General features: G+C 64.3%; 53 protein-coding genes (2 of these 53 only partly in view). 28 read left to right on the top strand and 25 right to left on the bottom strand.

All coding sequences use genetic code 11. The features are described from left to right. From ACVCMJ_RS09205 to ACVCMJ_RS09155, 11 genes are all read left to right on the top strand, one after another. Window positions 1-414, top strand: the 3' portion of a protein-coding gene (locus ACVCMJ_RS09205) for a F0F1 ATP synthase subunit delta (RefSeq protein ID WP_447081117.1). It extends 126 nt beyond the left edge of the window; 414 of the gene's 540 nt are visible here — the last part of the coding sequence; the start codon falls outside the window, past its left edge; the stop codon is at window positions 412-414. Window positions 415-444: 30 nt separating this feature from the next. Next, on the top strand, window positions 445-1,986 hold the full coding sequence (gene atpA / locus ACVCMJ_RS09200) for a F0F1 ATP synthase subunit alpha (RefSeq protein WP_447081116.1): 1,542 nt from the start codon (window positions 445-447) through the stop codon (window positions 1,984-1,986). A gap of 54 nt (window positions 1,987-2,040) precedes the next feature. After that, complete coding sequence (gene atpG / locus ACVCMJ_RS09195) at window positions 2,041-2,940, top strand: F0F1 ATP synthase subunit gamma (RefSeq protein ID WP_447081115.1); 900 nt, start codon at window positions 2,041-2,043, stop codon at window positions 2,938-2,940. A gap of 44 nt (window positions 2,941-2,984) precedes the next feature. Then, window positions 2,985-4,406, top strand: coding sequence for a F0F1 ATP synthase subunit beta (gene atpD / locus ACVCMJ_RS09190; protein WP_447081114.1), 1,422 nt, complete (start codon window positions 2,985-2,987; stop codon window positions 4,404-4,406). Between the two features lie 9 nt (window positions 4,407-4,415). Further along, window positions 4,416-4,841, top strand: a complete 426-nt coding sequence (locus ACVCMJ_RS09185) for a F0F1 ATP synthase subunit epsilon (RefSeq protein WP_447081113.1) — start codon at window positions 4,416-4,418, stop codon at window positions 4,839-4,841. A gap of 1,026 nt (window positions 4,842-5,867) precedes the next feature. Continuing rightward, a complete protein-coding gene (locus ACVCMJ_RS09180) occupies window positions 5,868-6,686 on the top strand; it encodes an ABC transporter permease (protein ID WP_447081112.1) in 819 nt (272 codons plus the stop codon). Beyond that, entirely contained in the window at window positions 6,686-7,738 is a 1,053-nt protein-coding gene (locus ACVCMJ_RS09175; protein ID WP_447081111.1) for an ABC transporter ATP-binding protein, read from the top strand. The genes ACVCMJ_RS09180 and ACVCMJ_RS09175 overlap by 1 nt, the downstream gene beginning before the upstream one ends. Window positions 7,739-7,814: 76 nt before the next feature. Beyond that, window positions 7,815-8,858, top strand: coding sequence for an ABC transporter substrate-binding protein (locus ACVCMJ_RS09170; protein WP_447081110.1), 1,044 nt, complete (start codon window positions 7,815-7,817; stop codon window positions 8,856-8,858). Window positions 8,859-8,896: 38 nt separating this feature from the next. Next, window positions 8,897-9,748 (top strand): ABC transporter permease, encoded by an 852-nt coding sequence (locus tag ACVCMJ_RS09165; protein ID WP_447081109.1) that lies wholly within the window; start codon window positions 8,897-8,899, stop codon window positions 9,746-9,748. A gap of 10 nt (window positions 9,749-9,758) precedes the next feature. Then, window positions 9,759-10,796, top strand: a complete 1,038-nt coding sequence (locus ACVCMJ_RS09160; protein ID WP_447081108.1) for a trans-3-hydroxy-L-proline dehydratase — start codon at window positions 9,759-9,761, stop codon at window positions 10,794-10,796. Between the two features lie 46 nt (window positions 10,797-10,842). Continuing rightward, complete coding sequence (locus ACVCMJ_RS09155) at window positions 10,843-12,072, top strand: amidohydrolase family protein (RefSeq protein WP_447081107.1); 1,230 nt, start codon at window positions 10,843-10,845, stop codon at window positions 12,070-12,072. Window positions 12,073-12,244: 172 nt separating this feature from the next. Here the strand turns inward: ACVCMJ_RS09155 and ACVCMJ_RS09150 are convergent, their stop codons facing one another. The 4 genes from ACVCMJ_RS09150 to ACVCMJ_RS09135 are packed head-to-tail and all read right to left on the bottom strand — an operon-like array spanning window position 12,245 to window position 16,052. Further along, complete coding sequence (locus tag ACVCMJ_RS09150; protein ID WP_447081106.1) at window positions 12,245-13,600, bottom strand: amino acid permease; 1,356 nt, start codon at window positions 13,598-13,600, stop codon at window positions 12,245-12,247. 31 nt (window positions 13,601-13,631) lie between these two features. After that, window positions 13,632-14,426 (bottom strand): indole-3-glycerol phosphate synthase TrpC, encoded by a 795-nt coding sequence (trpC, locus tag ACVCMJ_RS09145; RefSeq protein WP_447081105.1) that lies wholly within the window; start codon window positions 14,424-14,426, stop codon window positions 13,632-13,634. Then, the gene (trpD, locus tag ACVCMJ_RS09140) at window positions 14,423-15,457 is read right to left on the bottom strand and encodes an anthranilate phosphoribosyltransferase (RefSeq protein WP_447081104.1); all 1,035 of its coding nucleotides are present in this window, start codon (window positions 15,455-15,457) and stop codon (window positions 14,423-14,425) included. The genes trpC and trpD overlap by 4 nt, the downstream gene beginning before the upstream one ends. Before the next feature lie 28 nt (window positions 15,458-15,485). Then, window positions 15,486-16,052, bottom strand: coding sequence for an anthranilate synthase component II (locus tag ACVCMJ_RS09135; protein ID WP_447081103.1), 567 nt, complete (start codon window positions 16,050-16,052; stop codon window positions 15,486-15,488). A gap of 475 nt (window positions 16,053-16,527) precedes the next feature. On the opposite strand from ACVCMJ_RS09135, the gene lldD reads away from it, so the two are divergent. After that, a complete protein-coding gene (lldD, locus tag ACVCMJ_RS09130; RefSeq protein ID WP_447081102.1) occupies window positions 16,528-17,667 on the top strand; it encodes an FMN-dependent L-lactate dehydrogenase LldD in 1,140 nt (379 codons plus the stop codon). Between the two features lie 12 nt (window positions 17,668-17,679). Here lldD and trpE read toward each other — a convergent pair whose 3' ends face one another. The 3 genes from trpE to rpe form a co-directional block, all read right to left on the bottom strand. Then, window positions 17,680-19,200: an anthranilate synthase component I gene (trpE, locus tag ACVCMJ_RS09125; protein WP_447081101.1), complete on the bottom strand. Its 1,521-nt coding sequence runs from the start codon at window positions 19,198-19,200 to the stop codon at window positions 17,680-17,682. Window positions 19,201-19,377: 177 nt separating this feature from the next. Next, complete coding sequence (locus ACVCMJ_RS09120; RefSeq protein WP_447081100.1) at window positions 19,378-20,064, bottom strand: phosphoglycolate phosphatase; 687 nt, start codon at window positions 20,062-20,064, stop codon at window positions 19,378-19,380. A gap of 107 nt (window positions 20,065-20,171) precedes the next feature. Next, window positions 20,172-20,879: a ribulose-phosphate 3-epimerase gene (gene rpe, locus ACVCMJ_RS09115; protein ID WP_447081099.1), complete on the bottom strand. Its 708-nt coding sequence runs from the start codon at window positions 20,877-20,879 to the stop codon at window positions 20,172-20,174. Between the two features lie 69 nt (window positions 20,880-20,948). On the opposite strand from rpe, the gene mltA reads away from it, so the two are divergent. From mltA to ACVCMJ_RS09100, 3 genes are all read left to right on the top strand, one after another. Then, window positions 20,949-22,223, top strand: a complete 1,275-nt coding sequence (gene mltA / locus ACVCMJ_RS09110; protein WP_447081098.1) for a murein transglycosylase A — start codon at window positions 20,949-20,951, stop codon at window positions 22,221-22,223. Window positions 22,224-22,313: 90 nt separating this feature from the next. Next, on the top strand, window positions 22,314-23,531 hold the full coding sequence (locus ACVCMJ_RS09105) for an FAD-dependent monooxygenase (RefSeq protein ID WP_447081097.1): 1,218 nt from the start codon (window positions 22,314-22,316) through the stop codon (window positions 23,529-23,531). A 51-nt stretch (window positions 23,532-23,582) separates the two neighbouring features. Continuing rightward, complete coding sequence (locus ACVCMJ_RS09100; RefSeq protein ID WP_447081096.1) at window positions 23,583-24,416, top strand: DsbC family protein; 834 nt, start codon at window positions 23,583-23,585, stop codon at window positions 24,414-24,416. Between the two features lie 39 nt (window positions 24,417-24,455). Here the strand turns inward: ACVCMJ_RS09100 and ACVCMJ_RS09095 are convergent, their stop codons facing one another. From ACVCMJ_RS09095 to ACVCMJ_RS09070, 6 genes are all read right to left on the bottom strand, one after another. After that, a complete protein-coding gene (locus tag ACVCMJ_RS09095) occupies window positions 24,456-25,559 on the bottom strand; it encodes an ABC transporter substrate-binding protein (RefSeq protein WP_447082716.1) in 1,104 nt (367 codons plus the stop codon). Between the two features lie 144 nt (window positions 25,560-25,703). Further along, window positions 25,704-27,473 (bottom strand): putative bifunctional diguanylate cyclase/phosphodiesterase, encoded by a 1,770-nt coding sequence (locus ACVCMJ_RS09090; protein ID WP_447081095.1) that lies wholly within the window; start codon window positions 27,471-27,473, stop codon window positions 25,704-25,706. A 172-nt stretch (window positions 27,474-27,645) separates the two neighbouring features. Further along, window positions 27,646-29,448: a methyl-accepting chemotaxis protein gene (locus ACVCMJ_RS09085; protein ID WP_447081094.1), complete on the bottom strand. Its 1,803-nt coding sequence runs from the start codon at window positions 29,446-29,448 to the stop codon at window positions 27,646-27,648. Window positions 29,449-29,666: 218 nt separating this feature from the next. Continuing rightward, complete coding sequence (galE, locus tag ACVCMJ_RS09080; RefSeq protein WP_447081093.1) at window positions 29,667-30,701, bottom strand: UDP-glucose 4-epimerase GalE; 1,035 nt, start codon at window positions 30,699-30,701, stop codon at window positions 29,667-29,669. Window positions 30,702-30,945: 244 nt separating this feature from the next. Next, complete coding sequence (locus ACVCMJ_RS09075; protein WP_447081092.1) at window positions 30,946-31,254, bottom strand: high-potential iron-sulfur protein; 309 nt, start codon at window positions 31,252-31,254, stop codon at window positions 30,946-30,948. 120 nt (window positions 31,255-31,374) lie between these two features. After that, on the bottom strand, window positions 31,375-32,031 hold the full coding sequence (locus ACVCMJ_RS09070; protein ID WP_447081091.1) for a thiopurine S-methyltransferase: 657 nt from the start codon (window positions 32,029-32,031) through the stop codon (window positions 31,375-31,377). Between the two features lie 224 nt (window positions 32,032-32,255). Here ACVCMJ_RS09070 and ACVCMJ_RS09065 point away from each other — a divergent pair, with 224 nt between their 5' ends. The 3 genes from ACVCMJ_RS09065 to ACVCMJ_RS09055 all read left to right on the top strand — a co-directional run bounded on the left by ACVCMJ_RS09065 (window position 32,256) and on the right by ACVCMJ_RS09055 (window position 35,153). Next, window positions 32,256-32,615: a DUF4168 domain-containing protein gene (locus ACVCMJ_RS09065; protein WP_447081090.1), complete on the top strand. Its 360-nt coding sequence runs from the start codon at window positions 32,256-32,258 to the stop codon at window positions 32,613-32,615. A 168-nt stretch (window positions 32,616-32,783) separates the two neighbouring features. Then, window positions 32,784-33,659 carry a 4-hydroxy-tetrahydrodipicolinate synthase gene (gene dapA / locus ACVCMJ_RS09060; protein ID WP_447081089.1) on the top strand — a complete coding sequence of 292 codons (876 nt, stop codon included), beginning with the start codon at window positions 32,784-32,786 and terminating at the stop codon, window positions 33,657-33,659. 12 nt (window positions 33,660-33,671) lie between these two features. Beyond that, window positions 33,672-35,153, top strand: coding sequence for an aldehyde dehydrogenase (locus tag ACVCMJ_RS09055; protein ID WP_447081088.1), 1,482 nt, complete (start codon window positions 33,672-33,674; stop codon window positions 35,151-35,153). 60 nt (window positions 35,154-35,213) lie between these two features. Here ACVCMJ_RS09055 and ACVCMJ_RS09050 read toward each other — a convergent pair whose 3' ends face one another. The 7 genes from ACVCMJ_RS09050 to ACVCMJ_RS09020 all read right to left on the bottom strand — a co-directional run bounded on the left by ACVCMJ_RS09050 (window position 35,214) and on the right by ACVCMJ_RS09020 (window position 41,865). Beyond that, window positions 35,214-35,870, bottom strand: a complete 657-nt coding sequence (locus ACVCMJ_RS09050; protein WP_447081087.1) for a GntR family transcriptional regulator — start codon at window positions 35,868-35,870, stop codon at window positions 35,214-35,216. Continuing rightward, on the bottom strand, window positions 35,867-36,802 hold the full coding sequence (locus tag ACVCMJ_RS09045) for a 4-hydroxyproline epimerase (protein WP_447081086.1): 936 nt from the start codon (window positions 36,800-36,802) through the stop codon (window positions 35,867-35,869). Before ACVCMJ_RS09045 ends, ACVCMJ_RS09050 begins: the two co-directional genes overlap by 4 nt. Then, window positions 36,799-38,067: an NAD(P)/FAD-dependent oxidoreductase gene (locus ACVCMJ_RS09040; RefSeq protein WP_447081085.1), complete on the bottom strand. Its 1,269-nt coding sequence runs from the start codon at window positions 38,065-38,067 to the stop codon at window positions 36,799-36,801. The genes ACVCMJ_RS09045 and ACVCMJ_RS09040 overlap by 4 nt, the downstream gene beginning before the upstream one ends. A 93-nt stretch (window positions 38,068-38,160) precedes the next feature. Continuing rightward, window positions 38,161-38,898 (bottom strand): flagellar brake protein, encoded by a 738-nt coding sequence (locus tag ACVCMJ_RS09035; protein ID WP_447081084.1) that lies wholly within the window; start codon window positions 38,896-38,898, stop codon window positions 38,161-38,163. Window positions 38,899-39,005: 107 nt separating this feature from the next. Further along, window positions 39,006-40,442, bottom strand: coding sequence for an NAD(P)(+) transhydrogenase (Re/Si-specific) subunit beta (locus ACVCMJ_RS09030; protein ID WP_447081083.1), 1,437 nt, complete (start codon window positions 40,440-40,442; stop codon window positions 39,006-39,008). Then, on the bottom strand, window positions 40,439-40,747 hold the full coding sequence (locus ACVCMJ_RS09025) for an NAD(P) transhydrogenase subunit alpha (RefSeq protein WP_447081082.1): 309 nt from the start codon (window positions 40,745-40,747) through the stop codon (window positions 40,439-40,441). The genes ACVCMJ_RS09030 and ACVCMJ_RS09025 overlap by 4 nt, the downstream gene beginning before the upstream one ends. Further along, complete coding sequence (locus ACVCMJ_RS09020; RefSeq protein WP_447081081.1) at window positions 40,747-41,865, bottom strand: Re/Si-specific NAD(P)(+) transhydrogenase subunit alpha; 1,119 nt, start codon at window positions 41,863-41,865, stop codon at window positions 40,747-40,749. Before ACVCMJ_RS09020 ends, ACVCMJ_RS09025 begins: the two co-directional genes overlap by 1 nt. A gap of 267 nt (window positions 41,866-42,132) precedes the next feature. Here ACVCMJ_RS09020 and ACVCMJ_RS09015 point away from each other — a divergent pair, with 267 nt between their 5' ends. Both ACVCMJ_RS09015 and ACVCMJ_RS09010 read left to right on the top strand, forming a co-directional pair. Further along, entirely contained in the window at window positions 42,133-44,715 is a 2,583-nt protein-coding gene (locus tag ACVCMJ_RS09015) for an AsmA family protein (protein ID WP_447081080.1), read from the top strand. Between the two features lie 13 nt (window positions 44,716-44,728). Next, on the top strand, window positions 44,729-45,112 hold the full coding sequence (locus tag ACVCMJ_RS09010) for an MOSC N-terminal beta barrel domain-containing protein (RefSeq protein ID WP_447081079.1): 384 nt from the start codon (window positions 44,729-44,731) through the stop codon (window positions 45,110-45,112). 51 nt (window positions 45,113-45,163) lie between these two features. Here ACVCMJ_RS09010 and coaD read toward each other — a convergent pair whose 3' ends face one another. Beyond that, window positions 45,164-45,676 carry a pantetheine-phosphate adenylyltransferase gene (gene coaD, locus ACVCMJ_RS09005; protein ID WP_447081078.1) on the bottom strand — a complete coding sequence of 171 codons (513 nt, stop codon included), beginning with the start codon at window positions 45,674-45,676 and terminating at the stop codon, window positions 45,164-45,166. After that, complete coding sequence (locus ACVCMJ_RS09000) at window positions 45,673-46,281, bottom strand: RsmD family RNA methyltransferase (RefSeq protein WP_447081077.1); 609 nt, start codon at window positions 46,279-46,281, stop codon at window positions 45,673-45,675. The genes coaD and ACVCMJ_RS09000 overlap by 4 nt, the downstream gene beginning before the upstream one ends. Before the next feature lie 50 nt (window positions 46,282-46,331). Here ACVCMJ_RS09000 and ftsY point away from each other — a divergent pair, with 50 nt between their 5' ends. From ftsY to ACVCMJ_RS08965, 7 genes are read left to right on the top strand one after another with little or no spacing between them, the layout of a single operon-like run. Continuing rightward, window positions 46,332-47,585, top strand: a complete 1,254-nt coding sequence (gene ftsY, locus ACVCMJ_RS08995; RefSeq protein WP_447081076.1) for a signal recognition particle-docking protein FtsY — start codon at window positions 46,332-46,334, stop codon at window positions 47,583-47,585. Window positions 47,586-47,623: 38 nt separating this feature from the next. Beyond that, window positions 47,624-48,808, top strand: coding sequence for a bifunctional 3,4-dihydroxy-2-butanone-4-phosphate synthase/GTP cyclohydrolase II (ribBA, locus tag ACVCMJ_RS08990; protein WP_447081075.1), 1,185 nt, complete (start codon window positions 47,624-47,626; stop codon window positions 48,806-48,808). Between the two features lie 16 nt (window positions 48,809-48,824). Then, window positions 48,825-49,373 (top strand): 6,7-dimethyl-8-ribityllumazine synthase, encoded by a 549-nt coding sequence (ribH, locus tag ACVCMJ_RS08985; protein WP_447081074.1) that lies wholly within the window; start codon window positions 48,825-48,827, stop codon window positions 49,371-49,373. Beyond that, window positions 49,366-49,851 (top strand): transcription antitermination factor NusB, encoded by a 486-nt coding sequence (gene nusB, locus ACVCMJ_RS08980; RefSeq protein WP_447081073.1) that lies wholly within the window; start codon window positions 49,366-49,368, stop codon window positions 49,849-49,851. Before ribH ends, nusB begins: the two co-directional genes overlap by 8 nt. Before the next feature lie 16 nt (window positions 49,852-49,867). Beyond that, window positions 49,868-50,878 carry a thiamine-phosphate kinase gene (gene thiL / locus ACVCMJ_RS08975; RefSeq protein ID WP_447081072.1) on the top strand — a complete coding sequence of 337 codons (1,011 nt, stop codon included), beginning with the start codon at window positions 49,868-49,870 and terminating at the stop codon, window positions 50,876-50,878. Beyond that, entirely contained in the window at window positions 50,875-51,393 is a 519-nt protein-coding gene (locus ACVCMJ_RS08970; protein ID WP_447081071.1) for a phosphatidylglycerophosphatase A family protein, read from the top strand. The genes thiL and ACVCMJ_RS08970 overlap by 4 nt, the downstream gene beginning before the upstream one ends. After that, the gene (locus ACVCMJ_RS08965) at window positions 51,390-51,902 is read left to right on the top strand and encodes a CinA family protein (protein WP_447081070.1); all 513 of its coding nucleotides are present in this window, start codon (window positions 51,390-51,392) and stop codon (window positions 51,900-51,902) included. Before ACVCMJ_RS08970 ends, ACVCMJ_RS08965 begins: the two co-directional genes overlap by 4 nt. A 94-nt stretch (window positions 51,903-51,996) precedes the next feature. On the opposite strand, the gene pyrF is transcribed toward ACVCMJ_RS08965, so the two are convergent. Then, the gene (pyrF, locus tag ACVCMJ_RS08960; protein ID WP_447082715.1) at window positions 51,997-52,818 is read right to left on the bottom strand and encodes an orotidine-5'-phosphate decarboxylase; all 822 of its coding nucleotides are present in this window, start codon (window positions 52,816-52,818) and stop codon (window positions 51,997-51,999) included. Continuing rightward, window positions 52,818-53,207: a diacylglycerol kinase gene (locus ACVCMJ_RS08955; protein ID WP_447081069.1), complete on the bottom strand. Its 390-nt coding sequence runs from the start codon at window positions 53,205-53,207 to the stop codon at window positions 52,818-52,820. Before ACVCMJ_RS08955 ends, pyrF begins: the two co-directional genes overlap by 1 nt. Before the next feature lie 148 nt (window positions 53,208-53,355). On the opposite strand from ACVCMJ_RS08955, the gene ACVCMJ_RS08950 reads away from it, so the two are divergent. Further along, on the top strand, window positions 53,356-54,324 hold the full coding sequence (locus ACVCMJ_RS08950) for a threo-3-hydroxy-L-aspartate ammonia-lyase (protein ID WP_447081068.1): 969 nt from the start codon (window positions 53,356-53,358) through the stop codon (window positions 54,322-54,324). 132 nt (window positions 54,325-54,456) lie between these two features. Here the strand turns inward: ACVCMJ_RS08950 and groL are convergent, their stop codons facing one another. After that, on the bottom strand, window positions 54,457-55,839 hold the 3' portion of the coding sequence (groL, locus tag ACVCMJ_RS08945) for a chaperonin GroEL (RefSeq protein ID WP_447081067.1). The gene runs 264 nt beyond the window's last position; only the last 1,383 of its 1,647 coding nucleotides appear in the window; its start codon lies off the right edge, out of view; its stop codon occupies window positions 54,457-54,459.

Below are 55,839 nucleotides of genomic sequence, written 5' to 3'. Positions count from 1 at the left end.
GACGACGTGCTGGAAGCGATGAGCGACCCGCGGCTGTCCGACGCGCAGCGCACGCAGCTTCTCGTGGGGCTGGTTCCCCAGGATCTGCCGGAGCCGGCGGCCAATCTGGTCGCGCTGGTCGTCGAAAACGACCGGGTCAACGCGTTGCCGCGGATCGCCGAGCAATTCGAATTGCTGCGCAATCGCCAGGAAGGGACAGCGCTTGCACGCATCACCAGCGCCTTCCCGCTGGAGGACGCTCAGGTCGCGGATCTGCTCCGGGGCTTGGAGCGCAAGTTCGGCCTCAAACTCAAGTCGCAGGTCGCCGTCGATTCCGAGCTGATCGGTGGCGTGCGTGTCACGGTGGGCGACTATGTGCTCGACACTTCCGTGCAGGCCCGTCTGGCGCAACTGCGCGACACGCTGGCTGCATGAGCCATACAACAGGATTCCAGGAGTCTTACCATGCAACTTAATCCGTCCGAGATCAGCGAACTGCTGAAGACCCGCATCGAGGGCCTGGGCGCTTCGACCGACGTGCGTACGCAGGGCACGGTCGTATCCGTGACCGACGGCATTACGCGCATCCACGGTCTGTCCGACGTGATGCAGGGCGAAATGCTCGAATTCCCCAACAACAAATTCGGCCTGGCCCTGAACCTCGAGCGCGACTCGGTCGGCGCCGTGGTGCTGGGCGACTACGTGGGCATCTCCGAAGGCGACGCCGTGAAGACGACCGGCCGCATTCTGGCGGTGCCCGTGGGCCCCGAACTGAAGGGGCGCGTGGTCGACGCGCTGGGTGCTCCGATCGACGGCAAGGGCGCCATCAACGCCAAGGAAACGGACGTCATCGAGAAGGTCGCGCCGGGCGTGATCGCCCGCCAATCCGTGACCCAGCCGCTACAGACCGGCCAGAAGGCCATCGATTCCATGGTACCCATCGGCCGCGGCCAGCGCGAGCTGATCATCGGCGACCGCCAGACCGGCAAGACCGCCGTGGCCGTGGACACCATCATCAACCAGAAGGGCAAGGGCGTCACCTGCGTGTACGTCGCCATCGGGCAGAAGGCGTCCACCATCAACAACGTAGTCCGCAAGCTCGAGGAACACGGCGCGATGGAATACACCATCGTGGTGGCCGCACCGGCTTCCGACTCGGCGGCCATGCAATACCTGGCGGCATACTCCGGCTGCACCATGGGCGAATACTTCCGCGATCGCGGTGAAGACGCGCTGATCATTTATGACGACCTGACCAAGCAGGCCTGGGCCTATCGCCAGGTATCCCTGCTGCTGCGCCGTCCGCCCGGACGCGAAGCCTACCCGGGCGACGTGTTCTACCTGCACTCCCGCCTGCTGGAACGTGCGGCGCGCGTGAACGCCCACTATGTCGAAGAATTCACGAAGGGTGCCGTAAAGGGCAAGACCGGGTCGCTGACGGCCCTGCCCATCATCGAAACCCAGGCCGGCGACGTGTCGGCGTTCGTGCCGACCAATGTGATCTCGATCACGGACGGCCAGATCTTCCTGGAAACCGACCTGTTCAACGCCGGCATCCGGCCCGCCATCAACGCCGGCATCTCGGTGTCGCGCGTCGGGGGCTCGGCCCAGACGAAGGTCATCAAGAAGCTCTCCGGCGGCATCCGTACCGACCTCGCACAATACCGCGAGCTGGCTGCCTTCGCGCAGTTTGCCTCCGACCTGGACGACGCCACGCGCCGCCAGCTCGAACGCGGCAAGCGCGTCGTGGAATTGCTCAAGCAGCCGCAGTACCAGCCACAACAGGTCTGGGAGCTGGCAGTCGCCTTGTATGCCGCCAACCACGGTTATCTGGACGATCTTGAAGTCCGCCAGGTGCTGCCGTTTGAAAAGGCACTCAAGGATTTCCTGAAGACCAAGCACGAAGCCCTGATCCAGCGGATCGAAGACGTGAAGGAACTGTCCAAGGACGATGACGCCGCCCTGGCCGCCGCAATTCAGGAATTCAAGAAGCACGGCACGTTTTGAGTCGCTGCCGGGGCGTGCAGGCTGCGCCCCGGGTCGCTCTGAGGAAATAGTGGAATGGCCGGAATCAAGGAAATTCGAACCAAGATCAAGAGCGTGCAAAACACGCGCAAGATCACCAAGGCGATGGAGATGGTCGCCGCATCGAAAATGCGCAAGGCGCAGGACCGCATGCGCGCCGGCCGGCCCTACGCGACACGGGTACGGGCCATCGCTGCACACCTGATGCAGGCGAACCCCGACTACACCCACCCTTATATGGTGGAACGTCCCAAGCTCTCGGCGGTAGGCATCGTTCTGGTCACCACCGACAAAGGTCTGTGCGGGGGCCTGAACACCAACATCTCGCGCCTGGTGTTATCGAAGATAAAAGACTTCGAGCATCAGGGCATCCGGGTTCAGGCCACGGCGCTGGGCTCCAAGGGCCTGGGGTTGCTGAGCCGCGTGAGCGTCAACGTGACATCGTCCGAAGTCCAGCTGGGCGATGCGCCCAATCTGGAACGCCTGATCGGCGCCATCAAGGCACAGATCGACGACTTCACCGATGGCAAGGTCGATGCGGTATATCTGGCCACCAGCCGGTTCGTCAATACCATGCACCAGGACCCCACGTTCGTGCGGCTGTTGCCGTTGCCGTCCGATCTGGAAGATCCATTCCAGTCCGATGCGCAGCCGGTCGAGGCGCTCGGGACCACCTACGGGTGGGACTATCTCTACGAGCCGGACTCGAAGTCGGTGATCGACGACTTGCTCCTGCGGTACGTGGAAGGCCTCGTCTACCAGGCGGTGGCGGAAAACATGGCCAGCGAGCAGTCGGCCCGCATGGTGGCGATGAAGGCGGCCTCGGATAACGCCAAGAAGGTCATCGGGGACCTGCAGCTGGTCTACAACAAGACCCGCCAGGCGGCCATCACCAAGGAAATTTCGGAAATCGTGGGCGGCGCTGCAGCGGTCTGATTGACGCAGGCACCGGCAACCCAAGGATATTTATAGGACTAGACATGAGCAACGGAACCATCGTTCAGTGCATCGGCGCCGTGGTGGACATTCAGTTTCCCCGCGACAGCATCCCCAACATCTACGACGCGCTCCATCTGGCCGACGATACGTCCGCCTTCGCGGAAAAGGGCCTGACCTTCGAAGTGCAGCAGCAACTGGGCGACGGGGTCGTGCGGACCATTGCCATGGGATCCTCCGACGGATTGCGCCGCGGCATGGCGGTGAACAACTCCGGCGCGCCGATCTCGGTCCCGGTGGGGCCGGGCACGCTGGGCCGGATCATGGACGTGCTGGGTCGCCCGGTGGACGAGCGCGGCCCGATCCTGTCCGATGAACGACGCGCCATTCACCAGCATGCTCCGAAGTTCGACGAGCTGTCGCCGTCGGTGGAATTGCTCGAAACCGGCATCAAGGTGATCGACCTGGTCTGCCCGTTCGCAAAGGGCGGCAAGGTCGGCCTGTTCGGCGGCGCCGGCGTGGGCAAGACCGTGAACATGCTGGAACTGATCAACAACATCGCCAAGGCCCACAGCGGCCTGTCGGTATTCGCTGGCGTGGGCGAGCGGACCCGCGAGGGCAACGACTTCTACCACGAGATGTCCGACGCGGGTGTGATCAAGCTCGACAATCTCGCGGAGTCCAAGGTCTCCATGGTGTTCGGGCAGATGAATGAGCCTCCCGGGAACCGGCTGCGCGTGGCGCTGTCGGGTCTGACGATGGCGGAATCTTTCCGCGACGAAGGCCGGGACGTGCTGTTCTTCGTGGACAACATCTACCGCTACACGCTGGCCGGAACGGAGGTCTCCGCACTGCTGGGCCGCATGCCGTCCGCCGTGGGCTACCAGCCGACGCTGGCCGAGGAAATGGGCAAGCTGCAGGAACGCATCACGTCCACCAAGACCGGTTCCATCACTTCCATCCAGGCCGTGTACGTGCCGGCGGACGACTTGACGGACCCCTCGCCCGCCACGACGTTCCAGCACCTGGACTCGACGGTGGTGCTGTCCCGCGACATCGCGGCCCTGGGTATCTACCCGGCCGTGGATCCGCTGGATTCGACCAGTCGCCAACTGGACCCGCAGGTCGTGGGCGAAGAGCACTACAACGTGGCCCGTGGCGTGCAACAGACGCTGCAGCGCTACAAGGAACTGCGCGACATCATCGCCATTCTGGGGATGGACGAACTGTCACCAGAAGACAAGCAGTCCGTGGCGCGCGCCCGCAAGATCCAGCGCTTCCTGTCGCAGCCGTTCCACGTGGCGGAAGTCTTCACGGGCTCGCCCGGGAAATACGTGCCGCTGTCCGAGACCCTGCGCGGTTTCAAGATGATCGTCGAAGGCGAATGCGACGCGCTGCCCGAGCAGGCCTTCTACATGGTCGGGACGATCGACGAGGCCTTCGAGAAGGCCAAGACGCTGCAATAAGGAATCGATATGGCGACTCTGCACATTGAGGTGGTGAGCGCGGAGGCCTCGATTTTCAGTGGCGAGGCGACGTTCGTGGCCTTGCCGGGTGAATCGGGCGATCTGGGCATTCTGCCGGGCCACACGCCGCTGATCTCGCGCATCCGTCCGGGTACGCTGAAGGTGAAGCAGGCCGACGGGACGGAGCAGAACATCTTCGTGGCGGGCGGTATCCTGGAGGTCCAGCCGCATTCGGTGACGGTGCTGTCGGATACGGCGATCCGCGCGGAAGACCTAGACGAGGCGAAGGCGGTCGCGGCGCGGGATCGCGCCGAGGAAGCGCTGCGCAACACGAAGGAAAAGGCGGACATCGCGGTGGTGGAAGCGGAACTGGCGATGCTGGCGGCCCAGGCGGCGGCGGCACGCAAGTTCAGCCACCGGCGCTCGTCGCATTAAGCAGATCCAGTGGTTCTCCAACGGGGATCCCGGATCTCCGGCGACAGAGGGGTGCTCATCGAGCACCCCTTTTTATTCGGTGAGTTTTCTTGCGTCGCTTGCGTGCGGGGGACTGCTCCCTGTGCGCCGGGTAGGTCGGTGCCGGATGCTGACGAAGGGAAGCCGGGGAATTCGCCGCCACATTTATGGGGCGGCGCCCGGCTGTACGAGGCAGATCCGGAAAGCCCGAAGGGCCACCGACCGTAGGCGCACAGGGAGCAGTCCCCCGCACGCGAGGTATCGATGAGCGGAGAGCTGAAGGGCTGATCCGCTATTCGTAAGGCCTTCGAGCCAAGGGCTGCCCGGGGGCTACGGCCAGCGGCCCTTCGGGCTAAAGGCCCCACGTCGTGGCCTGCAGGCCACTCCGATTCGTCAGGCATGGAACGGTCCGCAGGGACCGCCCCATGTCCTGACTCATCCGGATCTGCCTCGTCCTGCGGGGCGTCGCCACACGTCCTCACTGCGTTCCGGTGTGTGACGACGAAAGCCCCCGCTTCCCTTCGTCAGCATCCGGCGCTGGCCTACCCGCCCCCAGGCAGCCCTTGGCTCGAAGGCCGGAGATATTTCATGCAGGAAGCACTGTTGCGATCTGGGGGCGCGAATACACGTGCCGTGATTGGGCCGCCCGGGCTGCATCGCGGCGAATCGGGGGATGATGCGGGCTGCGGAAATAGCGGTCCCCGGCCGGTGACCGGGTACGCTCCCTCCTGCATGGGCCACTCGGTATCGAGCGTCCGCGCGCCACCGCATGACTGGTTCTGGCCAACGCGGCCGATAGAGTCGCCTGATCAGTGGCGGTTCACTTTCTAATAGATCGGTGATATATTGAAAAAATACTAAACCGTCGACCAGGGCCAAGCGTCCGGATCGCGGCCTCTACACGGTTCACGTGGATTTTCCAGACCAACCCGTCAGTTCATCTGGCGCCTTGCATGGGAGTTCGTTGCACGGGGTATCCACGCGTTAGAAGAAAACGGAGACATTGCTGTGAGCAGCAAAAATCGGAATCTCGCCGATGTCGTGCTGAAAGCCTGGGTATTGCTGGGTTTCGTCTTCATCTCGTTTCCTTTGTTCCTGGTAGCCTGGCTCAGCTTCTTTACGGATCCGCTGCTGGCGCTGCCGCCGACCGGGTACAGCTTCCAGTGGTATTCCAAGATATTCGTCGAGCCCCAGTTCTTCAATGGCTTCCTCCTGAGCCTGGAAGTCGCATTGATAGCCATGGTGGTCGGACTTGCAGTGTCCATCCCCGCTGCGCTCGTGCTTTCCCGGACGGAGTTCAGAGGCAAGCAGCTTCTGATGAACCTCCTGACATCGCCGCTGATTGTGCCCTCCATCGTGATTGGCGCATCGCTCTATGTCTCGTTCATTGAGCTCGAATATATTTTTGACTGGTCCGTGATCGGGTCCACCTGGGGCTTGGGCGCGGCCCACATATTGATCACCATTCCCTGGTGCGTACGCCTCATCGTCGCCAACCTCCTGGGCGTGGATCTCTCCATCGAGGAAGCATCCAGGAGCCTGGGCGCCACGCCGTTCGTCACTTTGTGCAAGGTGACCATCCCAATGATCTGGCCAGGAATCGTTGCCGCGGCGCTATTCAGTTTCGTCATCAGTTTTGGCAATCTCGAGTTGTCGCTGTTCCTTGTCGCGCCCGGGCAGATCACGCTCCCCATCGCCATATTGCAGTATCTGGAATACAAGATCGATCCGACGATCGCCGCGGTGTCTGTCCTGCAGATCCTCATCATCGGCGGCGGCCTGCTGATTACGAACAAATTTGTGCCTCTGGCGAGAGTGGTCAAGTAATGGCTAAAGTTCAACTGCGTGAGCTGCGAAAGACGTACGGCGATTTTGCCGCTGTGGATTCGATTGATCTGGATATCTCGGATGGAGAGTTCCTGGTTTTCCTGGGGCCATCGGGCTGCGGGAAGACCACAACGCTCAGAATGATTGCCGGCTTGGTCGAGCCGAGCTCGGGCAGGATTCTGATCGGCGATAGGGATGTGACAGAAACGCCCGTCCACCAGAGAAACATCGGCATCGTCTTTCAGAACTATGCGCTGTTCCCGCACCTGACCGTGTATGAGAATGTCGCCTATGGCTTGCGGCGGCGCAGGCTCGGGGAGGGCGCGATCCGGAAGAAGGTGGCCGACGTCTTGAGTCTGGTCCAGATGGAAGATCTGTCGGAGCGGTACCCGAAGGCGCTGTCGGGGGGGCAACAGCAACGAGTTGCCATTGCCCGCGCGCTGGCCATCGAGCCGGATGTCCTCTTGTTGGACGAACCCTTGTCCAGCCTGGACGCCAAGTTGCGGCTCGGCGTAAGACGTCAGATCCGGGAGTTGCAGCACAAACTGGGTATCACCACCATATTGGTGACCCATGACCAGGACGAGGCGATGAGCATGGGGGACCGGCTCGTGGTCCTATCCGCCGGGAAGCTGCAGCAGATCGGCGAGCCGCGGGAAGTTTATCGGGCCCCGGCCAACCGGTTCGTGGCGGACTTCATCGGCACCGCCAATTTCTTCAGCGGCACGGTCGCTCAGGACGGGCGCTCGATCACCACTCAATCGGGCCTTCAGCTCGTGGGCGCGAATCTCGCCCCCGGCGCCACCGATGTCATGGTCAGGCCGGAAGCCATCAAGTTGTCGACAACGGTACCGAAGGGACGTGACGAACTCTATGGGGATGTGATCGACATCTCGTATCTGGGGCCGGTCGCGGACGTTTTCGTCAGACTCCAGAGCAGTGACGTACTGACTGTTCGGGTGGACAGCCTATGGGCGGATGCAGCCAATATCGTTGCGCATTCCGAGATCGCAGTACGGATTCCCGAGGAAGCGATCGTCGTGGTTTCTTAGGGATCCCTGCACCGCGGGCCTCTCCGGTGCGAGCAGTACAGGCAGTTCCCCTCAATCAGTGGAAGGAGACATAACAATGGAAGCTAAACTTTCGCGCCGCCAGTTCAATACATTCCTCGGAGCCGCGGCGCTGGGCAGCGTGGGCAGCGCATTCGCTGAAGCGAAACCGGGCGGCAAGCTGGTGGTTGGAACCTGGGGCGGGGATTACGGGAAGTTCGTGCGTGAGTACATCGTCACACCGTACCTGGATCCCAAGGGCATCACGACCGACTTCGCGCTGGACCAGACATCGCCGCGCCTGCTCAAGAACCTGGCAGAGAAGAGGCTGAGACACGGGTCCATGGATGTCACGGCCCTGACGTTCGATACCATGTATCAGGTCTGGAAAAACGGTGGCCTGTTGGAACTGGACCACAGTCGTATTCCCGCATATGGCGGTGTCCTGGACTTCCTGAAGAACCCCTATGCCGTGCCGCACATCTACACCGGTCGTGTCATCCTGTATAACGCCGAGAAGGTGAATCCGGCGCCCACCTCGTACGCTGACCTGTGGGATCCAAAGTACGCCAACAAGGTTGGGGTCATTGACATCCAGTATCAGACGACCATCGAATCGGCAGCGTTGATCAGCGGTGGATCCATGAGCAATTTCGAGCCGGGCAAGGCGAAGCTGCTGGAACTCAAGAAGCAGGGAGTGAAGGTCTATCCGACCAACGAGGCGATGGGGCAGGCCTTGGCTACCGGGGAGTGCTGGATGTGCATCATGTGGCTCGCCCGTGGAAGGCAATGGCAGCAGGACGGGGCTCCCATCAAGGTCGCCTATCCCAAAGAAGGGGTCGTTGTGTACGGGAACGGCTTCGGTATCCTGAAGAACGCCAGGAACGTGGATGCGGCGTATGCGTTCCTCAATGCTTCTCTGGAGAAACAGGCCCAAATATCTTTCGCGGACCATATGGGTTACATCCCACCCGTGAAGGGCGATGTGCTGTCCGCCGCCCTGGCTGAGAGAGTCGACGTACCCGCAGGCGAGAAGAGCAAGATCATCAACAGGGACTATGACTACCTGTTGAAGAACGATGCTCAGCTCCGGGATTGGTGGAACAAGGAGTTCAAGGGATAGACCCGCTCCGGATCAGCCATACTTCATACGAGTAGACCGTGCGAAAACATATCACAGCCTCGGCGATGCTGACCCCATCGCTTTTCCTTGTCATCCTGGTTCTGATAATGCCGCTCGGGCTGCTCGCCCGTTATAGCCTGAACGCTTTCGTGCCAGGGCAGTTCATGGTCGATGCACTGACCGGCGCGAATTACCTGCAGTCCTTCACGGATCCGTATTATCGTCAGATCTTGTTGCTGACCATCCTCATGTCGGTGGGGGTGACGATCGTCTGCCTCGTGATCGGGTTTCCCATGGCGCGGTTCCTCGCCAGCACGAGCTCCAGGTACAAGAGTCTGCTGATGCTGGCGATCATCATGCCGCTCTTCGTGGGCAATGCGGTGAGGGCGGCGGGCTGGATGGTCGCGTTCGGGCAGGAAGGTCTGGTAAACAAGATATTGCTGTTCACGGGGCTGATACACGCGCCCATTCAGATGATGTACACGACGACTGCCGTTTTCGTCGGCATCGTGTCGATCAACCTGTCGTTCGTCGTGCTGACGCTTCAGAGCGTCCTGGAAGGCCTCAATCCTTCAATTGAGGAGGCGTCCCTCAGCCTGGGCGCAAATCGTTTTGACACCTGGCGTCTGGTGGTAATTCCGATGGCCATGCCTGGCATCGCCGCCGCCTCCATACTGTGCCTGATTCTGACCATGAACGCCTATGCGACGCCCGTGTTGTTGGGCGGGCCGAATTTCATGATGATGGCACCGGCCGTTGCCGATCAGGTCTTGTTGCAAAGCAATTGGCCTATGGGCGCGGCACTGTCCTTTGTCCTTATTTTGACCACGGTCGTGCTGACGGCTCTCACTTACTGGTATTTGAAGCGCAGGACGGCCGTGGCCATTTAGCAGATGCGAGATGAGATCTGAAAAGATAATTCACGTGGTGCGGTGCCACGCCGCAGGCGAGGTGGGTGACGTGATCGTCGGGGGCGTCAGTCCGCCTCCCGGCGAGACGCTGTGGGAGCAGCGAAAGTGGATCCACCAGGACGGTACACTCAGGAATTTCGTGCTGAACGAGCCGCGGGGTGGCGTCTTCAGGCATGTGAATCTGCTGGTGCCGCCCAAGAACCCGCAGGCCGCGATGGGCTGGATCATCATGGAACCCGTCCATACGCCGCCCATGTCGGGATCCAATTCAATTTGTGTGGCGACGGTTCTCCTGGAAACAGGAATCGTTCCTATGCAGGAGCCGATCACGCGCTTTTCCCTGGAGGCTCCGGGAGGACTGGTGGAGGTCGAGGCCCGCTGCTCGAACGGTGTTACCGACTCTGTCAAGATATTCAACCGCCCGTCGTTCTGTGCCGCGATGGACGAGGATCTGGAAGTCGCCGGGCTGGGCACATTGAAGGTGGACATAGCCTACGGCGGTGACAGTTTTGTCATTGCCGATGCACCTTCCCTCGGCTTTTCGCTGGTGCCGTCGGAAGCCAGGGATTTGGCGGAGATCGGCATGAAGATACGCGCGGCTGCCACCGATCAACTGGGGTTCCGGCACCCTGACCATCCCGACTGGGCCCATATATCGTTTTGCCAGATCGCGGGCCCTGTCAGCCAGGAGGATGGCATTCTGACGGGGCGCAGCGCGGTTGCCATAGAGCCGGGGAAGCTGGACCGGTCGCCGTGTGGAACGGGCTGCTCCGCGCGGATGGCCGTCATGCACGCCAGGGGCCAAATGCGGGTTGGCGACTGCTACATAGGCACGTCGCTCATAGGGTCCCGCTTCATCTGCAAGATCGAATCTGAAACCGGTCTTCACGGCATACGAGCGATCCTGCCAAGCCTGTCGGGTCAGGCCTGGATAACCGGGACTGCGCAGCTCATGCTGGATCCGACGGATCCGTGGCCGCAGGGGTACCGGCTTTCGGATACATGGCCCGATTTACCTCTGAAATAGTTCAATTCCGCGGCTGTCATTTATAGAGTATGGAGGAGATTTGCATATGTCTTTCTTGTTCAAGGGCGGGAGATTCCTGAATCCCAGACTGGATACCCTTCAGGATGGCGTTGAGATCCTGGTCGAAGGCGGTAAGGTACGGGAGGTCTCGGATCACCCGATCAAGTCTTCATCGGCCCAGGCGATCGACCTGAAGGGCAAGGTGATCATGCCCGGCCTCATCGACTGCCACATCCACGTCTTTCTCAGCGAGGTGAATTTCGCCTATCTCGATGACGTGCCTCTTACCATGCTGACGGCGCAGGCGGGGGTCCTGATGCGCAACATGCTGATGCGCGGGTATACGACAGTCCGCGACACGGGCGGTGCCGACACGGGGATTCGGGATGCGGTGGCGCAAGGTCTGATGCTGGGCCCGAGGCTGTTCGTTGCGGGGGCGCCCGTCAGCCAGACCGGCGGCCATGGCGACTTTCGCAAGCGGACCCAGTCCAGGTTCGAATGCAGGTGTTGTTCGGCCCTTGCGTTCAACGCGCGGGTCGCGGACGGTGTGCCGGACGTGATCAAGGCGGTCAGGGACGAGCTGCGCAAAGGTGCGGATCACATAAAGATCATGTGTTCGGGAGGAGTCGCCTCCCAGAGCGACCCGCTGGAGAGCTTGCAGTATCGGCTGGACGAGATCGAAGCCGCCTGCGAGGAAGCCAATCGGTGGGGAAAGTATGTGGCCGCACACGCCTATTCGGCGGAAGCCGTCCGGCGTGCGGTGTCGTCCGGCGTGCGGACCATCGAGCACGGTAACCTGATGGATGAGAACGCCGCTGCTCTGATGGCCGAAAAAGGAGCCTTCCTCGTTCCGACGCTCGTTGCGTACGATTCCATGAAGCGGCGCGGCAAGGATTTCGGCATGTCAGACTACAGCCTGGAGAAGAACAAAACGGTCATCGAAGGGGGCTTGCGTTCTCTGGAGATGTGCCGCAGGGCAGGGGTGGAAATCGGCTTTGGGACGGACCTGCTGGGCCAATTGCAGAATGACCAGAGCCGTGAATTCCTCATTCGGAGCGAGGTTCTGAGCCCGGTCGAGGTCATCCGATCCGCCACGATCACCAATGCGCGCATCGTGCGTCAGGAAGGCTTGCTGGGTGAACTGATTCCCGATGCGTACGCCGATCTGCTCGTGGTCGACGGCAATCCGATGCAGGATCTGAACCTCTTCCAGGATGAGGGCGCTCATATGCCCTTCATCATGAAGGAAGGGGTGCCGGTCAAGAACGAGCTCTAGTCTCGCTGCGATCCGGACGGCGGACGCGGGGCCAGGGTGCGCCCGCCTGTTCGAGTAGAAGCCCCCTCGGCCTTGATCCGTTTGCTCATGTTGCGCTCAGGCCTAGGGCCCCTGACGGGCGGGAGCCCATACGCCGCAGGATTCGTAGCGTCTCTCCCGAGCCGGACTCAAGTCAAATGGACGCTGCCGGCCGCCTGGTTCTCACGCGGTAGCCGGCATAGAGAACCGCTATCCACACCGGCAGCACATACACGGCTGGCCGCGTATCGTCGAGCTGCGTCATCAGCGCCACCACCCCCAACAGGAAGGCCACGCACAGGTAATTCGTCCAGGGGTGCCAGGGCGACGGAAACAGCAGTTCCTTGCCCGCGTGCGCCTGCCGGAACTTCAGGTGCACCAGCACGATCATCAGCCAGGTGAGCGCGGCCGCCGCCGTCGCGACGGCCATCACGCGCATGAAGGCGCCTTCGGGGACCAGGAAATTGATCACCACGATCGCCAGCGTGCAGCTCGACGAAAACAGGATGCCCGCCCAGGGAACGCGCCGCCCGCTCAGCCGCAGGAAAACGCGCGGCGCGTTGCCCTGCTCGGCCAGGCTGTAGAGCATGCGGCCGTTGCTGTACATGCCGCTGTTGTAGACCGAGATGGCGGCCGTCAGCACCACCAGATTCAGGATGTCGGGTGCGGCCGGTATGCCCAGGCGAGAAAAGATCAGCACGAATGGAGAGCCCTGGGTGCCGATCTCGTTCCACGGGTACAGGACCACCAGCACCGCCAGAGCGCCGACGTAGAAGAGCAGGATGCGCCAGATCACCTGATTGATGGCGCGTGGGATGCTGCGCCGGGGATCGTCGGCTTCGCCGGCCGTGATGCCGATGAGCTCCGTGCCGCCGAAAGAAAACATCACCACGACCAGCGACAGCAGCAGGCCGCGGATGCCATTGGGCAGGAAGCCGCCGTGGATCCAGAGGTTGCTCAGGCCCGCGGCCCTGTGGTCGATGCCGCTTGCGATCAGTGCCAAGCCCAGCAGGATCATGCCGATGATGGCGGCGATCTTGATGAAGGACAGCCAGAATTCGCTTTCGCCAAAGGATCGCACGTTCAGCAGGTTGAGGGCGGTGACCGCCACCAGCACGGTCAGCGCGGTGGCCCACGAGGGGAAGTGCGGCAGCCAGTAGTTCACGTAAAGACCGACGACCGAAAGTTCGGCCATGCTCACCAGGATGTAGAGCAGCCAGTAATTCCAGCCCGATAGAAAACCGGCGAAGCCTCCCCAGTAACGGTAGGCAAAGTGGCTGAAGGCGCCCGCGACCGGTTCTTCGGTGGACATTTCCCCAAGCATGCGCATGATCAGGTAGATGGCCGCGCCGCCGATGAGATAGGAGAGAATGATGCCCGGGCCCACCAGCCGGATGGAAGCGGCCGATCCGTAGAACAGGCCGGTTCCGATGGCGCCTCCCAGAGCGATCATCTGGATGTGGCGGTTCTTCAGGGAGCGCGAAAGCGCCTCGGGACGTGAGGACGGCATGGGGTAGGGCGGCGGATTCCGGAGCGGCGGATCAGCGTGCGAAGAACAGTTCGTGCAGCGCAGCGCCTGGATCCGTCGCCCGCATGAAGGCCTCGCCCACCAGAAACGCATCCACATGGCGGGACCTCATCCGTTCCACGTCGACCGGCGCGAGAATGCCGCTTTCCGTGATCACGCGCTTGCCGGGCGGGATGTCCGCCAACATCGACAGCGTAGTCTCCAGGTGCGTCTCGAAGGTGCGCAGGTTGCGGTTGTTGATCCCCAGCAGCGGCGTCTGCAGGGCCAGCGCCGCATCCAGCTCGTCACGGTTGTGGATTTCGACCAGGACGTCCATTTCGAGTTCCTGCGCCACCGCCTCCAGCTCCAGCAGTTGCGACGGCGTCAGCGCGGCGGCGATGAGCAGTACGCAGTCGGCTCCGAGGGCCCGTGCATGGATGATCTGGTAGGGGTCGATCATGAAGTCCTTGCGCAGAACCGGCAGACTGCACGCGGCGCGCGCCTGGCGCAGATGATCGTAGCCACCCTGGAAATATTGCACGTCCGTGAGTACCGACAGACAGGCCGCCCCATGGCATGCGTATGCGGCGGCGATGTCCGCCGGATTGAAGTCGGCGCGGATGACGCCCTTCGAGGGCGAGGCCTTTTTGATTTCCGCAATGACGGCCGGTTTGCCCTGGGCGATTTTGTCTTCTATGGCTCGTGCGAACCCGCGAATGTCCTGGCGGCTCTTGGCCTCGCGCAGCAGATCGGCTTCGCTGCGCATTTGGCGGGAAGCGACGATTTCGGCGCGTTTGGTGTCCAGTATCGTGCTGAGAATGTCGGTCATTTCGTGAATGTTTGGGTGAAGCTGCGGAATTGTTCAAGTTTCTCGCGGGCGGCCCCCGAGGCGATGAGCTCGAACGCCTGCCCAATGCCAGCCTGGATGGACGCCGCGACGTTGCCGGCATAGAGCGCCAGGCCCGCGTTCAGCGCCACGATGTCGCGTGCCGTGCCGGCCGTGTCGTTCAGGGCCGAAAGTATCAGCTCCGCGGATTCGTCGCGGTTGGCGACCTTGATGCTGCGGTTGGACATCATGGCCATGCCGAAGTCTTCAGGGTGGATCTCGTATTCGCGTACCTCGCCGTCCTTCAGCTCGCCGATCAGCGTGGAGGCGCCAAGCGATGCCTCGTCCATGCCGTCCTTGCCGTGGACGACGAGCACGTGCCGCGAGCCCAGGCGTTGCAAAACGCGCACCTGGATCCCCACGAGGTCGGAGTGGAAAACCCCCATCAACTGGTTGCCCGCGCCTGCGGGATTGGTGAGCGGGCCCAGGATGTTGAAGATAGTGCGTACGCCCAGTTCGCGTCGTACCGGGGCGACATTCTTCATGGCGCCGTGATGCGCGGGCGCGAACATGAAGCCGATATTGGTGACCTCGATCGATTCGGCCACCTGGTCGGGTGTCGCCTGGATGTTGACCCCCAGCGCCTCCAGCACATCGGCGCTGCCAGACGACGATGAGGCGCTGCGATTGCCATGCTTGGCGATCTTCACGCCGCCTGCGGCCGCCACGAACATCGCTGCGGTGGAAATGTTGAAGGTGTGCGAGCCGTCGCCGCCCGTGCCGCACATGTCGAGCAGATCCTGGGGGTAGGGGGTGGTGACGGCCAGCGCGAACTCGCGCATGACCTGCGCGGCCGCCGTGATCTCGCCCACGGTCTCCTTCTTGACCCGCAAGCCCATGAGCAGCGCGCTGGCGATCTGGGGAGACATTTCGCCGCGCATCAGCATGCGCATGAGTTCGAGCATCTCGTCATGGAAAATCTCGCGGTGTTCGATGCAGCGAACCAGGGCTTCGGCGGGGGTGATCAATGGCATGGACAGGTTCCTCTCAGATGGGCTCGGATCACAGATCCAGAAAGTTTCGCAGCAGTGCGTGGCCGTGTTCGCTCAGCACGGATTCGGGGTGGAACTGCACGCCGTAGACTGGCAGGGTCTTGTGCGCCACTCCCATGATCTCGCCGTCTGGAGTTTCGGCGGTAATGGTCAGACAGTCCGGGAGGGTTGCGCGCTCGATCGCCAACGAATGGTAGCGGGTGACAGTGAAGGGAGAGGGCAGCCCCGCGAAGACGTCCGTGCCGGAGTGCGTGACGGGCGAGACCTTGCCGTGCATGATTTGCTGCGCGCGCGTGATGGTGCCGCCAAATGCCACGCCGATTGCCTGGTGCCCCAGGCAGACGCCGAGGATGGGTTTGCGGCCCGCGAACTCGCGGATGAGTTCGACCGAGATGCCGGCTTCGGCGGGCGTACAAGGGCCGGGAGAGAGGCAGATGCCGTCCACGTCCAGCGCCCTGGCCTGCGCAACGTCGATCTGGTCGTTTCGTGCCACCGTGACCTGCGCCCCCAGTTCGCCAAAATATTGCACCAGGTTGTAGGTGAACGAATCGTAGTTGTCGATCATGAGCAGTTTCATGGCGTCCCCATCGTCAGCGGCAAAGGGGCCTAGGCGCGACACGAACGGGCGCGGGACTGCGGTGCGTGTATGAGGAGGTTGGTACGGTCATGGTCTTCCTTGGTAGGAGCCGCCGCACCGGAGACAGATTCGAATGGACCTTTGCCTGCCAGGACGGCGGCAAAGTGTGCGATGAATCACGCAGGAGGTTGCCGCCTCTAAGAGAGGCGCCACCAAGTCGATGCGTGGGTGCTCGCGTTAAATTTCATGCAGGCATTCTACTGTGCGCTCCAGTACCTGTCGAGAGCGGGTAAATACCGACTCGGCACGCCCGGCACGTGTCGAGGTTCGGGACTTCTGGAGATGCATGCTTCTCGCGCAGCTGGCGTATATTCTCGCTGGAGGCTTTTGCGGTCCCGGGTTTGGAAGCCTTCTTGCGTGGCGCATTCTTGCGCCTTCGTTCTGTTTGTCGCCTCTTGCACACCATTTGCCGAACATGATCATCTCTGCTTCCACCGATTACCGCGCAGCCGCCAAACGCCGCCTGCCGCCCTTTCTGTTCCATTATGCGGACGGCGGCGCCTACGCCGAATACACGCTGCAGCACAACGTCAGCGACCTCGCGGGCATCGCGCTGCGGCAGCGGGTGCTGCGCGACATGTCCACGCTGGACTTGAGTACGCGTGTATTCGGGGAGTCGCTGTCCATGCCGGTGGGAATTGCGCCGGTCGGGCTGGCCGGCATGTACGCGCGCCGCGGCGAGGTCCAGGCGGCGCGGGCGGCGGACCGTCACGGCATCCCGTTTACGTTGTCGACCGTGTCGCTGTGCCCGATCGAGGAAGTCGCTCCCGCGATCAGTCGGCCCATGTGGTTTCAGCTCTATGTGCTGAAGGATCGCGGCTTCATGAAAAGTGTGCTGGAGCGCGCGCAGGCGGCTGGCGTCACCACGCTGGTATTCACGGTGGACATGCCGGTGCCCGGTGCCCGTTATCGCGATGCCCATGCCGGTATGAGCGGTCCCCATGCCGCCTTGCGCCGCTATTGCCAGGCCGTGTGCCACCCTGGTTGGGCCTGGGACGTGGGGCTTTGGGGACGTCCGCACGATCTGGGCAACGTGTCCCGGTACCTGGGCAAGGCCACCGGTCTGGAAGACTATATCGGCTGGCTGGGCAACAATTTCGACCCCTCCATTTCGTGGAAGGACCTGGAGTGGATCCGCGATTTCTGGAAGGGGCCCATGGTCATCAAGGGCATCCTGGATCCGGAGGACGCCCGCGACGCCGTGCGCTTCGGGGCGAACGGCATCATCGTCTCCAACCATGGGGGGCGGCAGCTCGACGGCGTGTTGTCTTCAGCCCGGGCGCTGCCGGCCATTGCCGACGCTGTGAAGAGCGATCTGACCGTGCTCGCCGATTCCGGCGTGCGCACGGGGCTGGACGTGGTGCGCATGCTGGCGCTGGGCGCCGACATGGTCCTGCTGGGACGCGCCTACGTCTACGCGCTGGCGGTGGGCGGGGAGGCCGGAGTCTCGAATCTGCTGAGCCTCATCGAAAAGGAAATGCGCGTGGCCATGACGCTGACGGGCGCCCGCACCATCGCGGACATTACGCGGGATTCGCTGGTGCGGAACGTCTGACGCCAGCCCGCCTCAGATGGGCTCGTCCAGCCCGAACTGCACCTGCTCCGCTGCCCGCAGCAGGGCGCGGGCCTTGGCCTCGGTTTCCTGGTATTCCTTTTCCGGGTCGGAGTCGGCCACAATGCCGGCGGCGGCCTGCACGTACAGCATGCCGTCGCGAATGATGCCGGTGCGGATGGCGATCGCCAGGTCCATCTCGCCGCCATAGCTCAGGTAGCCGGCTGCGCCGCCGTAGATGCCGCGCCGCACGGGTTCCAGCTCGTCGATGATTTCCATCGCGCGGACCTTGGGCGCACCGGTGAGTGTCCCGGCGGGGAACGTCGCGCGCAGTACATCGATGTTGCTCATGCCGTCGTTCAGCTCGCCGCGCACGTTGGACACCAGGTGCATGACGTGCGAATAGCGCTCGATGGTCATGGTGTCGGTGACTTCCACCGTGCCGGTTCTGGCGACACGGCCGATATCGTTGCGGGCCAGATCGATCAGCATCACATGCTCGGCGCGCTCCTTGGGGTCGGCGATCAATTCCTGCTCCAGGCGCAGGTCTTCTTCCTGGGTGGTGCCGCGCTTGCGCGTTCCAGCCAGGGGCCGGATGGTGACGGTGTCGCGACTCTGGCCGTCGAGGACTTCATGGTCCTTGCGGACCAGGATTTCCGGCGAGGCACCCACGATGTGGAACGTGTCGAAATTCCAGTAGTACATGTAGGGCGAAGGATTCAGCGACCGCAGTGCCCGGTACAGCGACAAGGGCGAGTCCCGGAACGGTTTGGCGATCACTTGTCCGACCTGGACCTGCATGAGGTCTCCGGCGGCGATGTAGTCCTTAGCCTTGCGCACCGCTTCCAGATAGTCCTCTTTCTTGAAGTCGCGTTCGGTCGGGGTCTGCATGCTGGCGTACGCGTAGGGGATCACCACCGGCGTGCGCAGTTTTTCGCGCAGCGCCTTCAGGCGTCGCCGTGCCAGCGCGTAGGCTTCAGGCTGTTGCGGATCCGCATAGACGATCAGATAGGTACGACCGGCCAGGTTGTCCACGATCACCAGTTCGTCGACGTGCATCAGCATGATGTCCGGTGTGCCCGGCTGCTGCCCGGCGGGCCGGGGTTTGACGCAAGGTCCCAGGCGCGGTTCGATGTGGCGGACCGTGTCGTACCCGAAGTAGCCGGCGAGACCGCCCGCAAAGCGCGGCATGCCCGGGCGAAGCGCGACCTTGAAGCGGGCCTGGTAATCCTCGATGAACGCCAGCGGGTCGCCTTCGTGGGTTTCCACGACCTGCCCCTTCGTCACGACTTCGGTGGTGGTGCCGGTCGCCCGGATGAGCGTCTTGGCCGGCAGCCCGATGAAGGAATAGCGCCCGAATCGCTCTCCGCCCACCACGGATTCCAGCAGGCAGCTGTTGCGCCCGGCTTCCGGCCCGGCATGGGCGAGCTTCAGGTAGATGGCCAGCGGTGTGTCCAGATCCGCATAGGTTTCCGCGATCAGCGGAATGCGGTTGTAGCCTTGGGCGGCCAGTGCATTGAATTCGATTTCTGTCATAGCGCTCTCTGGTGGTATGCCAGCCGGGACAGAGTCGATGCGCCCGGCCAATCTGGGATCCGGGCTGTCAGCTAGGGTCGTGCGCAACGGTGCGCAGACCGGGTCACCATTACCCCGGATACGAGCGCCACCAGCGCCAGGTGGCGAGCGTCGCGGTCGGGTAATAGCGGATGACTATCATGCGTGTTCGGTGTGGGAAGACGTCTCGGCGGCCCAGCGGGCCGCCTCAATGATGGAAGCCACTATAGCATTCGCAGGCAGGCTCTGCACGGGGTTGCCTTCGTTGTAGCCGTAAGGCAGCGCCAGCATCGACATGCCGGCAGCCTGGGCGGCCAGCGCGTCGTTGATGGAGTCGCCGATGAACAGGGCCTGGCCCGGCCGTATGCCCAGCAGGTCGCAGGCGTGCATCAGAGGCATGGGATCGGGCTTTTTGCGCGGGCAGGTGTCGCCGCAGACGATGATCTCGAAGAAATCGGTCAGGCCCTGCTGGCGCAGCAGCGGCACCGCGAATTCCGTGCTCTTGTTGGTCACGACCGCCAGTCGCATGCCCTGGGCCTGGAAGTCCTGCAGCCCCGCCAGAACGCCAGGGTACAGGCGGCTGTGCTTGCCGTTGAGCTTGCGGTAGTGGTCCGTGTAGCGTGCCAGGCCCCGCATGACCAGGTCCACCCCTGCCGGCGAGCCCTCGTGGCTCAGCGAGCGGATGACCAATTGCTCCATTCCCTTGCCGACGTAGGTGGCCAGGATGTCCTGCGAAATCGGCGTCATGCCCATGTCCAGCCGCATGGCGTTGGCCGCGCCAGCCAGATCGGGAATCGTGTCGATCAGTGTGCCGTCCAGGTCGAACAGAATTCCGGAAAATTGCATAGTGGTGGGAGATTGGCATTGCGCCGGCGCTGTGCCGGATTGGATGGCCGTCATCGTACCATCATGTGCCGGCATTCGTCGTGAACAGACCTCTGTCGGCCGCTATATCAGCCGACTCGGCGCTGGGTGTCGCCCTGGGCGATGCCGGCGCGCAACGCCGTGATGACCTGGAGGTAGTCGGGCTGTCCGAAGATGGCCGACCCGGCGACGAAAGCATCGGCGCCTGCCGCACGGATGCTGGCGATGTTTTCAGTCTTGACTCCCCCGTCGACTTCCAGATCGATGGCTTGGCCGCCCTGGTCCGTCCAGCGGTCGATGCGGGCGCGCGCCTGAGCGAGCTTTTCCAGTGTGTGGGGGATGAAGGACTGCCCCCCGAAGCCCGGATTGACGGACATCAAAAGGACCAGATCCAGACGGTTCATCACGTCGTCCATCCAGCACAGCGGCGTAGCCGGATTGAACACCAAGCCCGCCCGGCAACCGTGGTCGCGAATGAGCGCCAGCGTCCTGTCCACATGACGCGAAGCCTCGGGGTGGAAGCTGATGATATTGGCCCCCGCCTTTGCGAAAGCGGGCACCAGGGCGTCCACCGGCTCTACCATCAAATGCACGTCGATGGGCGCCTCGGTGTGCGGGCGCAGCGCTGCGCATACCATCGGGCCCATGGTCAGGTTGGGGACAAAATGGTTGTCCATGACATCGAAGTGGATCCAGTCCGCGCCGGCCGCGACGACGCGGGCGACTTCTTCGCCCAGTCGCGCAAAGTCCGCTGACAGCAGGCTGGGAGCGATGCGGGCGGGATGCAGTTCAGTCATGGCGAAGAGGGGTCCGGTTGTGTCATGATGTGTGTTTATGCCGCCTATTTTAGTGCACCCGTTTTCAGCATGAAAAAGCTTCTGTGGTCCGCGATCCTGCTTGCCGCGCTCAATGCCTGTACTTCGGTTTCCGTCGAACAGCCCGGCGCGCCGTCGCCAACCGCGCCTGCGGAATTGCCACCCCTGTCGGTGCCGCCACTCTCGAGCCTGCCTGAGACGCCGGCGCGTCCGCTGCAAGGGCACTACGCCCCCGCTCGCTGGGAGAGCCTCCCGGACTGGACGTCCGACGGGCTGTTCCATGTCTGGAAAGGCCTGCTCAATGATTGTCGGGGACTGATGCGGCCGGTGCCCGAGTCCCTGGCCAATCCCGCCCGCGCGAACCCTCGCGCCTGGCAGCCGGTCTGCCAGGCGGCGGTCCAGGCCAATATGGGGCTGGCGGCCGACGGCGATGCCGTGCGCCGCTTCCTGCAGGCGCACCTGCGCCCCTGGCGGCTGGAACAGGCTCCGGGGCGCCCGGCCAGCGGGCTGGTCACCGGGTACTACGAGCCGTTGATCCATGCCTCGCACACACGCGGTGGAGCGTATCAATGGCCGTTGTATGCCACGCCGTCTGATCTGCTCGTCGTGGACCTCGGCACCGTCTATCCGGAACTTGCGGGCAAACGCGTGCGAGGCAAGCTCGAGGGTCGGCGGGTGGTGCCCTATGACACTCGCGCCGAAATCGCCGCCAATCCGGCGCGCCAGCCGCCCGTCATCGTCTGGGCCAGCGATCCTGTGGAAGCCTTCTTCCTGCAGATCCAGGGCTCCGGACGCGCGGTCTTGCCGGACGGTTCCGTCGTCCGGCTGGCTTATGCCGACCATAACGGCCGGCCGTATGTCTCCATCGGTCAGTGGCTGGCACGCCAGGGCGAGATGCCGTTGGCTCGGACGTCGATGCAGAACATCAAGCAGTGGGCGCGCAGCCACCCTGATCGGGTGCAGCAGATGCTCAACGTCAATCGAGCCATGGTGTTCTTCCGCGAAGAGGCCATCACCGACGCGGAGCTGGGTCCCGCCGGCGCGTATGGGGTGCCGCTGCCCCCCCAGCGGGCCATCGCCGTGGACACGAGCTTCGTGCCGCTGGGGACGCCGGTGTATCTGGATACGCAGCAACCGGGCGGCGGTGCGCCGCTGCGGCGGCTGGTCTATGCGCTGGATACGGGCGCTGCGATCAAGGGCGCGGCCCGGGCCGACTTCTACTGGGGCACGGGCGATGCGGCGGGTGCGTCGGCCGGGCGCATGAAGCAGCCCGGCCAGATGTGGTTGCTGTGGCCTATCCAGGCCGGTGTGCCCACTGCGCGGTGAGAGCCGGCTCGGTCGGAGCCGCTTCACCAACCGTCACACCGGTTGCAATCGCCCGTCGCGTCGGCCTGGGCCTCAGGTTAATATAAGCCCATGAAAAGGCAGGAATCCATTGTCGTCTGCGGCACCGGCATCGTGGGCTTGGCGTGCGCTCTGTCGCTGGCTCGCCAGGGCCTGGCCGTGCGGCTGCTCGGCCCGCGCAACGCTGTCGCGGCACCGGTCCGGGATACATACTGTCCGCGCGTCTATGCCTTGTCGCCCGCCAGCCGTGACCTCCTGGATCGCTTGGGCGCCTGGCGCCTGATGGATGCGCAGCGCGTCAGCGACATCGAAGCCATGGAAATCTATGGCGATGCGGACGGGGTTCTGAATCTGTCCGCTTGGCAGGACGCCCAGGGCGCCATGGCCTGGATCGTCGAATCCAGCGAAATCGAGCGCGCTTTGCAGCAGGCCGTGCAGGTTCTGGGGATTCCCTGGATCGAAGACCGCTTTGCGTCGCTGGCGCCGGATGCGGCCCGTGATGGCGTGGGGCCTTCGGGCCGCTCCGCCGTGCGAATCACGACCTCGGGGGGCCAGATACTGCTGGCAGACCTGCTGATCGGCGCGGACGGAGCGCATTCCCCGGTGCGGCAGGCGGCGGGCATTCCGCATGAATACACGCCCTATGGCGACATGGGAGTAGTGGCCCATCTGAATATCGGACGCCCGCATCAGAATCGGGCGTTCCAGTGGTTCACGGGCGATGCGGTCTTTGCCGTGCTTCCGTTGCCCGATTCCGCGGAGGGCCCGCAGGCATCGCTGGTCTGGTCGCTACATGAAGGCATGGCTCGCGAATGGCTGGCCATGTCGCCCGAGACCCAGGATACGTTCTTTGCGGCCCGGGCGCTGTCCATCACGGGAAACCGGCTGGGGCGGCTGGCATTGCGGACCCGGCCGCAGGGCTTTTCGCTGAGCCTTGAGCGCAGCACGCTGGTCGCGCCTGGTGTGGCGCTGGTGGGTGATGCCGCGCATCGTGTGCACCCGTTGGCAGGGCAGGGACTGAACCTGGGCCTTGCGGACGTTCAGGCGCTGGCCGACGTGCTGCGGCGCCGTGAATCCTATCGCTCCGTGGGCGACGAGCGGCTCCTCGCGCGCTATCGCCGCGCCCGCGCGCAGTCCGTCTGGGCCATGACCTTGGTGACGCACGGCCTGCATCGGCTGTTCGGCACCGACTGTGCCCCCGTGGCCTGGGCGCGCAATGCCGGCATGCGGATGGCCGATGATCTTCCTTTTCTCAAACGCAGATTGATTCAGGCGGCTGCCGGTCGCTGAGGTCCCGTGCTGTCGGACGGGACGCGGATGGTATTTTTATCGAGGTTTTTCATGAAGTTTTCTTTGAGTCTGGCGGCGCTGCTCATGGGCGCCAGTCTTGCGGTCGCTGCCGCGCCCACGACCCCGCCGGCGTCCGCCGACCAGAAGGCCACGCCGGCCGTGGCGGTCACGGAAACGACGCCTGACGAGTCGCTGGCCCCCGCCGGTGCGGGAGATTCGACCCAGACGCTTCCGCCTGAACAGGCGGCGGCCGTCACCAAGGCCTTCGAATCGCGTTTTCCCGGCATCCACGTGGACGGTGTGCGGATGACACCGATGCAGGGCATCTACGAAATCCAGGTGGGGATGGACCTGCTCTATACCGACGCTTCCGTGGACTATGTGTTGCAGGGCTCGCTCATCGACGCAAAGGGCAAGCGCGACCTGACGGCGGAGCGGCTGGAGTCGCTGCAGCAGGTGGCTTTCGACAGTCTGCCGCTGGAGAATGCCATCAAGATCGTCAAGGGCAACGGCTCGCGCAAGCTGGCCACCTTCGAGGATCCCAACTGTCCGTACTGCAAACAGTTTCACCATACGCTGGCCAGCGTGGACAACGTGACGGTCTATGTGTTCCTGTTCCCCATCCTCGCGCCCGATTCGGCGACCAAATCGCGCGATATCTGGTGCGCGGCCGATCCGGCAAAAGCCTGGAACGACTGGATGGTGGATGGCAAGGCGCCGGCACAGGCAGACTGCAAGACGCCGCTGCAGGACAATCTGGCGCTCGGGCGCAAGCTGAACGTGCAAGGGACTCCGGCACTGTTCTTTGGCAACGGTACCCGCGTCAACGGGGCCTTGCCGCTGGCGTCACTGCAGGAAAAACTGAAGGCCCAAGGCAAGGGCTGACCCGCCTGCGACCACGGGCGGCGCCCGCAGTCGCCCGCCTTACTTCAGCAGCATCCAGGCGCCATTTTTCACAGTGATCATCTCGCGGCCCCGCTCGTCGAAGCCGCTGTGGTCCTGCGGGCTCATGTTGTAGACGCCCTGAGTCGCCACCAGTTCATGGGTCTGCTCCAGCGCGTCGCGCAGCGCTTTGCGAAAAGCGGGAGTGCCTGGTTTGGCATGCTGGCCGGCGATGGGGAGTGCGTGATGCAGCAGCAGGCCGGCGTCATAGACGTTGGCCCCGAACGTCGCCGGCCGCTCCCCGTACAAAGCTTCATACTGCTGGATGTAATGCGCGGCAATGGGCTTGGACGGATTGCTGTCGGGAATTTCGGGCAGCACCAGCATCAGGCTGGCGGCGAGAATGGTTCCGTCCACGGCCTTGCCGCCCAGCTTCAGGAAGGCCGGCAGGGCGGCGCCGTGCGTCTGGTAGAACTGCCCTTTGTAGCCCTGCCCGACCAGAGTGACTTGAGGCAGTGCCGCCGCACCGCCCGTCCCGGCGACCAGGATCGCGTCGGGGCGGGCGGCCAGCAGCTTCAAGGCCTGTCCGGTGACGGAGCTGTCGGTTCGCTGATAGCGTTCCGAGGCGATCAGCTTCAGGCCATTTTCCTGGGCGAGCTTGCTGAAGACCCGATGCCAGTCATCCCCATAGGCGTCGGCGAAACCGATGAAGCCGACCGTATGGATGCCGCGCTTGGTCATGTCGCGCACCAGCGCCCGGGCGATGATGTCGGTATTCTGCGTGGTCTTGAAGGCCCACTTTTTCTCGGGCGTCATGGGCAGCACCACCGAAGCCGCACCCACTGGCGCCAGCATCGGGGTGCCGGACTCCGCGGCGAACTGCAGCACGCTCATGGCGTTGGGAGATCCCGTGGGGCCGATGATGGCATCGACGTGGTCCTCGGAAATGAGCTTCTTGAAGGCCGCTACAGTCTGCGAGGGGTCGCTGGCATCGTCGAGCGCGATGTACTGGAGGCTCAGGTCACCCGCCCTGGCCGGCAGCAGCGGCACCGTGTTCTTCTGTGGAATGCCGACCAGCGCCGTAGGTCCGGTCGCGGACGCCACCACGCCGATCTTCACCTGCGCCTGACCGGTCAGGGGGCTCATGGACAGGACGGCTGCGCTCAGCAGGACTGCCGGCAAGAGGGATCGCACGATGGGGCCTCCGATGGATGTGCATGATGGAGGATTTTGGCACGATTGCGCGAGGCAGTGGGCACGCTCGTCCGCCCCATCGCCCTGGGGCTTGTGTCAGTCGAACTGTCCCAACCAGTCTTCGATGGGCATCGGGCGGCCCAGCAGGTAGCCCTGAAGGGCATCGCAATGCTGGCTGCGCAGGAAGTCGGACTGGGCCGGCGTTTCCACGCCCTCGGCCACGGTGCGAAGGCCAAGCTGTCGCGCCATGGTCAGGGCCATCTGTACGATGGCGGCGGCGTCCTGGTCATAAGGCAGATCCTGCACCAGACTTTTGTCGATCTTGAGCTCGAATAGCGGCAGGCGTTTCAGGCAGGCCAGATTCGAGTAGCCGGTGCCGAAGTCGTCCACGGAGAACCGCACGCCCAGTTCGCGGATCTCTGCCATGCACTTGGCGGCGGCGCCGTAGTCTCCCAGCCACGTCCCTTCGGTGACTTCCAGAATCAGCATCTGGCTGGGCGCGCCGGACGCTTCCAGCACATGCCGCACGCGACCCGGAAAGTCATGCTCGAGCAGGCAGCGGGGGCTGATGTTGACGGAAATCAGGTAATTGAGCCCGCGCGCCGACAGCGTCTTCAGGGCTTCGCAGGCCCGGGCCATGCCCCAGTCGGTGATCTGTCCGAGCAGGCCCATCTTGTCGGCCAGGGGGATGAACACGTCGGGCGGAATCATCCCGTGCGTGGGGTGATGCCAGCGGGCCAGCAGCTCCGCGCCGACGACTTTCCCGTCGCAGGAATGCTGAGGCTGGGCGTACACCCGCAGTTGCGGCGTCCCCAGCGCGCGCACCAGATCCTGTTCCAGCCACAGGCGTTGCTCCAGGTCGTGTTGCAACGCCTGCTCGTAGAAGGTCATCCGGTTGCCGCCCTGCGCCTTGGCCTGGTGCATGGCGATGTCCGCCTCCCGCATCGCCGCGTGAGCCGACCCTGTGCCCGCGTTCAGCATCGTCATGCCGGCCGACACCTTGAGCGTGAAGGGACTCTGACCGATGGCCAGCGGGGCGTCGCTCAGCGCCGCCATGACGGTTCGCGCCAGTTCGGTTGCCTGTCCGGCGCTTTCGTCGGCATGGTTGCCCAGCTGTGTCAGCAAGACGGCGAAGACATCGCCATTGATGCGTGAGACGGTGTCGCGCGCGCGGGTGCCACTGATCAGGCGCTGGGCGACATCCCGCAGCACCTGATCGCCCCGGTCGAAACCCTGGCTGTCGTTGACTTTCTTGAAGTCGTCCAGGTCCAGTATCAGGAGCGCGCCGTTTTCGCCCTCGTCGCGGGCCAATTGAACGACCTGGGTCAGGCGGCGTATCAGAAAGCGGGCGTTGGGCAGATCCGTGAGCGCGTCGTAGAACGTCAGCTTGTGGGCGCGAGCCTCGGCCTCGATGCGGTCTGTCACGTCGGTCATGATCGTGCAGATGGACTCGATCCGGTCCTTTGTATCGCGCAGCGGTACCTTCACGATCTGGTAGGTGCGGATCTTGCCCGTTGCGAGCGAAGAAATGCGTTTCTGCGTGGTGACGCGCTGTCCCGATTCCAGCACCTGCTGTTCGTCGCGTTCGACGGCCGCGATGATGTTGTCTTCGGTCAGCAGCTCGCGGTTGTGGCGCATGACGAGTGCGCTGGCCGGCAGGCCGAAGAACTCGCAGGTCTTGGGGTTGGCGTATTGGTAGCGGCCTTCGCGGTCCTTGATGTGGATCAGCTCGCCGGTGGTGTCCAGAATGGTGCTGAGCCGGCTTTCGCTTCGAGCGACCCGACGGCGGTAGGTGCGCTCACGGTGCCAGGCGTAGAACGCCAGAAACACCAGAGCCAGGAGTGTGATGATCAGTGCGCCGAGCATGGCCTGTCAGGTGGTGAGCCGGAACCGCGCCGACCGTTGGCGAGAGACCAACGGCCGGCACCCTGCGCGTCTGTCACACGATCGGCTGCAGGGGGCGCCAGCCCCGCGCCGCTGGCGGAGATTACGAATGTGCAATCTCGGACCGTTCGGAATGGATCTTACCTGAATTGCCTCAGAACTCGGTCCATTCCTCATTGTCGTCGGGCGCGGGGCGGTTCGGCGCGCGCAGGGCGGGCTTGGCGATGGCATGGGCGCGGGGCGCGGGCTCGGCCCGGCGTGGGCGCTGCGGTGTGGGGCTGATGACCTTTTCGGGGGCCGCGGGCAGCCGGGGGGGCTGTTGGACTCCATCCGCCGTGGGGATGCCCTTGCCCGGCTTTGCACCGGCGCCGGCTTTGCCGTCGGCCGCGCTGGGCGCTGTGTCGGCCTGCGCGGCACCGCTGTGGTCGAGGCGGAAAGTCTCGACCAGTCGCGCCAGCGTGTCGGCCTGTTCCTGCAGGCTGCTGGCCGCGGCGGCCGACTCTTCCACCAGGCTGGCGTTCTGGCGGGTGACATCGTCCATCTGCGTGACGGCGGTGTTGATTTCCTCGATGCCGGTGGTCTGCTCCCGGTTGGCCGCGCTGATCTCGCCCATGATGTCGGTGACGCGGTTGATGCCGTCCACGATGTCCTGCATGGTCGACCCTGCGTGGCTTGCCTGCTCGTTCCCCTTTGATGTGGATGCCACCGAAGCGTCGATGAGCGTCTTGATTTCCTTGGCTGCGGCGGCGCTGCGCTGGGCCAGCGCGCGCACTTCCGAGGCCACCACGGCAAAGCCCCGGCCTTGCTCGCCCGCACGGGCGGCTTCCACGGCGGCGTTCAGTGCCAGGATGTTGGTCTGGAAGGCGATGGAGTCGATGACGCTGATGATGTCGGCGACCTGTTGCGATTTCTGGTTGATCTCGCCCATGGTGGTGACGAGTTCGGCCACGATGGCGCCGCCGTCGGTGGCCGTCTTGGCGGCGGTCGCCGCCAGCGTGTTGGCCTGCTGGACGTTGTCGGCGTTCTGGCGCACCGTGGCGGTGATTTGCTCCATGGTGGCGGCAGTCTGCGCCAGCGAGCTCGCCTGTTGTTCGGTCCGCGAGGACAGGTCAAGGTTGCCGCTGGTGATCTGTGCCGCTGCCGATGCGATCGACGTAGCCCCGGAGCGCACCTCGCTCACGGTAGTGCGCAGGCTGCGCGTCATGGCCTGCAGCGCCTGCAGGAGCTTGCCGATTTCGTCCTGGCTCTTGGCGTGGACCTCCTGGGTCAGATCCCGCTGTGAAATCGACTCGGCGACCTTCACGGCCCGCGACAGCGGGTGCGTGACCCCGCGCGTGGTACGCCAGGCAAACAGGGGCCCCAGGATGAGCGCGAGCAGCGTGGCAATGGCCAGCAGCGTCAGCCCCAACTGGTTGGCGTGGTGGCTTTCGGCAAACAGCCTGCCCACGTAGTCATCCTGGAATGCGGACAGCTTGTCGATCTGGGCGATGTATTCGGCCGTGATCTTCGGCATTTGCTGGTTGAAGAAGGTGTCGGCCTTGCTGTAGTCGCCGTTGTCCAGATCCTTGAATGCCTGTGCGCGTCCCTTGCGGTAGGTATCGCGGACCTGGATGATTTTCTGGTACAGGCTTTTGGCTTCGGGAAGCGACATCGCTTCGCCGATCTTCTGGCCGATTTCGTCGGCTTGCTTGTCCGAGGCGGCCATGCCTTTCTTGAACACGACCAGCACGTCGGGGTTGGTCAGATTGGCGGCGGCCAGCGCCTGGTTGGCGTTCACGTCGACCGCTCGGGCCCACTGGAAGACCAGGGCGTTGATTCGCTGGCGGCCATCCAGCACCTGATTGGCCTGCTGCGTGTCGAGTATGCGCCAGGCGCCCATCCCCGCGAGGACGAGCAGCAGAACGATGATGAGACCAAAGCCCAGCGCGAGCCGGGTACCGATTTTGAGGTTGCGCATGTTGCCCTCTGGGTGGCTGAAGTCGTCGAATCCGCGCAGCCAGCCCTTCCCGGGCCGATCTGTGCAGTCGGTTGTTTCCGATTGTACGAAGCCGGCGAAATTTCAAAGCGTGCAACAGGCCCCGGGTGCCGCCCCAGTTCGTCGTGAAAAATGAGGTTCGATGGAGGCCGCGGTGCGCGTCCAGCCTGCATAGCGGCCGTTCGCGCGGCGGCCGCGCGTCAGATCGAGGCCGGACTGTCCGTCGCGTAGCCGTTCGGGTTTTCCGACTGCCAGCGCCAGGCGTCGGCCATCATCTGCGCCAGGCCTCGGCTGGCCTGCCAACCCAGCTCACGTCGCGCTTTGCTGGCGTCGGCCCAGCATTCCGCGATGTCGCCTGCGCGCCGGTCCGTGATGGTGTAGGGGATGCGGCGGCCGGATGCGGCCTCGAAGGCACGGACCATGTCCAGTACCGAGTAACCGGTGCCGGTCCCAAGGTTCCAGGTGTGAACGCCTGTGTGTTCGGCCAGATAGTCCAATGCCGCCAGATGGCCCTGGGCCAGATCGACGACATGGAGGTAGTCCCGGACCCCGGTGCCGTCCGGGGTGGGGAAGTCGCCGCCGAAGACCGAAAGCTGCTTCAGCCGCCCGACGGCGACTTGCGTGATGTAGGGCAGCAGATTGTTGGGGATGCCGTGCGGATCTTCGCCGATGCGCCCGCTGGCGTGGGCGCCGACCGGATTGAAATAGCGTAGCAGTGCGATCGACCAGCGCGGATCGGACCGGCCAAGATCCTGCAGAATCTGTTCCACCATGAGCTTCGAGCGCCCATAGGGGTTGGCGGGGATGCCGGTCGGGCAGCTTTCATCGACGGGCATCGTGGCCGGGTCCCCGTAGACAGTGGCCGACGAGCTGAAGACGAGGCGGCGTACGCCCGCCGCCGCCATGGCCTCGCACAGCACGATGCTGCCGCTGACGTTATTGTCGAAGTACCGCAGCGGCTCGGCGACGCTTTCACCTACGGCCTTCAGGCCTGCGAAATGCACCACGCCGGCGACGGCGGTGTCGGTGAAGATGCGGTCCAGCAGTGTGCGGTCGCGGACGTCACCCTGGATGAAGCCTGGCTCGCGGCCCGTGAGCGCCGTGACTCGTCGCAGGGATTCGCGGGAACTGTTGCTGAGATTGTCGAGCACCAGAACGTCCTGGCCGGCGGCCAGGAGTTCCAGTACGGTATGGGAGCCGATATAGCCGGCTCCGCCGGTCACCAGTAGTGTCATGAGTCAGACAGAGGCATCGTTCGAGCCATGCATGCTATCAGATGGCTGCGGAGGACGCGGTGCGCCACCGGCTCGAGGGACGCTAGTGTCCCGTCCGGTTGGTTCGTGTCCTTGAATTCGGATGCATGCGCCATCCAGACAAGGCGCGAACCGCAGTGATAGCAAGGGCTATCACGAGGATTTGCAACGCAGTATGGGTGGTGTAGGCGCCGAATTCAAACATCAGGATCAACCGAACGGGACACTAGGCCTTGGGCGTGTAGGCGCTGCACCAGCCCTTCTCGGCCACGTCCTGGCCCGAGAAGATCGGACAGGGCCCCCAGGGGTCGCCCGGTTTGCCTTGGTAGAGCTTGCAGGTGGCACAGTGTTCACCTGGCTTGAACTTCGGTTGGGCCTTGGCATCCACCTGGGATGCATCGTGTTTGTAGCCAAGCTGCTTGGCCAGTGCGCTGTTTTCGTCGACGTGCTGGGCGGCCGTCGCCTGGCGCGAAAGCGCCAGGGCGGAGACCACGCCCGCACTGGAAATCAGGAAACTGCGTCTTGTTGTCGACATGCGAACTCCTTGACAAAGAACCCTCGCGGCCTGAACAGGCTTTTTGGCCTTCATTATTCGCCTCGCGGCCCCTGCTGACAAGCCGGCCTCCGCCAACAGCCCCCATGCCGAACCTTTTCTCTAGCGGGCCGTCAACCGGTAGACGCCGGTTTCCAGGCGAGTCAGCCCACGTGCGGCAAAGTTCGGTTCCTGATCCAGGATGTCGCGGGTCTCCAGCGGTTCGATGCGCCAGCGATCCCCGAACCGCATGGTCACTTCGGTGTCGGGGACCGAGAAGGGCGGCCCTTGCATTTCCTGCTGCGGATAGTCGAGCGTCAGCAGCAGCGTCCGGCAGCCTTCCGGCAGGCGATGGTAGACGCGTTCGACGTAGCGTTGGCGCAGCTCGGGCGGCAACGCGATCAGGGCGGCGCGGTCGTAGCACCCCTCTATGGTGGCCAGCGTGGCGGCGGAGAGCTTCAGGACGTCTCCGCACAGATACTGGATGTGGCCGGCCTGGTAAATCGTCCCTTCGGGTGTCTGGCGGGTCTCCGGATGCAAATCGTGCTCGCGAAAGAACTGATCGACGGCCAGCGGTGAAATCTCCACGGCCAGCACCTCGTGGCCCTGCGCGGCGAGCCACGCCACGTCGAGCGATTTGCCGGCAAGGGGGACCAGTACGCGGCCCGGCACGGGGACGCGCAGGCCGCTCCAGTGCTTTTGCAGTAGCGGCATCACACGTGACTGGTGAAAGCCGATCTGGCCCTGCTGCCAGCGTTGCAGCCAGAAATCTGTATCCATGGGTTTGGCTCCTGACGAGTGTATCGTCCAAGTGTCGCAGAAATTGGCCGGCATGCGGCCCGTGGCGCGGGATGCGTCCCCCCCGGGGAGGCAGCCGGGCGGTGCCCGGGAACCGTGGCATGCCGATACAGGACCATACATCGCGAAACTTGCCAGGGGCTGGTGTGATGCGGATCATGAAACGGTCTTTTCAACTGCTACAGGAGCCGGATATGAATCAGGCGATGAAAGCATTCCTGGCCGCATCCGCGATCGCCCTCGGACTGACAGCGCCTCTGGCGTTCGAGCGCACGGCGGATGCGCAGGCCGCCTACGAGAGGGTCGACCAGCCCACTGACGAGCAGCTTCAGCGTTATGCCACGGCCGTGCGTGAAGTCAGCGCGGTGGCAGCCGAATACCAGCCCAGGCTGGAGGCGGCTCAGGGCAATCAAGCCAAACAGGCGGTACGCGTCGAGGCGGATCAGCGTATGGTTGAACGAGTCCAGGCGCGCGGCATGAGCGTCGCGGAATATAACGGCATCAGCGAGGCCGTGCGGGCGGATCCCGCCCTGCGCGCGAAGGTCGAGCGCCTCGTCGGGCAGTAGAGCCGGTGAGGCGCCCGTCATCAGCCGGGCACCGGTATGGCTGCCGTCACGGTGTGCCGGGGGGGCTCCGAGGGCTTTCGGGGAAGCCCGCCGCCAGCCGATATGTTGCAAATATATTTACCGGATATTAGACTGGGGTCTTCGCTCTGCAACCGAGTAGGAAATCTCATGAACGTCGAAGGAATCCTGGTCCCCATCGTGACGCCCTTTGCGGCCGATGGCAGTGTCAATCTGGCCGCTCTGCGCCAACTGGTGGAACATTTCGTCCGGGCCGGGGTGGGCGGCATCGTGGCCTGCGGCACCACGGGCGAATACTACACGCTCAATGAGTCCGAGCGCGAACAAGTGCTGCGCACTGTGATCGAAACGGTGGGTGGGCGCATCACCACAGTGGCTGGCATCAACGCCCTGTCCACGGACGACAGCATTCGTCATGCCGCACAGGCCCGCGAACTCGGCTATGACGGATTGCTGTGCACGGCCCCGCCTTACAGCCTGGCCAGCCAGGACGGCATTCTGCTGCATTTTCGCAAGCTCGCGAAGGCCACGCCGCTGCCCATCATTCTGTACGACTTTCCGCAGCGCGTGGGGGTGCAGATCGCCGAGGAAACGGTGCATGAACTGGCGAAGGTCCCCAACATCGTCGGCGTGAAGGAAAGCAGCGGCAACTTCAATCGGGCGCTGTCGCTCATCCAGGCGCGCATTCCGGACTTCCACATCATCTGCGGCGCCGACGATACGGCGGCCGATTTCCTGTTCTGGGGCGTGCGAAGCTGGATCAGTGGCGGGGCCAACGTCTTTCCGGCCGAGCAGGTGGCGATGGTGAAGGCGGCCATCGCGGGGCGCTGGGACGAGGTTCGTTCACTCATGACCGGCATGTACCCGGTCATCCAGGCCATGGAGTCGGGCGACTACAACCAGAAGGCCAAGCTGGGTTGCCTGCGCCACGGTGTGGATGCGGGTACCGTACGCGTGCCGCTGGCACCGCTGTCGGGTGCCGACCAGCAGGCCTTCCGGGCCATGCTCGACGCCTACGGGCGCTGAAGGAGCGACATCATGCCATTGACCAAAGAGCAGGTTTTCGAGCACGCCCGGCTGGGCCAGTTGTGGGCCGGGCACCTGATTCCGGGCCACGACGTGCCGGGAACCGAATTGAACAACACCACACCGATCGACAACAGCGTGATCGGTGCCATCGAGAATGGCACGGCCCGCGATGTGGATCTGGCCGTGCGCGTGGCCCGTGCGACTTTCAAGTCCGGGGAGTGGTCGGCGCTCGCGCCCGCCGAACGCAAGCGCGTGATGCTCGCATGGGCGGACCTCATGCAGGCCCACATCGAGGAACTGGCGGCGCTGGACTGCGTAGACGCGGGCAAGCCGATTTCCGAATGTCTGAATACCGACCTGCCGGCCACGCTGGAGACCTTCCGCTGGTACGCCGAGGCGATCGACAAATGCTTTGGCCGGGTGGCGCCGACTGGGCCTCAGGCCATGGGTCTGATCGTGAAGGAGCCCATTGGCGTGGTGGGCACCGTGCTGCCGTGGAACTTTCCTGCGCAGATGTACGCCTGGAAAGTCGCACCCGCGCTGGCGGCCGGCAACTCCGTCATCGTCAAGCCCGCGGAACTGACCTCGTTGAGTGCATACCGCATGACGCAACTCGCCCACCAGGCGGGCATCCCGGCCGGCGCGCTGACGCTGGTCACGGGGTTGGGAGAAGAGGTCGGCGAGGCCCTAGGCCGGCACATGGACGTGGACGTGGTGTCTTTCACCGGTTCGACCGAGGTCGGGCGCTACTTCCTGAAGTATTCCGCCGAGAGCAACCTGAAGGAGATCGTGCTGGAGTGTGGCGGCAAGAGCCCGCAGGTGATCTTCGACGATGCGGACCTGGACGGCGCGGTGGACCACGTGCTGGCCGCTGCGTTCTGGAACATGGGCGAGAACTGCAGTTGCGGCTCGCGCCTGATCGTCCAGTCCGGCGTCAAGGATGCGCTGCTTGCGCGCCTGCGCGAACGCCTGGCGCAGTGGAAGGTCGGCCTGCCGACCGATGAGTCCGTGCAGATCGGACCCATGGTGGAGCAGGTGCATTTCGAAAAGGTTCGCACTTTCCTGCAGGGCGCGGAGGCCGAAGGCGCCCGTCTCGTGCATGGTGGTCGGATCCATGCCGATCTGGGCAGTGGCTGGTATGTGGAACCCACCATCTTCGACCATGTGTCGGCGGATTCCAGGCTGTTCCAGGAAGAGGTCTTCGGGCCCATTCTGGCGGTGACCCCGTTCGAGACCGAAGAACAGGCGATCGAGCTGGCCAACGACAGCCACTACGGCCTGGCGGCCTCGCTCTACACGACCGATGTGCGCCGCGCCCAGCGGGTGGCCCGGGCGATCCAGGCCGGGACTGTCTCCATCAACGGCTTCTCCGAGGGTGACATCACCACCCCGTTTGGCGGCTACAAGCAATCCGGTTTCGGCGGCCGCGACAATGGACTGGAAGCGCTGGATCAGTACCAGCAGATCAAGACCATCTGGTACGTGAATTGATCCGCTAGTGACCCGTTTGGTTGGTTTGTGCACTTATATTCGAATTAGCCAAAAGGGACACTAGTTCTCGATCACCGTGTGGGTGAATTCCATCAGGTAATCCATGAGGGCATCGGCGCCGGCGATGGCCCTCTCCGGATCCTTGGCGTGGATCCCCTCGGCCTCGAGCAGATGGCAGCGAGCCCCCCGCTCCAGGTCGCCTTCGTGCTGGAAGGCATACCAGAAGCGTCGGCATTGGATGATCATGGGCACGATGGCCTGCACCGCATAGGGATTGCGGCTCGCCTCGTGGTTGACGCGGTCCAGCGCCTGGTCCGCCTGCATGTAGCCTGCAAGGTCGCCACGCTCGGCGGCGCTGACCATGTCGCGGGCATGCTGTAGGAGACTGTCGCTCTGGCTCGGGCTGGCCCTGCGCGCCGACGATCCGGCAATCAGGCGCTCCAGCACGCGGCGCGTATCGATCAGGATCAGATGCTCGGCGATGCGGATTTCGCTCACGCGCAGGCCGCGTCGTGGCTGCTGCTCGATCAGTCCGCTGGCCACCAGCCGCATCAACGCTTCCCGAATGGGGGTTCGCCCCAGGCCGGTCATCTGGATCAGGTCGCTTTCCACGATCGGCTGATTCGGTTCCAGCTTTAACGTGGCGATCATGTGCTCGATCTGGTCGTAGGCCGCTTCGGTTGCGCGGACCTTCGTGGCATGGTTGGAGACGATCATGGCGCTATCCCCCATTGGAAGGGATCGTCGTCCTGCAGGATCAGGGTGGTCTCGGCGCTGATATGGGCGTTTCCTCGAATCGTTGGGATGATGGTGCCGTCCTCGCCGGGCTCATAGCTGGCCTGGAAAAGACTGCCGATGGTGCTGGCCTGGCGCCACACGGCGCCGGGGGCCAGCTTGCCGTCGGCGGCGAGGCAGGCCAGCTTGGCGCTCGTGCCCGTGCCGCAGGGCGAACGGTCGTAGGCCTTGCCCGGGCACAACACGAAGTTGCGGCTGTCGGCCTGTGCGTCGGGTCCGAACAGCTCGATGTGATCGATGCGCCCGCCGTCGCGCCCGCGGATGCCCTGATCCTCGAGCGCCCGGCCGATGGCGGCCGTATATTCCGTCAGCTCGGCCCGGTCGGCACCGGGGACCACACGGTCCGGCGCGTCCACCAGAAAGAACCAGTTGCCGCCCCAGGCGATGTCGCCGGTCGCGGCGCCGTATCCCGGCACCTGGACCGTCACAGCTTTTTGGTAGCGGTACGCCGGTACGTTGCGCACGCTCACCGAGCCGTCCTGGTGCAGCGTGGCCGTCACTGTGCCGACGGGGGTCTCGATGCGATGGACCCCTGGCCGGATGCGTCCCAGGTAGGCCAGGGACACCAGCAGGCCGATGGTGCCGTGGCCGCACATCCCGAGGTAGCCTGAATTGTTGAAGAAGATCACGCCGGCTGTCGCCGACGGGTCCTGCGGCGTGCAGAGCAGGGCGCCCACGATGACATCGCTGCCGCGCGGCTCCAGGATCACGGTCTTGCGCCAGTCGTCGTGGCGTTCAGATAGCAGCGCGCGCCGTTCGCTCATGGTGCCGTGGCCCAGGTCGGGAAATCCGTCCAGGATCAGGCGGGTGGGTTCGCCGCCGGTATGAGAATCCAGCAAGGAAATGCGTTTCATCGGAGGTCCTTGAACAAAGAGAAGCGCGTGGGGCGATAGGGATGCAGATCGATCGCCGGCACCCGGCCGGTTGCCAAGTCGCAGACCAGGCGGCCGGTGGCGGCGGACTGGGTCAGTCCCAGGTGGCCGTGGCCAAACGCATAGAGAAAGGCCGGATGGCGTGACGCCGGACCGATCACGGGCAGAGAGTCGGGCAGACTGGGCCGAAAGCCCATCCACTGCTGTCCGCCTTCGGTGCGCAACCCCGGCAGGAATGCCTTGGCCTTGTCCAGCATGGCCTGCGCGCGGCGGTAATCGGGCGCCCGCTTCAGGCCGGCGAGTTCGACGGCACCGCCGATCCGGATGCCGCAGGTCAACGGCGAGATGACGAAGCCGTGGTCCGCGAACGTGATTTGCCGGTGCAGATCCAGCGCGTCGGGCGGCAGCGTCGTGTTGTAGCCGCGTTCGGTTTCCAGCGGGATGGCATCGCCGAGCTGGCGCGTCAGGTGGTGCGACCATGCGCCGGCCGCAATCACGATCTGGCGCGCCTCGATGACGTTGCCGTCTTCCAGCGTGATGCGGCCACCCTGGGGAGTCGGGCTGAGCTGGCGGGCCGCGCCGCGGACCAGGCGGGCTCCATGCGCAAGCGCATGGTCGGCGATGTCCTGCGTCAGCTGCAGTGGGTCATCGATATTGCGCCAGTTGGGGATGTGGATACCGTGAGTGAATCGTGGCGAAAGGCCGGGCTGGAACGCCGCAAGTTCGGAACCCTGCAGCGGCTGGCTTTCGATGCCGTGCTTTGTGCGTTCCCGGACGACTTCCTGCGCAATGGAAAATCGGTCGGCGCCTTCGTAGACTTCCAGCATGCCCTGCGTGTGCAGATGCCGGTCCAGGCCCGTGCGGCCCATCATGGCGAGCATTTCGGTTTGGGCCAGCGACATCAGCGATACCTGCGACTGGACGTTTGCCTGGTAGTGACCGGGCCAACTGGCACGCCAGAGGCGCAGCAGCCAGGGCGCAATGCGGGGAAGGTAGGCGGGCGGCAGGCTCAGCGGTCCCATCGGATCGCGCATCCAGTGCAGGGCCTTGCGGATGATGCGTGGCGAAGCCAGCGGCAGGATTTCGGCGAAGGCGAGGCCCCCGGCGTTGCCGCGGCTGGCGCCGCTGGCAATATCGGTGCGTTCGATCAGCACCACGTCCAGGCCGGCTTCCCGCAGGTACACCGCGCAAGTGGCGCCAATGACGCCGCCACCGATGATGGCGATTTCGCAGCTAGATGTGGCCATGGGATTCTGGATCGGGGTGTTCCGACTATGATTCCACAGTGGCGCTAAATATGCAATGAATATATCTAAGCTGGGGCGAGCCCGTGTCGCCTGTCATTCGTTGCCCCAGCGGCGAGCGATAACGGCCCGTTCCAGCACGCCGATGAACTGCTGGATGGTGATCTGGCGGTTGCCAGGGAGATTGAAGAAGCGGAACGCGACGGCGTGCAGCGGCTTGCCGTTTTCCTGGATGAGCTGGGCGTGGCGCAGCAGCCGCAGGCTCACGTCCACCGGGTCGGCGCCGGGCAGATCGAGAGTGCAGTCCGGCAGGATGGTGCCGATATCCATTTTGGAGAGGAGTCCCTCCGGGTCGGCCAGGCGGACCCCGCCCGCACTCAGATCCAGCATGCGAAAGCGCGCTCGGCCCGACGGCAGCAGCCGATCTTCGATCAGGCAGTCCGCAGGGTTGCTGGGGGGGATGTCCACTCGAAAGGAGTCGCGCCGCTGCATGCGGCGGATCCTCGTGGGGGCGGCCATCGAGAGTGCGGGGCGACCGCCGTGCTGGGCGGGTGACAGTGGGCCGGAAAATTCGATCATCACGCGGTCCAGCGTGCCCTGAAGGCGGACCGACCGCGCCCGCAGAAGCTGGGCGTTGACCTCGTCCTCGGATGCGTTGTCCAGCAGCACCGCCCCGGTTCTCTTGTCGAGGGCGAGCAGTGTGGAAATGATGGAAGCGGTGTGGCCCGGGACATCCAGGCGCACCAGCGTGCGCTTGTTCAGCAGCCCGTTCAGGATGGCCTGGATCTGCAGCGGCTGCGAGACGGCAAAGGGATCGTCTTCCTGAAAAGCCATGGCAGGTAAGAATTCGTTGCAATACTTCAGTGTAAACGATCCGGCACTGGAGAAAGAGCCCCGGATCATCAGGGAAAATCATAGCTGCCGGAGGCAATCCCGACGCACTATTCCAATGCCTTGACCATGTCCTCCAGCACCTTCTTGGCGTCGCCGAACACCATCATGGTCTTGTCCATGTAGAACAGCTCGTTCTCCAGGCCCGCATACCCGGTGGCCATGGAGCGCTTGTTGACGATCACCGTGCGGGCCTTGTAGGCCTCCAGGATGGGCATGCCCGAGATGGGCGAATTGGGATCGTTCTTGGCGGCGGGGTTGACCACGTCGTTGGCACCCATGACCAGGACCACGTCGGTCTGGCCGAATTCGCCGTTGATGTCATCCATTTCGAAGACCTGATCGTACGGGACCTCCGCCTCGGCGAGCAGCACGTTCATGTGTCCGGGCATGCGCCCCGCAACGGGGTGGATCGCGTATTTCACCGTCACGCCCTGTTCGCCCAATTTGGCGGCGAGTTCCTTCAGCGCGTGCTGGGCACGCGCCACGGCCAGCCCGTATCCCGGCACGATAGTGACGGACTCCGCGTTGCTCATGAGGAAGGCCGCGTCGTCGGGGCTGCCGGACTTGACGCTGCGCTGGGTCTCGTCGTGCGCGCCCGCGGCCGACGGTTCAGCGCCGAATCCGCCCAGGATCACGTTGAAGAAGGACCGGTTCATGGCCTTGCACATGATGTAGGACAGGATGGCGCCCGAGGATCCCACCAGCGAACCCGCAATGATGAGCATGGGGTTTTCGAGCGAGAACCCGATGCCGGCCGCCGCCCACCCGGAGTAGCTGTTCAGCATCGAGATCACCACCGGCATGTCGGCGCCGCCGATCGGGATGATGATGAGCACCCCCAGCGCGAAGGCGATGGCTGCCATCAGCACATAAGGCAACCAGGACTGCGTGGCCATGAACCACAGGCCACAGGCGATCATCACCACGGCCAGCAGCAGGTTGAGCGGGTGCTGCCCGGGGAATACCACCGGTGCACCCCGGAAGAGCCGGAACTTGTATTTGCCCGACAGCTTTCCGAAGGCGATCACCGATCCGGAGAAGGTGATCGCCCCCACGAAGGTGCCGATGAACAGTTCCAGCCGATTGCCCACCGGGATGGGCGTGCCGGCTGCCGCGATGCCGAAGGCATGGGGTTCGGCCACGACCGCGACGGCAATCGCGACGGCCGCCAGGCCGATCATGCTGTGCATGAAGGCGATCAGTTCCGGCATCTTGGTCATCTCGACCTTGCGGGCCAGCAGCGTGCCTACGCTGCCGCCCACCAGCAGCCCCAGCAGGATGCGCCCAAGGCCCAGTGCCACGGTGCCCTCTCGTGCCAGGCCGATGATGAGCGCGGCCGTAGTCAGGATGGCAATGACCATGCCGATCATTCCGAAGAGGTTGCCGCGGCGCGAGGTCGTCGGGTGCGACAGGCCTTTCAGCGCCTGGATGAAGCAGACCGATGCGACCAGGTAAAGCAGCGTGACCAGATTGGCGGAGATCATGCCGGGCCTCCCTTGCGGTCCTTTTTCTTGAACATCTGCAGCATGCGCTGCGTCACCAGGAACCCGCCGAAGACGTTCACGGCGGCCAGCGCGACGGCGATCGTTCCCATGGACTGCGCCAAGCCGCCGTCTGTGAGGGCGGCCGCCAGCATGGCGCCGACGATGACGATCGCCGAAATGGCGTTGGTGACCGCCATGAGCGGCGTGTGCAGGGCGGGCGTTACGTTCCAGACGACGTGGAAGCCCACGTAGACCGCCAGTACGAAGATGATGATGTTGACGAGGGTGGGATTGACCGCTTCCATCAGGCGCTCCTCAGGACTTGGCCGTCCTGGCAGACCAGGCAGGCTTTGACAATGTCGTCGTCGGGCGGGATGGCCAGGCCGCCTTCGGCGTCGATGATGAGTTTCAGGAAATCCAGCACATTGCGCGCGTAGAGGGCGGAAGCGTCTGTCGCCAGCAGGGCTGGCAGGTTGGTAAGCCCGATGACGGTGACGCCCTGGTGTTCGGTGATTTCGCCGGCCACCGAGAGCGGGCAATTGCCGCCGCGCTCGACGGCCAGGTCCACGACCACCGAACCGGGCTTCATTGATGCGACGGTGTCGGCCTGGATCAGCGTGGGGGCCGGACGTCCCGGAATCAGGGCTGTGGTGATGACAATGTCGGCCTGCTTGCAGCGTTCGGCCACCAGCTGGCCCTGGCGCGCCATCCAGGCCGCCGGCATGGCGCGGGCGTAGCCGCCGGTACCCTGTGCGATTTCGCGTTCTTCATCGGTCTCGAACGGCACGTCGATGAACTTCCCGCCCAGCGACTCGACCTGTTCGCGTGCCGCCGGGCGCACGTCCGACGCTTCGACCACCGCCCCCAGGCGCCGTGCCGTGGCGATGGCCTGCAGGCCCGCCACACCGGCACCCAGCACGACGACGCGCGCGGCCTTCAGGGTACCCGCAGCCGTCATCAGCATCGGGAAGATGCGCCCGTAGTGGTGCGCCGCCAACAGGACCGCCTTGTAGCCCGCCAGGTTGGCTTGCGAGGACAGCACGTCCATGCTCTGAGCCCGGGTCGTGCGCGGGGCCGCTTCCAGCGCAAACGCCGTCAGCCGGGCATCGGCCAGGGTGCGCAGTCCGTCGGTGTCGTATGGATCCAGCATTCCCACCAAGGCTTGGCCGGGCCGCATGTTGGTCAGTTCGCCCGACGTCGGCCGGCGGACTTTCAGGATCAGCGGACAGGCCAGGGCGCCGGCTGCATCGGTAAGTGTGGCACCGGCCTGCTCATAGTCGGCATCCGGATAACGCGCAGGTGCGCCTGCGCCGCGCTCCACGAGCACGGAATGGTCCGCCTTGATCAGCTTCTTCACGGTCTCTGGCGTCGCCGCCACCCGGGTCTCGCCCGGCACTGTTTCGCGCGGGATGCCTATCTGCATGGTGCGCTCCGGGAGGGGAACATCGGCGTGGACGGCATGAAGGCCTCCTCTTTGAGTGCCTGTGATTTAATTTCTGCTTGTTTCCGTATAACAGAATTTCGCCGCCAAAGTCCGAATGTGCCGGCAGCGCCATTTCGAAATGGTCCTTATTCGCAACAGAATGCTGCAGCCGCGGCGGTTGGGTCCACGAGGGCGTTTGGCATGGGTTAGCATTCGGTTTATCGTCCGTGCACAGCGCGGAGTGCCGATTTCAACGCAGGATCCACCATGAATGTCTGGTTGAAGCGGGTGTTGTTCGGTCTTGTCATCGCGCTCATCATCGCGGTGGTGGGCCTGGCAATCTTCCTGCTGACCTTCAATCCCAACGCCTACAAGTCCAAGCTCGAAGATCTGGTCTACGCCCGCTATGGCCGCACGCTGACCATTGAAGGCGATATCGGCCTGTCGCTGTTTCCGCGTATCGGCCTGTCGGTCAAGGACGTGTCCCTGTCCAATCGCGGCAGCAAGGATCTGTTCGTATCGGTCGACAGCGCGCGCTTTGCGGTTGCCATCTGGCCGCTGCTGTCGAATCGGCTGGTGGTGGACCACGTGGCCATCAGCGGACTCAAGGCGTGGGTGGTGCGCAGCCCCAAGGGTCGCTTCAATTTCGACGATCTGCTGGAGAATCGCCGCCCGGTCCCTCGGGCTGTCGGGACGACGGCGGCCTTGGCGGGAGCCCTGGCCGCGCCCGTTGCGGGCGCCGATGATTCGGACCTGAACATCGACATTGCCGGCCTGGAACTGAAAGGCGGCCAGATCCATTACCACGACTTGCGCGACGGCGTGTCCACCACACTGACCGGCATCGAGGCCAATACGGGGCGCGTGACCTATGACCAGCCGTTCGACGTGGCCATCAGGGCGACCCTGAAGGGCGACGATCCTGTACAGGACGCCAAGCTGGATGCCCAGGCGCTGCTGCGCCTCAATCCGGGCGGACGGGGCTACTCGGCGCAAAAGATCAGCGTGCAGCTCGCCGGCCGCCTCGGCAACCTGAATCAGGCGCGTGCGACGCTGAAGGGCAATGTGGCTTTTGAGGGCCGCGCGCACGATTTCTCGGCCGGCAACCTGGAACTCGCGATCGCGGGTGATATCGTGGGTGCGCATCCCATCCAGGGACTGCAGGCCAGCCTGTCCGCCAGCCAATTGCGGCTGGACTCCCGCAATGCTGAACTGAAGGTTTCCAAGCTGGCGCTGCGGGCTTCCGGCAAGGACCAGGGGCGTGCCCTGGAACTCGCGCTGGACGCGCCGTCACTGGCCATTTCGCCGGACTCCGCCAAGGGCGACCCCGTGACGGGGACCTTCAAATGGACGGGTAGCGATACGCTGGCCATGTCGCTCAAGCTGGATGGCCTGTCGGGCAACGCGACGGAATGGCAGCTCCGGTCGGTGGACCTGGACGGCAATCTGACGCAGGGCAAACGCCTGCTGCGCCTGAAGCTGACCTCGCCGCTTTCCTGGAACAGCAGCCTGCGCAAGGGGACGCTCTCCGCCATCAAGGGGGATATCGCGATCCAGGACCAGGAGTTGCCCCAAGGCGGCTACGAGGCTCCCATGATTGGCAGCGTGCATGTGGACTTGGTGCGCGACGTAGTGGATGCCGATCTGAATGCCGTGGTCGACGGCGGGCAGGCCGCCTTCAAGGCCCAGGTGACGCAGTTGTCCCAGCCCGCGCCCGCGGTCGACTTCTCGTTCGGCACGGAAAAGCTGGACTTGAATCGCTGGCTGCCGGTGCCTCCGGGGGCGATCAAGGTCCAGACTCCTTCGAAGAGCGGCGAATCCAAGCCCGATGACAAGGCCAAGCCCGAGCCCAAGCCTGCCGCCGCGCCCGCCAAGGCGCCCGTGCCCGTGGGTTTTGACTGGTCTTTCCTGAAGGGGCGGAACATCCATGGAACGGTGAAGATCGGCGATTTGCGCGTCCGCGATGTCCAACTGACCGGTCTCAGCGCCCAGGCCGATGTGCAGAAAAACGCCCTCACGGTGTCCAAGCTGGCGGCGAAGCTCTATCAGGGTACGCTCAGCGGTCAGTTCACCGCCTCGACCGATCAGACACTGGGACTGCACCTGGCGCTGGACAAAGTCTCCGTGGCACCCCTCCTGCAGGCGCTGGGTACACAGGGTTCGCTGTCGGGGCTGGCCGACGCCCAGATTGACCTGACCGCCCAGGGTACGACGGTCCCGATCCTCGAAAAGTCGCTCGCCGGAAAAGCCGCCTGGCAGATTCGCGACGGAGCCGTGCACGGTCTGGATGCTACGCAGACGCTTTCCGACGTGGCTGGGGCTCTGGGCAATGTGCTCAAAGGGCGGCTGGATGCGGTGCCGTCGCCGTTCCAGAAGGGGCGCAGCACTGCCTTCACCAGCCTGGACGGGCATATCGACCTGAAAGACGGTATCGGCACGCTGTCCAAGTTGGCGCTGGTGTCGCAGCTCGTGCACGTAACCGAAGGCAAGCCGGCCCGGGTCGACCTGCCGGCGCGCAGTCTGGACGTGCTGCTTCAGGTCCAGGTTGCCGCCCATCCGCCCAAGGTCCTGGCGACCCCGCTGGGTTCCCTGCTCGGGGCTACCATCCCGGTGCGGGTGTCGGGCCCATGGGCTGATCCCAAGTATGATGTCCTGTGGAGCGACGTCCATAATCAGACCATCCAGCAGGCCCTGAAATCGGGACTGATGCAACTGCTTTCGGGCAAGGACCTCATCCAGCAGGCGCTCCCCGTGCCGGTGCCCGACGCCGAAACGCACCCCAAGCCTGGCTCCAAGGCCGACACGGTCGAGCGGTTGGGCAATGCGATAAAAGGCCTGCTGGGCCAATGAACAGGAGATCAAGGTGACCGAATCTTTTCATCCGATTGCCGGAGGCGCCGGGCTGGGGCAGGCCGGTGCTGGCGACTACGACCGCCGCTGGCTGCTGGTGGATGACGACAATGCCTGGCTGACGGGCAATCAGGCTCCCCGGCTGGGCGAGCTGGAGCTGTCGCTGCGATTTGGCTATCTGGTGATTCGCGCGCCCGGCATGCTTCGCCTGGACATTCCGCTGGATGTCATCGAAGACGACGACAGCGTGGAACGCGTCGCACGCGTCGGCAATCAGGACGTGCGAGTGGTGGATGAAGGTGATCTGGCCGCCGCCTGGTTTGCAGAATGGCTGGGACAGCCCTGCCGCCTGATGAAAGTGCATCCCGAGGCCGCCCCGGTCGCCTGGGCCGTTTGAGCGGGCTCGACCGGCCCCGCCCGGCCCGCGGGCGGACACGGCAGCCGAACGTCAGTCGCCCTGTTGTTGATCCTGCTGTTCCCTGAGCGCCTTGGCTTTGGTGTGCAGCCAGCGTTCCACCGACGGGAAGACGAACTTGCTGACGTCCCCGCCCAGGATGGCGATCTCACGCACGATGGTCCCCGAGATGAACTGGTACTGATCCGAAGGGGTCATGAACAGCGTTTCGACCTCGGGCAGCAGGTGGCGGTTCATTCCCGCCATCTGGAACTCGTATTCGAAATCCGAAACGGCCCGCAGCCCCCGCACGATGACGCGGGCGCTCTGCTCGCGCACGAAGTCCTTCAGCAGGCCGCCGAAACTGCGGACCCGCACGTTGGGATAGTGGCCCAGGACTTCCTCGGCGATCTTCAGGCGCTCTTCCAGGGTGAAGAAAGGCCGCTTGTTCTGGCTTTGGGCAACCCCCACCACGACCTGATCGAACAAATTCGCGGCACGGCGTACAAGATCCTCGTGTCCGCGAGTCAACGGGTCGAACGTGCCCGGATAGACGGCGGTAATCATGAGGCCTCCGTGATGTGTTTATTGCCATTATTCATGTTTTCTTGCGCCGCAGCAAACTTCAGCAGGTGGTAGTGGACCTGGCCGGCCCGGCCCTGCCGCAAGAGCTGCCAATCGCCCGGCGGTTCGGCCAGCGCAGTTTCGGCCTCCAGGTAAAGCAGGCCGCCCGGGCGCAGCGCCCGCCCCACCAGCGGCCACAGGCGTGGCAGCCACTGTTCGCCGAAAGGGGGATCCAGCAGGATCAGATCGAAGCTCGGCTCGGGCTGCTCCCGAAGGTACATCAGGGCGTCGCCGGCGTGAATGTGGACGGAGGCAGCCTGGAGGCGTGATTGGACGGCTCGCAAGCCCGCCAGGGCGGCAGGCGCCCGTTCCACCATCTGGACGTGATCCACGCCGCGGGATGCGGCCTCGAATCCCAGCGCGCCGGTACCGGCAAACGGGTCCAGCACGCGGTGTCCGCCGAAAGAACCGCCCCAGAAATGGGCCAGCCAATTGAATAGCGTCTCGCGCACACGATCAGGCGTGGGGCGCAGGTGTTCGCCTTCGGCGACGGCGATGACCGTGCGGCGAAAGCAACCGCCTACAATACGAATCTGATGCTTCTTCATGCGCCTGGCACGATGTCGGGCGTTGGCCGGAACCGTTCAGTGTAAAGCCTATGTTCAGTTTTTTTAAGCGCAAGAAAGCCGATCCGGCGCCGCAGGCCGCCCCGGCCCCTGCGGAAGTCCCGGATGTGGCGCCGGTTGCACCGACGGAATTGCCGCTGGAGCTTCAGGTGTCCCGCCCTGCGGAGGACGTGCCGGTCGGCGTGGAAACACGGGTGCCGCCCGCGGCACGCGGCCAGGGCGGCGGGGAGGGCGATCACCCGGCGCCACAGGGTCTCGTCGGAGAGACGGACCGCACCAGCCAGCCGCCCGATGCCTGGTCGGATCGTCCGGACGACGTGTCGGCGGATCCGCTGGCGCGACTGGAACAGTCCCCCGACTCCGAGGCGGCGTCCTGGCTGGCCCGCTTGCGCCACGGCCTGTCGCGCACTGGACAGAATCTGGGAAGCCTATTCCTGGGGGTAAAGGTCGATGAAGCCCTCTTCGAGGAACTGGAGACCGCCCTCATCATGGCCGACGCTGGTGTGGAGGCCACCCAGAAACTTCTGGACCAGCTTCGGGCCCGTGTCCGGCGCGACCGCATCGACCAGCCGGATGCCGTCCGCGCGGCGCTGCAGGCGATTCTGGCCGATCATCTGAAAGTTCTGGAAAAGCCGTTCGTGGTGGGCGAAATCGCTCCTATGGTGGTGATGATCGCGGGCGTCAACGGCGCGGGCAAGACCACCTCCATCGGCAAGCTGGCCCATGCACTGCGGGCGCGCAGCGCCTCGGTGCTGCTCGCGGCGGGCGATACCTTCCGCGCAGCCGCGCGCGAGCAGCTCGTGGCCTGGGGAACACGCAACGGCGTCACGGTCATCGCCCAGGAAGGCGGCGATCCGGCGGCGGTGGCTTTCGACGCAGTGAACGCTGGCCGCGCACGTGGGGTCGATGTGGTGCTGGTGGACACAGCGGGGCGGCTGCCCACGCAGCTTCACTTGATGGAAGAGCTGAAAAAGATCCGGCGCGTGATCGGCAAGGCGGATCCCGCGGCGCCTCACGAGATCCTGCTCGTCGTGGACGGCAACACGGGGCAGAACGCGCTGGCGCAGATCCGGGCTTTTGATGCGGCCCTAGGTCTGACGGGCCTCATCGTCACGAAGCTGGACGGGACAGCGCGCGGCGGCACGCTGGCGGCCGTGGCGGCCGGCAGCCAGGGCGTGCGCCCCGTTCCGGTGTATTGGATCGGCGTGGGCGAGAGCATGCAGGACCTGCAGCCCTTCGTCGCCGCCGAGTTTGCCGAGGCCTTGCTGGGCCGGCGGGCGGACTAAAATCCCGACAGATCTGTTTGATGAGAGACCGCAAGTATATGAGCATGGATGTTGGGGCAGCCTTTGAAGCTGCACAATCCCTGGAAATTTCCCCGGTCCAGGAAATCGTGGCCGAGCTTCGCGCCGGCCGAATGGTCATTCTGTGCGACGAGCAGGATCGGGAGAACGAAGGCGACCTGCTCATGGCGGCCGACTTCGTCACCCCGGACGCCATCAATTTCATGGTGACTCATGCGCGCGGCCTGGTGTGCCTGACGCTCACCCATGAACGCTGTGAACAGCTCCGGCTGTCGCTGATGTCGGACCGCAACGGCTCCCAGTACGGCACGAATTTCACGATTTCCATCGAGGCCGCCCAGGGCGTCACCACGGGCATTTCGGCGGCGGACCGGGCGCGGACGATCCAGGCTGCCGTGGCGCGGGACGCTCGTCCGGGCGACGTGGTGCAGCCCGGGCATATCTTCCCGGTGCGCGCTGTTCCAGGCGGTGTGCTGGTGCGCGCCGGCCATACCGAGGCGGGTTGCGACCTGACGGCCATGGCCGGACTGACGCCGGCCGCCGTCATCTGCGAGGTGCTCAAGCCCGACGGCACCATGGCGCGTTTGCCGGACCTGAAACTCTTTGCCCGCGAACATGGCCTGAAGATCGGCACCATTGCGGATCTGATCCAGTACCGCAGCGAGCATGAGTCCATGATAGAGCGACTCGTCGAACGGCCGGTGTCCACTCCATGGGGGGATTTCCGCGCGGTGGCCTATCGTGATCGCGCCTCGAATGCGCCGCATCTGGCGCTTGTGCACGGTGCCATCCTGCCCGATCAGGAAACCCTGGTGCGGGTGCACGAGCCCACCAGCGTGCTGGATCTGCTGTGCGAAACGGCGCCCGGTCATAGCTGGACGATCCCGCACGCACTGCGAGTGATCTCGCAGGCTGAGAGCGGTGTCCTGGTCCTGCTGAACTGCCAGGGAGGCGCCGACCCGCTGTTCGCGCAGTTCGGCGCCTGGGCGCGCGACTCGGCGGCGGACGGTACACCCGACGCCGCCGCGGCGGGCGAGCGGCATGGGCTGCGTACTTTCGGCATTGGTGCGCAGATCCTGCGCGACCTCGGGGTGAAGCAGGCGCGCCTGCTGGCGCGCCCGCGGAAAATGCCCAGCATGGCAGGGTTTGCCCTGACGATTACGGGTTACCATAACGAACCTGGCGTCTCGAACACGCCCCTCTGACCACGGAGTTTCGACTATGAACCCTTATGTGATGACCCCCGACATGAACGGGGAAGGCCTGCACATCGGCATCGTGCGCGCCCGGTTCAATGCCGAAATCGGCGAAGCCGAGCTGCAGACTTGCCTGGACGAACTGGCTGCCCTGGGCGTGGATGAGCGCGATGTCATGGTGGTGTCAGTGCCGGGCGCGCTCGAGCTCGGTGTGACGCTGGCCCAGATGGCAGAGACCTTCGAATTCGATGCGCTCATAGCGCTGGGCGCCGTGATCCGCGGCGAGACCTATCACTTCGAGACCGTCAGCAACGAATCCGCCGCCGCGATGAGCCGCGTGGCTCTCGAAACCGGCATCCCCGTGGCCAATGGCGTCCTGACCGCCTACACCGAGGAGCAGGCCAAGGCGCGAGCGGCCGACAAGGGGCGCGACTGCGCTCGCGTGGCCGTGGAAATGGCCAACCTGGTGGCGGCGCTGGAGCCGGAGTCGGATGATGACGACGATGACAGCGACGACTTCGAAGACGAGGACGAAGACGAAGACGAAGACGATAACGAGGGCCGCAATGAGTGATCCCCGGCCGGCGCGCAACGGGCGTGCCAATGCCCGCAGCGCGCGCCGCATGGCGCGTGAATTTGCCCTCCAGGGTGTTTATGCCTGGCTGCTGCGCGGGGACGCCGATGCGGCCGAACTGGGCGAAATCGATGCCCATGTGCGCGACGGCGAGGGCTTCGAACAGGCCGATGGGGATTGGTACCGTACGCTGCTCCAGGGCGCCATTGCCCAGGCGCCGGTGCTGCGCGAGCGTTTTGTCCCCTATGTGGACCGGCCATTGGCCGAGCTCTCGCCCGTCGAGCACGCGGTACTGCTCATCGGCAGTTTCGAGCTGGTGCATCACCTCGAGGTCCCTTACCGGGTCGCCATCAACGAGGCTGTGGAACTTGCCAAGTCGTTTGGCGGAACAGACGGCTATCGCTTCGTCAACGGCGTGCTCGACAAGCTGGCGGCCGAAGTCCGCGCAGCCGAAGTCCACGCGCCCGTCCGCCACTGATCCATTTGGCGCCATCATGTCCGCGGACAGTGAATTCGATCTGATTGCCCGCTATTTCGATCGGCCGGTGCCGCCCGGAATGCTGGGGGTCGGAGACGATTGCGCGCTGCTGCCTCTGTCTCCCGGATGCGAGCTGGCGGTCAGCACGGACATGCTGGTCCAGGGCCAGCACTTCCTGTCCGACGTGGACCCGCGATCCCTGGGGCACAAGGCGCTGGCGGTGAACCTGTCCGACCTGGCGGCCATGGGAGCCCGACCATTGGCCTGCACGCTGGCCTTGTCCTTGCCGGGTATCGACCATCCATGGCTTCAGGGCTTTTCCGACGGTTTCCATGCGCTGGCGGAAAAGTCGCGGTGTCCGCTGGTGGGCGGGGACACCACGCACAATCCCGACGGCATCGTCATCAGCGTGACGGTCATGGGCGAAGTTCGCCGCGCGCACGCGCTACGCCGCAGCGGCGCCCGCGAGGGCGACGATATCTGGCTGTCGGGGTCGCTGGGAGCCGCCTACGTTGCGTTGCTGCTGCGGCAGGGCTATCTGCCTCCGGATGCGGCCCGCCTTCAGGCGAGCTGCAAAGCGATGGACTGGCCTGTTCCGCGTCTCCATCTGGGGCGATATCTGGGCAGCGTGGCGCATGCCGCGATCGATCTTTCCGACGGTCTCCTGCAGGACTTGGGCCATATCCTGGAACAGAGCCACTGCGGCGCGGAGCTCCAACTGGATGCGTTGCCCGCGGATCCGAGCCTGGAAGGGCTGGAGGAGGCCGTGCGACGCGAGGCCATCCTGGGCGGCGGAGATGTCTACGAACTCTGCTTTACCGCGCCCCCGCTGCGCCGAGAGCAGATTTACGCCCTTCAACAGCGGCTTGGGGTGCCGCTCACGCGGGTCGGCACCATCGTTCGAGGCGCCGGTGTGCGTGTGCTTGACGCACACGGGGACGAGATCCCCATCACCCTGCGCGGTTTCGATCATTTTTCTCGGGCCACGTCACCGTCGCCGACACCTACCGGCGGACCCCTTCCATGACGTTTCCCAAAAACGCTTTGCCCGATTCCAGCCGCCCGACGCTGGCCTGGATGTTGGCCCGGCCGGAGCGCATCGTCGGTTTCGGTTTGGGCTCGGGCCTGATCCATCCGGCGCCCGGGACCTGGGGTACCCTCATGGGATGGCTGCTGTGGTGGCTGTTCGTGGGGCGATTGCCCGGTGGCTGGGTGTTTGCCGTGCTGGTGGTCGCGTTTGCGGGCGGCTGCTGGGTGGCACAGCGTTGCAGCGATGACTTGGGCGTCGCGGATTTCGGGGGCATCAACTGGGACGAGATCGTCGCCATCTGGCTGGTGCTGTGGCTGCTGCCGTCCACGTTCTGGATGCAGGCGGCGGGCGTGGTGCTGTTTCGTGTGTTCGACATCCTCAAGCCTGCCCCCGTCAGTTGGCTGGACCGGAACTGCAAGGGCGGCTTTGGCATCATGATCGACGACATTGCTGCCGCGCTTTATGCTGTATTGGTGGCCTGGCTGTTGATCCGATGGGGAGTGCTGCCATGATCGTCCGTGAAATTCGTGCCCTTGCGGGCGAACTCGGCTCCGCCCTGCGGGTGGCCGGTTCGCTGTGCGCCACGGCGGAATCCTGCACCGGCGGTCTTCTGGCCGGGGCCATTACGTCATGCCCGGGATCCAGCCAATGGTTCGAACGCGGCTTCGTGACCTATAGCAACGCCGCGAAGATCGCCGAGCTCGGCGTGTCGGCCGATACGCTGGAACGCTATGGTGCGGTCAGCGAGGAAACGGCCATGGAGATGGCCGCCGGTGTCTTGGCCGTGGTGCCGCAGGCGCGTCTGGCTCTGTCCACGACGGGCATCGCGGGTCCTGGCGGCGCGGTGCCGGGCAAGCCGGTGGGCATGGTGTGCTTCGGCATTGCTCGCCGCGCCGGCTCCGGCATCGTCACGCGGGCCGTGACTCGAGTCTTCGAGGGCGACCGCGAAGCCGTCCGGCTGTCGTCCGTGCACCATGCCCTGCAGATGGCGCTGGAAGATCTGCGCAAGGCGAGAGCTTAGCGAACGGGCTGCCGTCCGATTACGCGCCGCGATCCGCCCGCAGGCAGCGCATCCGGATTCCGCCCGGCCCCGGAGCGGTCCGCTTGCGGCCGGTTCAGTCCAGCAGCGCCGAGCGTATCGCGTCGCGTGTCCGCCGGGCAGCATCCCCGGCCGCTTTTGCCCAGTCTCCGTCGGCCCCGGCATAGAGAATGGCGCGCGACGAATTGATCATCATTCCCCGGCCGTTGTGCGTGCGACCCGCATGTACCGTTGCGGCAATGTCGCCGCCCTGGGCACCGATGCCCGGAATCAGCAATGGCATGTCTCCGACACGGGCGCGAACCTGGGCGATCTCCTCCGGCACTGTGGCGCCCACTACCAGGGCACATTGGCCGTGCGAGTTCCAGCGTTGTGCCACCTGGTCGGCGACGTGCAGGTAGAGCGGGGTGCCGTTTTCCAGCCGCAGATCCTGCAGATCCGCGCCGCCGGGGTTGGAGGTACGGCAGAGGACGATCACCCCTTTGTCGCCATATTCCAGATAAGGCTGTACGGAGTCGTACCCCATGTAGGGATTGACCGTCACCGCGTCGGCGGCGTAGCGCTCGAACGCTTCGCGGGCATATTGGGTGGCGGTAGCGCCGATGTCGCCGCGCTTGGCATCCAGCACGATGGGCAGGTGCGGGTATCGACTGCGAATGTATCGGCAGATATCCAGAAGCTGGTCTTCCGCCTTCAGCGCGGCGAAGTAGGCGATTTGCGGCTTGAAACCGCAGGCGTAGGGCGCCGTGGCATCCACAATCCCCCTGCAGAACGCGTCGACGGCATCCGCGCGGCCGGATAGTCCGGCCGGAAGCCGGCGCTCGTCGGGGTCCAGCCCCACCATGAGGAGGGAATCCTGGCGGGTCCAGGCGCGGTTCAGTTTGTCGGTGAAGGTCATCAATCCGTCCATGCTCGGGGTCCCAGTACCGCCAGCCAAGTCGCCGCCGCAAGCAGCAGCGCGAACAGCACGGCTGCGCTGCCGATATCCTTGGCGCGCCCCAGCAGCGGATGGTGGTCTGTGCTGATGGCGTCGGCCAGCGCCTCGATTGCGGAATTGATCAGTTCCACGATCAGCACCAGCACCAGGCATCCGGCCAACAGCAGGCGTTCCAGCGCTGTGTGGCCCAGCCACAGCGCCAACGGCATCAGCACGATGGCGAGCGCGACTTCCTGACGGAACGCCGCCTCGTGGCGCCAGGCCGCTCCGAGTCCCTGCAGCGAGTAGACCAGGGCCCGCGCGATGCGTCGGAGTCCGCCGGTGCTTTTGTAGGGGGAGGGTTGGTTCATGGGGCAATGCGGTCGGGGTGTCTGCGCATTGTACGCAATGGCGCGGCCCGGCATTGAATCTTCATGGTAGCCTTTGAGTGAGGACGCCGCCTGTGGTGGGGGCGCCCCTGTTGCATGGCTCCGGTGAGCGAGCCGCGAAAGGACTCGGATGATCAACCTTCCCACTTTCGACGATGTCGTGGCAGCGTCGGAACGCATCAAGGGCCACGCTCACGAAACCCCCGTGATGACCTCGCGCACGGTCGACGAAGAGTTCGGCGCCAAGGTCTTCTTCAAGTGCGAAAACCTGCAGCGCATGGGTGCCTTCAAGTTCCGCGGCGGGTTCAATTCCCTCTCGAAGCTCGGTCCCGAACAGCGCAAGGCGGGTGTCGTTGCCTTTTCTTCCGGCAACCATGCGCAGGCCGTTGCGCTGTCGGCCACGCTCCTGGGCATACCCGCCACCATCCTCATGCCAGACGACGCGCCGACGGCCAAGATGGCTGCCACCAAGGGCTACGGCGGCAATGTGGTGACCTACGATCGCTACACGGAAGACCGCGAGCAGATCTGCCGGGAACTGGCGGAAAGGCGCGGCCTGACACTGATTCCGCCCTACGATCACCCGGACGTGCTGTCTGGCCAGGGGACGGCCGCCAAGGAATTGTTCGAGCAGGCAGGCCCTCTGGATGCCTTCTTCGTGCCGCTGGGCGGCGGCGGGCTGCTGTCCGGCTGTGCCTTGGCTACACGGGCGCTGTCGCCGGACTGCCGGCTGTACGGGGCGGAGCCTGAAGCGGGTAATGACGGCCAGCGTTCGTTCCGCACGGGCAGCATTGTCCATATAGACACGCCCAAGACCATTGCCGATGGCGCGCAAACGCAGCACCTGGGAAACGTGACGTTCCCGATCATCCAGCGTGATGTCAATGACATCCTGACCGCTTCGGATACGGAACTCGTCGAGTGCATGGCCTTCATGGCCGCCCGAATGAAGCTGATTGTCGAGCCCACCGGCTGCCTGGGTTTCGCGGCGGCCCGGAAGATGAAAGGCGAGCTGAAGGGCAAGCGCGTCGGTGTGCTCCTCAGTGGCGGAAACGTCGACATGGCGCGCTTCGCCGGCCTGCTCGGCGCCCGGCCTTGAGCCTTCGTTTCAGACCTTGGGCGGGGTGAAACGAAAAATCCCCGCCACGGTTGCCCATGGCGGGGATTCGTACGAGCCGTCCGGAGGATGCCGACGGATCGGCATCCGGTTCCGGATCGGGCAGGCCAGAGCTTAGAAACCGCCCATGCCGCCCATTCCACCCATCCCACCCATGTCGGGCATCGGGGCAGCCGGCTTGTCGTCCACGATTTCCGCGACGGCGGCTTCGGTCGTCAGCAGCAGGCTGGCGACGGAGGCTGCGTTCTGCAGCGCCGTACGGGTCACCTTGGTCGGGTCGATCACGCCTTGTTCGACCAGATCGCCGTATTGACCGGTGGCCGCGTTGTAGCCGAAGTTGCCTTCGCCCTTTTCAACGGCGTTCACGATCACGCTGGCTTCGTCGCCGGCGTTGGCCACAATGGTGCGCAACGGAGACTCGATAGCCCGCAGGATCAACTTGATGCCGGCGTCCTGGTCGGCGTTGTCGCCTTTGAGTTTGGCCACCGCTACCTTGGCGCGAACCAGCGCCACACCGCCGCCGGGGACAATGCCTTCTTCCACTGCGGCGCGCGTGGCGTGCAGGGCGTCTTCGACGCGGGCCTTCTTTTCCTTCATTTCGACTTCAGTCGCAGCGCCGACCTTGATCACTGCCACGCCGCCTGCCAGTTTGGCAACGCGTTCCTGCAGCTTTTCACGGTCGTAGTCGGAAGTCGCTTCCTCGATTTGCGTGCGGATTTGCTTGACACGCGCTTCGATGTTCTTTGGCTCGCCGGCACCGTCGATGATAGTGCTGTTTTCCTTGGCCACTTCGATGCGCTTGGCCTGGCCCAGCAGTTCCAGCGTGGCTTTTTCCAGCGACAGACCGGTTTCTTCGGAAATCACCGTGCCGCCCGTCAGGATGGCGATGTCTTCCAGCATGGCCTTGCGGCGGTCGCCGAAGCCCGGCGCCTTGACGGCGGTGGTCTTCAGGATGCCACGGATGTTGTTCACGACCAGCGTGGCCAGGGCTTCGCCTTCCACGTCTTCCGCCACGATCAGCAGCGGGCGGCTGGACTTGGCAACCTGTTCCAGCACCGGCAGCAGATCACGGATGTTGCTGATCTTCTTGTCGAAAATCAGGATGTACGGATCTTCCAGGATGGCGACTTGCTTGTCCGGGTTGTTGATGAAGTAGGGCGACAGGTAGCCGCGATCGAATTGCATGCCTTCGACCACGTCCAGTTCGTTTTCCAGCGACTTGCCGTCTTCGACGGTGATCACGCCTTCCTTGCCGACCTTGTCCATCGCGTTGGCGATGATTTCGCCCACGGACACGTCGCTATTGGCCGAGATGGAGCCGACTTGCGCGATGGCTTTGCTGGTGGTGCAGGGCTTGGAGAGCTTGTGCAGCTCATCCACGGCCACGGCCACGGCCTTGTCGATGCCGCGCTTCAGATCCATGGGGCTGATGCCGGCGGCCACGTACTTCAGGCCTTCTTCGACGATCGACTGGGCGAGCACGGTGGCGGTGGTGGT

The sequence above is a fragment of the Castellaniella sp. UC4447_H14 genome, from assembly GCF_052978285.1.
The sequence above is the reverse complement of the archived record's forward strand: the minus strand, read 5'-3'. Positions and strand labels throughout refer to the sequence as shown.

Bases quoted from the DNA above. Each gene is read 5' to 3' on its own strand.
- atpA (WP_447081116.1), top strand. From the start codon at position 445: ATGCAACTTAATCCGTCCGAGATCAGCGAACTGCTGAAGACCCGCATC.
- atpG (WP_447081115.1), top strand. From the start codon at position 2,041: ATGGCCGGAATCAAGGAAATTCGAACCAAGATCAAGAGCGTGCAAAAC.
- atpD (WP_447081114.1), top strand. From the start codon at position 2,985: ATGAGCAACGGAACCATCGTTCAGTGCATCGGCGCCGTGGTGGACATT.
- ACVCMJ_RS09185 (WP_447081113.1), top strand. From the start codon at position 4,416: ATGGCGACTCTGCACATTGAGGTGGTGAGCGCGGAGGCCTCGATTTTC.
- ACVCMJ_RS09175 (WP_447081111.1), top strand. From the start codon at position 6,686: ATGGCTAAAGTTCAACTGCGTGAGCTGCGAAAGACGTACGGCGATTTT.
- ACVCMJ_RS09170 (WP_447081110.1), top strand. From the start codon at position 7,815: ATGGAAGCTAAACTTTCGCGCCGCCAGTTCAATACATTCCTCGGAGCC.
- ACVCMJ_RS09160 (WP_447081108.1), top strand. From the start codon at position 9,759: ATGAGATCTGAAAAGATAATTCACGTGGTGCGGTGCCACGCCGCAGGC.
- ACVCMJ_RS09155 (WP_447081107.1), top strand. From the start codon at position 10,843: ATGTCTTTCTTGTTCAAGGGCGGGAGATTCCTGAATCCCAGACTGGAT.
- ACVCMJ_RS09150 (WP_447081106.1), bottom strand. From the start codon at position 13,600: ATGCCGTCCTCACGTCCCGAGGCGCTTTCGCGCTCCCTGAAGAACCGC.
- trpC (WP_447081105.1), bottom strand. From the start codon at position 14,426: ATGACCGACATTCTCAGCACGATACTGGACACCAAACGCGCCGAAATC.
- trpD (WP_447081104.1), bottom strand. From the start codon at position 15,457: ATGCCATTGATCACCCCCGCCGAAGCCCTGGTTCGCTGCATCGAACAC.
- ACVCMJ_RS09135 (WP_447081103.1), bottom strand. From the start codon at position 16,052: ATGAAACTGCTCATGATCGACAACTACGATTCGTTCACCTACAACCTG.
- lldD (WP_447081102.1), top strand. From the start codon at position 16,528: ATGATCATCTCTGCTTCCACCGATTACCGCGCAGCCGCCAAACGCCGC.
- trpE (WP_447081101.1), bottom strand. From the start codon at position 19,200: ATGACAGAAATCGAATTCAATGCACTGGCCGCCCAAGGCTACAACCGC.
- ACVCMJ_RS09120 (WP_447081100.1), bottom strand. From the start codon at position 20,064: ATGCAATTTTCCGGAATTCTGTTCGACCTGGACGGCACACTGATCGAC.
- rpe (WP_447081099.1), bottom strand. From the start codon at position 20,879: ATGACTGAACTGCATCCCGCCCGCATCGCTCCCAGCCTGCTGTCAGCG.
- mltA (WP_447081098.1), top strand. From the start codon at position 20,949: ATGAAAAAGCTTCTGTGGTCCGCGATCCTGCTTGCCGCGCTCAATGCC.
- ACVCMJ_RS09105 (WP_447081097.1), top strand. From the start codon at position 22,314: ATGAAAAGGCAGGAATCCATTGTCGTCTGCGGCACCGGCATCGTGGGC.
- ACVCMJ_RS09100 (WP_447081096.1), top strand. From the start codon at position 23,583: ATGAAGTTTTCTTTGAGTCTGGCGGCGCTGCTCATGGGCGCCAGTCTT.
- ACVCMJ_RS09095 (WP_447082716.1), bottom strand. From the start codon at position 25,559: ATGAGCCCCCTGACCGGTCAGGCGCAGGTGAAGATCGGCGTGGTGGCG.
- ACVCMJ_RS09090 (WP_447081095.1), bottom strand. From the start codon at position 27,473: ATGCTCGGCGCACTGATCATCACACTCCTGGCTCTGGTGTTTCTGGCG.
- ACVCMJ_RS09085 (WP_447081094.1), bottom strand. From the start codon at position 29,448: ATGCGCAACCTCAAAATCGGTACCCGGCTCGCGCTGGGCTTTGGTCTC.
- galE (WP_447081093.1), bottom strand. From the start codon at position 30,701: ATGACACTACTGGTGACCGGCGGAGCCGGCTATATCGGCTCCCATACC.
- ACVCMJ_RS09075 (WP_447081092.1), bottom strand. From the start codon at position 31,254: ATGTCGACAACAAGACGCAGTTTCCTGATTTCCAGTGCGGGCGTGGTC.
- ACVCMJ_RS09070 (WP_447081091.1), bottom strand. From the start codon at position 32,031: ATGGATACAGATTTCTGGCTGCAACGCTGGCAGCAGGGCCAGATCGGC.
- ACVCMJ_RS09065 (WP_447081090.1), top strand. From the start codon at position 32,256: ATGAAAGCATTCCTGGCCGCATCCGCGATCGCCCTCGGACTGACAGCG.
- dapA (WP_447081089.1), top strand. From the start codon at position 32,784: ATGAACGTCGAAGGAATCCTGGTCCCCATCGTGACGCCCTTTGCGGCC.
- ACVCMJ_RS09055 (WP_447081088.1), top strand. From the start codon at position 33,672: ATGCCATTGACCAAAGAGCAGGTTTTCGAGCACGCCCGGCTGGGCCAG.
- ACVCMJ_RS09050 (WP_447081087.1), bottom strand. From the start codon at position 35,870: ATGATCGTCTCCAACCATGCCACGAAGGTCCGCGCAACCGAAGCGGCC.
- ACVCMJ_RS09045 (WP_447081086.1), bottom strand. From the start codon at position 36,802: ATGAAACGCATTTCCTTGCTGGATTCTCATACCGGCGGCGAACCCACC.
- ACVCMJ_RS09040 (WP_447081085.1), bottom strand. From the start codon at position 38,067: ATGGCCACATCTAGCTGCGAAATCGCCATCATCGGTGGCGGCGTCATT.
- ACVCMJ_RS09035 (WP_447081084.1), bottom strand. From the start codon at position 38,898: ATGGCTTTTCAGGAAGACGATCCCTTTGCCGTCTCGCAGCCGCTGCAG.
- ACVCMJ_RS09030 (WP_447081083.1), bottom strand. From the start codon at position 40,442: ATGATCTCCGCCAATCTGGTCACGCTGCTTTACCTGGTCGCATCGGTC.
- ACVCMJ_RS09025 (WP_447081082.1), bottom strand. From the start codon at position 40,747: ATGGAAGCGGTCAATCCCACCCTCGTCAACATCATCATCTTCGTACTG.
- ACVCMJ_RS09020 (WP_447081081.1), bottom strand. From the start codon at position 41,865: ATGCAGATAGGCATCCCGCGCGAAACAGTGCCGGGCGAGACCCGGGTG.
- ACVCMJ_RS09015 (WP_447081080.1), top strand. From the start codon at position 42,133: ATGAATGTCTGGTTGAAGCGGGTGTTGTTCGGTCTTGTCATCGCGCTC.
- coaD (WP_447081078.1), bottom strand. From the start codon at position 45,676: ATGATTACCGCCGTCTATCCGGGCACGTTCGACCCGTTGACTCGCGGA.
- ACVCMJ_RS09000 (WP_447081077.1), bottom strand. From the start codon at position 46,281: ATGAAGAAGCATCAGATTCGTATTGTAGGCGGTTGCTTTCGCCGCACG.
- ftsY (WP_447081076.1), top strand. From the start codon at position 46,332: ATGTTCAGTTTTTTTAAGCGCAAGAAAGCCGATCCGGCGCCGCAGGCC.
- ribBA (WP_447081075.1), top strand. From the start codon at position 47,624: ATGAGCATGGATGTTGGGGCAGCCTTTGAAGCTGCACAATCCCTGGAA.
- ribH (WP_447081074.1), top strand. From the start codon at position 48,825: ATGAACCCTTATGTGATGACCCCCGACATGAACGGGGAAGGCCTGCAC.
- nusB (WP_447081073.1), top strand. From the start codon at position 49,366: ATGAGTGATCCCCGGCCGGCGCGCAACGGGCGTGCCAATGCCCGCAGC.
- thiL (WP_447081072.1), top strand. From the start codon at position 49,868: ATGTCCGCGGACAGTGAATTCGATCTGATTGCCCGCTATTTCGATCGG.
- ACVCMJ_RS08970 (WP_447081071.1), top strand. From the start codon at position 50,875: ATGACGTTTCCCAAAAACGCTTTGCCCGATTCCAGCCGCCCGACGCTG.
- ACVCMJ_RS08965 (WP_447081070.1), top strand. From the start codon at position 51,390: ATGATCGTCCGTGAAATTCGTGCCCTTGCGGGCGAACTCGGCTCCGCC.
- pyrF (WP_447082715.1), bottom strand. From the start codon at position 52,818: ATGACCTTCACCGACAAACTGAACCGCGCCTGGACCCGCCAGGATTCC.
- ACVCMJ_RS08955 (WP_447081069.1), bottom strand. From the start codon at position 53,207: ATGAACCAACCCTCCCCCTACAAAAGCACCGGCGGACTCCGACGCATC.
- ACVCMJ_RS08950 (WP_447081068.1), top strand. From the start codon at position 53,356: ATGATCAACCTTCCCACTTTCGACGATGTCGTGGCAGCGTCGGAACGC.